This is a genomic window from Streptomyces sp. AB3(2024) (assembly GCF_041862025.1).
Lineage (GTDB): Bacteria > Actinomycetota > Actinomycetes > Streptomycetales > Streptomycetaceae > Streptomyces.
Window position 1 is genome coordinate 56,688 of record NZ_JBGWAB010000005.1, and the last position, 56,022, is coordinate 112,709.

General features: G+C 72.4%; 55 protein-coding genes, 3 tRNA genes and 1 riboswitch (2 of these 59 running past the window's edge). Of the genes, 41 read left to right on the forward strand and 17 right to left on the reverse strand.

The genetic code is table 11. From position 1 onward, the window contains the following. Together ACEPPI_RS03440 and ACEPPI_RS03445 are read left to right on the forward strand one after the other, a co-directional pair. Positions 1–155: the 3' portion of a MoaD/ThiS family protein gene (locus ACEPPI_RS03440; protein WP_356217617.1), read on the forward strand. It extends 124 nt beyond the left edge of the window; 155 of the gene's 279 nt are visible here — the last part of the coding sequence; its start codon lies beyond the left edge, outside the window; it ends in the stop codon at positions 153–155. Next, positions 155–1,105 (forward strand): cysteine synthase, encoded by a 951-nt coding sequence (locus ACEPPI_RS03445; RefSeq protein WP_266839271.1) that lies wholly within the window; start codon positions 155–157, stop codon positions 1,103–1,105. Before ACEPPI_RS03440 ends, ACEPPI_RS03445 begins: the two co-directional genes overlap by 1 nt. A gap of 165 nt (positions 1,106–1,270) precedes the next feature. Here ACEPPI_RS03445 and ACEPPI_RS03450 read toward each other — a convergent pair whose 3' ends face one another. Further along, positions 1,271–1,612: a DUF488 domain-containing protein gene (locus ACEPPI_RS03450; RefSeq protein WP_373913759.1), complete on the reverse strand. Its 342-nt coding sequence runs from the start codon at positions 1,610–1,612 to the stop codon at positions 1,271–1,273. Next, positions 1,609–2,028: a hypothetical protein gene (locus tag ACEPPI_RS03455; RefSeq protein ID WP_373913760.1), complete on the reverse strand. Its 420-nt coding sequence runs from the start codon at positions 2,026–2,028 to the stop codon at positions 1,609–1,611. Before ACEPPI_RS03455 ends, ACEPPI_RS03450 begins: the two co-directional genes overlap by 4 nt. 195 nt (positions 2,029–2,223) lie before the next feature. Between ACEPPI_RS03455 and ACEPPI_RS03460 the strand changes: the two genes are divergently transcribed. Next, positions 2,224–2,976, forward strand: a complete 753-nt coding sequence (locus ACEPPI_RS03460) for an MBL fold metallo-hydrolase (protein ID WP_373913761.1) — start codon at positions 2,224–2,226, stop codon at positions 2,974–2,976. Positions 2,977–3,056: 80 nt separating this feature from the next. Here ACEPPI_RS03460 and ACEPPI_RS03465 read toward each other — a convergent pair whose 3' ends face one another. Then, entirely contained in the window at positions 3,057–4,304 is a 1,248-nt protein-coding gene (locus ACEPPI_RS03465) for a PTS transporter subunit EIIC (RefSeq protein ID WP_373913762.1), read from the reverse strand. Positions 4,305–4,580: 276 nt separating this feature from the next. Next, positions 4,581–5,882 (reverse strand): PTS transporter subunit EIIC, encoded by a 1,302-nt coding sequence (locus ACEPPI_RS03470; protein WP_373913763.1) that lies wholly within the window; start codon positions 5,880–5,882, stop codon positions 4,581–4,583. Between the two features lie 215 nt (positions 5,883–6,097). On the opposite strand from ACEPPI_RS03470, the gene ACEPPI_RS03475 reads away from it, so the two are divergent. From ACEPPI_RS03475 to rdgB, 4 genes are all read left to right on the forward strand, one after another. Next, positions 6,098–6,331 (forward strand): glucose PTS transporter subunit EIIB, encoded by a 234-nt coding sequence (locus tag ACEPPI_RS03475; RefSeq protein WP_373913764.1) that lies wholly within the window; start codon positions 6,098–6,100, stop codon positions 6,329–6,331. Positions 6,332–6,425: 94 nt separating this feature from the next. Continuing rightward, positions 6,426–7,160 (forward strand): ribonuclease PH, encoded by a 735-nt coding sequence (gene rph, locus ACEPPI_RS03480; RefSeq protein ID WP_373913765.1) that lies wholly within the window; start codon positions 6,426–6,428, stop codon positions 7,158–7,160. Positions 7,161–7,254: 94 nt separating this feature from the next. Next, positions 7,255–7,641 (forward strand): hypothetical protein, encoded by a 387-nt coding sequence (locus ACEPPI_RS03485; RefSeq protein ID WP_373913766.1) that lies wholly within the window; start codon positions 7,255–7,257, stop codon positions 7,639–7,641. 138 nt (positions 7,642–7,779) lie between these two features. Continuing rightward, positions 7,780–8,412 (forward strand): RdgB/HAM1 family non-canonical purine NTP pyrophosphatase, encoded by a 633-nt coding sequence (gene rdgB / locus ACEPPI_RS03490; protein WP_373913767.1) that lies wholly within the window; start codon positions 7,780–7,782, stop codon positions 8,410–8,412. A 60-nt stretch (positions 8,413–8,472) separates the two neighbouring features. Here the strand turns inward: rdgB and ACEPPI_RS03495 are convergent. The 4 genes from ACEPPI_RS03495 to bcp form a co-directional block, all read right to left on the reverse strand. Further along, positions 8,473–8,547, reverse strand: a tRNA-Leu gene (locus ACEPPI_RS03495). Positions 8,548–8,559: 12 nt separating this feature from the next. Next, positions 8,560–9,414, reverse strand: coding sequence for an HNH endonuclease signature motif containing protein (locus tag ACEPPI_RS03500; RefSeq protein ID WP_373913768.1), 855 nt, complete (start codon positions 9,412–9,414; stop codon positions 8,560–8,562). Beyond that, positions 9,411–10,037 carry an HNH endonuclease gene (locus ACEPPI_RS03505; RefSeq protein ID WP_373913769.1) on the reverse strand — a complete coding sequence of 209 codons (627 nt, stop codon included), beginning with the start codon at positions 10,035–10,037 and terminating at the stop codon, positions 9,411–9,413. Before ACEPPI_RS03505 ends, ACEPPI_RS03500 begins: the two co-directional genes overlap by 4 nt. A gap of 130 nt (positions 10,038–10,167) precedes the next feature. Continuing rightward, positions 10,168–10,635 (reverse strand): thioredoxin-dependent thiol peroxidase, encoded by a 468-nt coding sequence (bcp, locus tag ACEPPI_RS03510; protein WP_030239052.1) that lies wholly within the window; start codon positions 10,633–10,635, stop codon positions 10,168–10,170. Positions 10,636–10,752: 117 nt separating this feature from the next. On the opposite strand from bcp, the gene ACEPPI_RS03515 reads away from it, so the two are divergent. The 3 genes from ACEPPI_RS03515 (at position 10,753) to ACEPPI_RS03525 (ending at position 11,942) form a co-directional block, all read left to right on the forward strand. Then, positions 10,753–11,070, forward strand: coding sequence for a DUF3618 domain-containing protein (locus ACEPPI_RS03515; RefSeq protein ID WP_373913770.1), 318 nt, complete (start codon positions 10,753–10,755; stop codon positions 11,068–11,070). Between the two features lie 46 nt (positions 11,071–11,116). Further along, the gene (locus ACEPPI_RS03520) at positions 11,117–11,458 is read left to right on the forward strand and encodes a co-chaperone GroES (protein WP_030239046.1); all 342 of its coding nucleotides are present in this window, start codon (positions 11,117–11,119) and stop codon (positions 11,456–11,458) included. Positions 11,459–11,514: 56 nt separating this feature from the next. Next, positions 11,515–11,589, forward strand: a riboswitch (guanidine-III (ykkC-III) riboswitch). A 32-nt stretch (positions 11,590–11,621) separates the two neighbouring features. Beyond that, a complete protein-coding gene (locus tag ACEPPI_RS03525; RefSeq protein WP_356217635.1) occupies positions 11,622–11,942 on the forward strand; it encodes a multidrug efflux SMR transporter in 321 nt (106 codons plus the stop codon). A gap of 6 nt (positions 11,943–11,948) precedes the next feature. Here ACEPPI_RS03525 and ACEPPI_RS03530 read toward each other — a convergent pair whose 3' ends face one another. Continuing rightward, a complete protein-coding gene (locus ACEPPI_RS03530) occupies positions 11,949–14,438 on the reverse strand; it encodes a transglycosylase domain-containing protein (protein WP_373913771.1) in 2,490 nt (829 codons plus the stop codon). 299 nt (positions 14,439–14,737) lie between these two features. On the opposite strand from ACEPPI_RS03530, the gene ACEPPI_RS03535 reads away from it, so the two are divergent. From ACEPPI_RS03535 to ACEPPI_RS03555, 5 genes are all read left to right on the forward strand, one after another. Then, the gene (locus ACEPPI_RS03535; RefSeq protein ID WP_373913839.1) at positions 14,738–15,523 is read left to right on the forward strand and encodes an ABC transporter permease; all 786 of its coding nucleotides are present in this window, start codon (positions 14,738–14,740) and stop codon (positions 15,521–15,523) included. A gap of 88 nt (positions 15,524–15,611) precedes the next feature. Then, entirely contained in the window at positions 15,612–16,472 is an 861-nt protein-coding gene (locus ACEPPI_RS03540; RefSeq protein WP_373913840.1) for an ABC transporter permease, read from the forward strand. Positions 16,473–16,474: 2 nt separating this feature from the next. Then, positions 16,475–17,434 carry an ATP-binding cassette domain-containing protein gene (locus ACEPPI_RS03545; protein ID WP_373913772.1) on the forward strand — a complete coding sequence of 320 codons (960 nt, stop codon included), beginning with the start codon at positions 16,475–16,477 and terminating at the stop codon, positions 17,432–17,434. 72 nt (positions 17,435–17,506) lie between these two features. Beyond that, entirely contained in the window at positions 17,507–18,277 is a 771-nt protein-coding gene (locus tag ACEPPI_RS03550; protein ID WP_373913773.1) for a DUF1707 domain-containing protein, read from the forward strand. A 111-nt stretch (positions 18,278–18,388) separates the two neighbouring features. Further along, the gene (locus ACEPPI_RS03555) at positions 18,389–19,759 is read left to right on the forward strand and encodes a DUF445 domain-containing protein (RefSeq protein ID WP_373913774.1); all 1,371 of its coding nucleotides are present in this window, start codon (positions 18,389–18,391) and stop codon (positions 19,757–19,759) included. A 273-nt stretch (positions 19,760–20,032) separates the two neighbouring features. Here the strand turns inward: ACEPPI_RS03555 and ACEPPI_RS03560 are convergent, their stop codons facing one another. Together ACEPPI_RS03560 and ACEPPI_RS03565 are read right to left on the reverse strand one after the other, a co-directional pair. Next, positions 20,033–20,332: a hypothetical protein gene (locus ACEPPI_RS03560; RefSeq protein ID WP_266839246.1), complete on the reverse strand. Its 300-nt coding sequence runs from the start codon at positions 20,330–20,332 to the stop codon at positions 20,033–20,035. Between the two features lie 68 nt (positions 20,333–20,400). Then, a complete protein-coding gene (locus ACEPPI_RS03565) occupies positions 20,401–20,577 on the reverse strand; it encodes a hypothetical protein (RefSeq protein WP_373913775.1) in 177 nt (58 codons plus the stop codon). Positions 20,578–20,759: 182 nt separating this feature from the next. Between ACEPPI_RS03565 and ACEPPI_RS03570 the strand changes: the two genes are divergently transcribed. Together ACEPPI_RS03570 and ACEPPI_RS03575 are read left to right on the forward strand one after the other, a co-directional pair. Next, positions 20,760–21,302, forward strand: a complete 543-nt coding sequence (locus tag ACEPPI_RS03570) for a GNAT family N-acetyltransferase (RefSeq protein WP_373913776.1) — start codon at positions 20,760–20,762, stop codon at positions 21,300–21,302. A gap of 29 nt (positions 21,303–21,331) precedes the next feature. Continuing rightward, entirely contained in the window at positions 21,332–22,342 is a 1,011-nt protein-coding gene (locus ACEPPI_RS03575) for a hypothetical protein (RefSeq protein WP_373913777.1), read from the forward strand. A gap of 127 nt (positions 22,343–22,469) precedes the next feature. On the opposite strand, the gene ACEPPI_RS03580 is transcribed toward ACEPPI_RS03575, so the two are convergent. The 3 genes from ACEPPI_RS03580 to ACEPPI_RS03590 all read right to left on the reverse strand — a co-directional run bounded on the left by ACEPPI_RS03580 (position 22,470) and on the right by ACEPPI_RS03590 (position 27,464). Continuing rightward, positions 22,470–23,102 carry a DUF6368 family protein gene (locus ACEPPI_RS03580; protein WP_373913778.1) on the reverse strand — a complete coding sequence of 211 codons (633 nt, stop codon included), beginning with the start codon at positions 23,100–23,102 and terminating at the stop codon, positions 22,470–22,472. Positions 23,103–23,192: 90 nt separating this feature from the next. Then, positions 23,193–26,336, reverse strand: coding sequence for a DUF3427 domain-containing protein (locus tag ACEPPI_RS03585; protein WP_373913779.1), 3,144 nt, complete (start codon positions 26,334–26,336; stop codon positions 23,193–23,195). A gap of 126 nt (positions 26,337–26,462) precedes the next feature. After that, positions 26,463–27,464 carry an SEC-C metal-binding domain-containing protein gene (locus ACEPPI_RS03590; RefSeq protein WP_373913780.1) on the reverse strand — a complete coding sequence of 334 codons (1,002 nt, stop codon included), beginning with the start codon at positions 27,462–27,464 and terminating at the stop codon, positions 26,463–26,465. Between the two features lie 56 nt (positions 27,465–27,520). Here ACEPPI_RS03590 and ACEPPI_RS03595 point away from each other — a divergent pair, with 56 nt between their 5' ends. The 4 genes from ACEPPI_RS03595 (at position 27,521) to ACEPPI_RS03610 (ending at position 30,745) form a co-directional block, all read left to right on the forward strand. Next, a complete protein-coding gene (locus tag ACEPPI_RS03595) occupies positions 27,521–28,375 on the forward strand; it encodes a class E sortase (RefSeq protein ID WP_373913781.1) in 855 nt (284 codons plus the stop codon). 100 nt (positions 28,376–28,475) lie between these two features. Continuing rightward, positions 28,476–28,811, forward strand: a complete 336-nt coding sequence (locus ACEPPI_RS03600; protein WP_373913782.1) for a DUF6412 domain-containing protein — start codon at positions 28,476–28,478, stop codon at positions 28,809–28,811. Positions 28,812–28,969: 158 nt separating this feature from the next. Next, positions 28,970–29,710: a YidC/Oxa1 family membrane protein insertase gene (locus ACEPPI_RS03605; RefSeq protein ID WP_373913841.1), complete on the forward strand. Its 741-nt coding sequence runs from the start codon at positions 28,970–28,972 to the stop codon at positions 29,708–29,710. A 177-nt stretch (positions 29,711–29,887) separates the two neighbouring features. Further along, positions 29,888–30,745 (forward strand): fumarylacetoacetate hydrolase family protein, encoded by an 858-nt coding sequence (locus ACEPPI_RS03610; RefSeq protein WP_373913783.1) that lies wholly within the window; start codon positions 29,888–29,890, stop codon positions 30,743–30,745. An 87-nt stretch (positions 30,746–30,832) separates the two neighbouring features. Here ACEPPI_RS03610 and ACEPPI_RS03615 read toward each other — a convergent pair whose 3' ends face one another. Then, positions 30,833–31,954: a Gfo/Idh/MocA family oxidoreductase gene (locus ACEPPI_RS03615; protein WP_373913784.1), complete on the reverse strand. Its 1,122-nt coding sequence runs from the start codon at positions 31,952–31,954 to the stop codon at positions 30,833–30,835. A gap of 55 nt (positions 31,955–32,009) precedes the next feature. On the opposite strand from ACEPPI_RS03615, the gene ACEPPI_RS03620 reads away from it, so the two are divergent. The 13 genes from ACEPPI_RS03620 (at position 32,010) to ACEPPI_RS03680 (ending at position 45,665) form a co-directional block, all read left to right on the forward strand. Continuing rightward, positions 32,010–33,137 (forward strand): ROK family protein, encoded by a 1,128-nt coding sequence (locus tag ACEPPI_RS03620; RefSeq protein ID WP_373913785.1) that lies wholly within the window; start codon positions 32,010–32,012, stop codon positions 33,135–33,137. A 547-nt stretch (positions 33,138–33,684) separates the two neighbouring features. Continuing rightward, the gene (locus ACEPPI_RS03625) at positions 33,685–34,560 is read left to right on the forward strand and encodes a hypothetical protein (protein ID WP_373913786.1); all 876 of its coding nucleotides are present in this window, start codon (positions 33,685–33,687) and stop codon (positions 34,558–34,560) included. Between the two features lie 58 nt (positions 34,561–34,618). Beyond that, positions 34,619–35,389, forward strand: a complete 771-nt coding sequence (locus tag ACEPPI_RS03630; RefSeq protein ID WP_373913787.1) for a GntR family transcriptional regulator — start codon at positions 34,619–34,621, stop codon at positions 35,387–35,389. Between the two features lie 147 nt (positions 35,390–35,536). Further along, complete coding sequence (locus ACEPPI_RS03635; protein WP_373913788.1) at positions 35,537–36,658, forward strand: TIGR03364 family FAD-dependent oxidoreductase; 1,122 nt, start codon at positions 35,537–35,539, stop codon at positions 36,656–36,658. 5 nt (positions 36,659–36,663) lie between these two features. Then, positions 36,664–37,374, forward strand: coding sequence for a phosphonatase-like hydrolase (locus tag ACEPPI_RS03640; RefSeq protein WP_373913789.1), 711 nt, complete (start codon positions 36,664–36,666; stop codon positions 37,372–37,374). Next, the gene (locus tag ACEPPI_RS03645) at positions 37,371–38,420 is read left to right on the forward strand and encodes an ABC transporter ATP-binding protein (RefSeq protein WP_373913790.1); all 1,050 of its coding nucleotides are present in this window, start codon (positions 37,371–37,373) and stop codon (positions 38,418–38,420) included. Before ACEPPI_RS03640 ends, ACEPPI_RS03645 begins: the two co-directional genes overlap by 4 nt. Before the next feature lie 253 nt (positions 38,421–38,673). Next, on the forward strand, positions 38,674–39,489 hold the full coding sequence (locus tag ACEPPI_RS03650) for a 2-aminoethylphosphonate ABC transporter permease subunit (RefSeq protein ID WP_373913842.1): 816 nt from the start codon (positions 38,674–38,676) through the stop codon (positions 39,487–39,489). Beyond that, positions 39,476–40,273, forward strand: a complete 798-nt coding sequence (locus ACEPPI_RS03655; RefSeq protein ID WP_373913791.1) for an ABC transporter permease — start codon at positions 39,476–39,478, stop codon at positions 40,271–40,273. Before ACEPPI_RS03650 ends, ACEPPI_RS03655 begins: the two co-directional genes overlap by 14 nt. 47 nt (positions 40,274–40,320) lie before the next feature. Continuing rightward, on the forward strand, positions 40,321–41,394 hold the full coding sequence (locus ACEPPI_RS03660; RefSeq protein WP_373913792.1) for a 2-aminoethylphosphonate ABC transporter substrate-binding protein: 1,074 nt from the start codon (positions 40,321–40,323) through the stop codon (positions 41,392–41,394). 363 nt (positions 41,395–41,757) lie between these two features. Then, the gene (locus ACEPPI_RS03665; RefSeq protein ID WP_373913793.1) at positions 41,758–43,341 is read left to right on the forward strand and encodes an alkaline phosphatase family protein; all 1,584 of its coding nucleotides are present in this window, start codon (positions 41,758–41,760) and stop codon (positions 43,339–43,341) included. Between the two features lie 133 nt (positions 43,342–43,474). Next, positions 43,475–44,254 carry an HAD-IIA family hydrolase gene (locus tag ACEPPI_RS03670; protein WP_280915198.1) on the forward strand — a complete coding sequence of 260 codons (780 nt, stop codon included), beginning with the start codon at positions 43,475–43,477 and terminating at the stop codon, positions 44,252–44,254. A gap of 113 nt (positions 44,255–44,367) precedes the next feature. After that, entirely contained in the window at positions 44,368–45,006 is a 639-nt protein-coding gene (locus ACEPPI_RS03675) for a hypothetical protein (protein WP_373913794.1), read from the forward strand. Next, positions 45,003–45,665 carry a class F sortase gene (locus ACEPPI_RS03680; RefSeq protein ID WP_373913795.1) on the forward strand — a complete coding sequence of 221 codons (663 nt, stop codon included), beginning with the start codon at positions 45,003–45,005 and terminating at the stop codon, positions 45,663–45,665. Before ACEPPI_RS03675 ends, ACEPPI_RS03680 begins: the two co-directional genes overlap by 4 nt. Before the next feature lie 69 nt (positions 45,666–45,734). Here ACEPPI_RS03680 and ACEPPI_RS03685 read toward each other — a convergent pair. Beyond that, positions 45,735–45,808, reverse strand: a tRNA-Lys gene (locus tag ACEPPI_RS03685). 228 nt (positions 45,809–46,036) lie between these two features. Between ACEPPI_RS03685 and ACEPPI_RS03690 the strand changes: the two genes are divergently transcribed. The 5 genes from ACEPPI_RS03690 to ACEPPI_RS03710 all read left to right on the forward strand — a co-directional run bounded on the left by ACEPPI_RS03690 (position 46,037) and on the right by ACEPPI_RS03710 (position 52,411). Next, positions 46,037–47,365, forward strand: coding sequence for a peptidoglycan-binding protein (locus tag ACEPPI_RS03690; RefSeq protein WP_373913843.1), 1,329 nt, complete (start codon positions 46,037–46,039; stop codon positions 47,363–47,365). 11 nt (positions 47,366–47,376) lie between these two features. Further along, positions 47,377–49,749 carry an SPFH domain-containing protein gene (locus tag ACEPPI_RS03695; RefSeq protein ID WP_373913796.1) on the forward strand — a complete coding sequence of 791 codons (2,373 nt, stop codon included), beginning with the start codon at positions 47,377–47,379 and terminating at the stop codon, positions 49,747–49,749. 168 nt (positions 49,750–49,917) lie between these two features. Further along, positions 49,918–50,535 (forward strand): lytic polysaccharide monooxygenase, encoded by a 618-nt coding sequence (locus ACEPPI_RS03700; RefSeq protein WP_373913797.1) that lies wholly within the window; start codon positions 49,918–49,920, stop codon positions 50,533–50,535. Positions 50,536–50,561: 26 nt separating this feature from the next. Continuing rightward, entirely contained in the window at positions 50,562–52,292 is a 1,731-nt protein-coding gene (locus ACEPPI_RS03705) for an AMP-binding protein (RefSeq protein ID WP_373913798.1), read from the forward strand. Positions 52,293–52,337: 45 nt separating this feature from the next. Next, positions 52,338–52,411, forward strand: a tRNA-Lys gene (locus ACEPPI_RS03710). Positions 52,412–52,500: 89 nt separating this feature from the next. Here ACEPPI_RS03710 and ACEPPI_RS03715 read toward each other — a convergent pair. After that, a complete protein-coding gene (locus ACEPPI_RS03715) occupies positions 52,501–53,259 on the reverse strand; it encodes an IclR family transcriptional regulator (RefSeq protein WP_373913799.1) in 759 nt (252 codons plus the stop codon). Positions 53,260–53,488: 229 nt separating this feature from the next. Here ACEPPI_RS03715 and ACEPPI_RS03720 point away from each other — a divergent pair, with 229 nt between their 5' ends. Both ACEPPI_RS03720 and ACEPPI_RS03725 read left to right on the forward strand, forming a co-directional pair. Beyond that, on the forward strand, positions 53,489–54,631 hold the full coding sequence (locus tag ACEPPI_RS03720; RefSeq protein WP_373913800.1) for an LLM class flavin-dependent oxidoreductase: 1,143 nt from the start codon (positions 53,489–53,491) through the stop codon (positions 54,629–54,631). A 254-nt stretch (positions 54,632–54,885) separates the two neighbouring features. Then, positions 54,886–56,022, forward strand: partial view of a glycosyl hydrolase family 18 protein gene (locus ACEPPI_RS03725; protein ID WP_373913801.1) — the 5' portion only. The gene runs 561 nt beyond the window's last position; only the first 1,137 of its 1,698 coding nucleotides appear in the window; its start codon is at positions 54,886–54,888; its stop codon lies beyond the right edge, outside the window.

Genomic DNA, 56,022 nt, shown 5'->3' on the forward strand with positions numbered 1-56,022 from the left:
TCGAGGAGCGCATCGTCGACGGCGGCCAGCTGCGCCGCTTCGTGAACGTCTACCTCAACGACGAGGACGTCCGCTTCCTCGACGGCATCTCCACCGCCCTCAAGGACGGCGACAGCGTCACCATCCTCCCGGCCGTGGCCGGCGGCTCGAAGTAATGCGCTACGACTCCCCGCTCGCGGCGGTCGGCAACACCCCGCTGGTCCGGCTGCCGCGTCTGTCGCCCTCGGCGGACGTACGCATCTGGGCCAAGCTGGAGGACCGCAACCCGACCGGCTCGATCAAGGACCGCCCCGCGCTCCACATGGTCGAGCAGGCGGAGAAGGACGGCCGCCTCTTCCCCGGCTGCACCATCCTGGAACCCACCTCCGGCAACACGGGCATCTCGCTCGCCATGGCCGCGAAGCTCAAGGGCTACCGGATCGTGTGCGTGATGCCGGAGAACACCTCGCAGGAGCGCCGGGACCTTCTCGCGATGTGGGGAGCCGAGATCATCTCTTCGCCGGCGGCGGGCGGCTCCAACACCGCCGTGCGGGTGGCCAAGGAACTGGCGGCCGAGCACCCCGACTGGGTGATGCTCTACCAATACGGCAACCCGGACAACGCGGGCGCCCACTACGCGACCACGGGCCCCGAGATCCTCGCCGACCTGCCCTCCATCACCCACTTCGTGGCGGGCCTCGGTACGACCGGCACCCTGATGGGCGTCGGCCGCTACCTGCGCGAGCACGTCCCGGGCGTGAAGATCGTCGCCGCCGAGCCGCGCTACGACGACCTCGTCTACGGCCTGCGCAACCTCGACGAGGGCTTCGTCCCGGAGCTCTACGACGCCTCGGTCCTGACGACCCGCTACTCGGTCGGCTCCGCGGACGCGGTCACCCGCACCCGCGACCTGCTCCGCGAGGAGGGCATCTTCGCGGGCGTCTCCACGGGCGCGGCGCTGCACGCGGCGATCGGCGTCGGCCGCAAGGCGGTCGCGGCGGGGGAGACGGCGGACATCGTGTTCGTCGTGGCCGACGGCGGCTGGAAGTACCTTTCGACGGGCGTCTACACGGCGGCCACGACGGAAGAGGCCATCGAGGTCCTCCAGGGCCAGCTCTGGGCGTAGCCGTCCCGGCCCGCGCTGCGCGGGGCGAGGTCCCCTACCCGCCCTCCGCCCGTTCCCCGGGGCAAGCCCCGGACCCCGCGGGGGTCTGGGGGCGGAGCCCCCGGGGAACGGGCGAAGGTCGGGGCGGGGCCTCGCACCGCGCAGCGGCACGCACCGCTACGGCCGTCACCCCGCGAGGTGCTCCGCCAGGATCGCCGCGTGGCCGGCCCCCGGGTCCTTGACCGCGGTCAGCAGCGTCAGGGGCCCCGCCAGGCTCCGCAGCCGCTCCAGCTCCGCCGCCGCCTCCGGCTCCGCCAGCTCCGCCTCGTAGCGCCGCCGGAACTCCGCGGCGCCGCCACCCCCGTGGAACCACTTGCGCAGCTCCGTCGACGGAGCCAGCGCCCGCGGCCACTCGTCCACCGCGGCCGCCGCCTTCGACAGCCCCCGCGGCCACAGCCGGTCCACCAGCACCCGCACCCCGTCCGCCCCCGGCTCGGGGGGATCGTAGACGCGCCGCAGCCGGATCACCCCGCTCCGCCGCCCAGCCCCTTGGCCTCGTCCCACACCACCGGGTCCACCGTCCCCGTCCGCGTCCCGAACTCCCACAGCGACACCTCCTCCGGCCGGTCCGCCTCCAGGAAGGAGACCCGCCCCTGGGAGCCCACGACCCCGGGCGGCAGCGGGATCACCCCGGGGCGCCGGTCGTCGTACTTCCCGGTGATCCACGCGACCCGCGCCCGTTCCCCGTGCCGGGGCACCGACAGCACCAGGCACGGCCGGCCGTCGGCCAGACACCACAGCTCACCGGCCCGTACGGAGGGCGGCGGCCCCGGCCCGTGGGGGCCGCCGGGGGCCCGGCGGACCGGCCGCGCCCGCCGTGGGATCAGCACCACCACCGCCACGGCGACCGCCGCCAGCACGGCGGGCCACCAGGACGTGTCCATATTCCGACCGTAGCCGCGCCCCGGGGCCCCGGCGCGGCAACACCCGTCCCCCCTGTCGCTCCCCTGGGTGACAGCGCAGGTGATTCCCCCCACAACGGCCTGCCGCGGAGGAGCGACCGGAGGTTTCGCGCCTTACGCTCGACCCACGCACGGCCCGCATTCCGTCCACGGACCGTCCACGGAGGTTCACGCTCCATGAAGCTCACCGTCGTCGGCTGTTCGGGGTCCTTCCCGTCCGCGGATTCGGCATGTTCGAGCTATCTCGTCGAGGCCGACGGTTTCCGGCTGCTCCTCGACATGGGCAACGGCTCCCTCGGCGCGCTCCAGCGCCACTGCGGTCTCTACGACCTCGACGCGATCTTCCTGAGCCACCTGCACGCCGATCACTGCATCGACATGTGCGCGTACTTCGTCGCCCGCTACTACCGGCACGAAGGCGGCCGCTGCGGAGCCCTCCCCGTCTACGGGCCCGAGGGCACCGAGCAGCGGCTGACCACGGCCTACGAGGACGTCCCCGACGAGCGCTCGATGAGCGAGGTCTTCGACTTCCGCACCCTGAAGTCCGGCGGCTTCGAGATCGGCCCGTTCACGGTGCGCACCGAGCGGGTCAGCCACCCGGTGGAGTCGTACGGCATCCGGGTGGAGCACGGCGGCCGCTCGCTGGTGTACTCCGGGGACACGGGTGCCTGCCCGGAGCTGGCGGCGCTGGCCGACGGCGCCGATCTGTTCCTGTGCGAGGCCTCCTTCACGGACGGCAAAGAGGACGTCCCCGACCTGCACCTCAACGGGCGCGAGGCCGGCGAGTACGCGCGCGGCGGCGGCGTGGGGCGGCTCGTGCTGACGCACATCCGGCCGTGGACGGACGCCGAGCGGAACCTGGCCGACGCGCGGGCGGTCTACGACGGCCCCGTGGAGCTCGCGCGGCCGGGCGCCGTCTACGAGGTCTGACGCGCGGCGCGCGGAACGCGGGAGCCCCCGCCCTCCCTTCCGGGAGAGCGGGGGCTCCTGTGCGCAGTGGGGCGTGCGGCCTACTTGGCCTCGGCCTTGAGCAGCTCGGCGAGCTCCTCGTCGGACTCGCGGCCCGGCGTCGGGAGGTTCCACTTGGTGATCGCGAAGCGGAAGACCACGTAGTAGACGGCTCCGAAGGCCAGGCCGATCGGGATGATCATCCACGGGTTGGTGGCGAGCTTCCAGTTCAGCAGGTAGTCGATCAGGCCGGCCGAGAAGCCGAAGCCGTCGTGGACGCCCAGGCCCCAGGTGACGGCCATGGAGATACCGGTCAGGACGGCGTGGACCGCGTACAGCAGCGGCGCGAGGAAGAGGAAGGTGAACTCGATCGGCTCGGTGACACCGGTGACGAAGGAGGTCAGGGCCAGCGAGATCATCATGCCCATCACGACCTTGCGGCGCTCGGGGCGGGCGCAGTGCGCGATGGCGATGGCGGCGGCCGGCAGGCCGAACATCATGATCGGGAAGAAGCCGGACATGAACTGGCCGGCGGTCGGGTCGCCCGCGAAGAAGCGCGGGATCTCGCCGGTGACGATGCTGCCGTCGGCCTTGGTGAAGGAGCCGACCTGCTGCTGGAAGAAGGTGTTGAGGAACTGGTGCATGCCGACCGGGATCAGACCGCGGTTGAACACGCCGTAGATGCCGGCGCCGACGGAGCCGAGACCGATCAGCCACTCGCTGAAGCTGCCGAGCGCGTCACCGATCGGGCCCCAGGCCAGGCCGAAGAAGACACCGAAGAGGGTGCCGACGAAGGCCATGATGATCGGGACCAGGCGGCGGCCGTTGAAGAAGCCGAGCCAGTCGACCAGACGGGTCTTGTGGTAGCGCTGCCAGATCATCGCGCTGACGAGACCGATGATGATGCCGCCGAGCACGCCCGGGTCCTGCGGCTTGCCCTTGGGCAGCAGCTCGGTGACGCTTCCGTCCATGGGGAACGCGGTCAGCACGTTCTTGTAGACGAGGAAGCCGACGAGGGCGGCGAGGGCGGTGGAGCCGTCGGCCTTCTTGGCGTAGCCGATCGCCACACCGACGCAGAACAGCAGCGCCAGGTTGGAGAAGACGGCGTCACCGGCGGAGGCGAACACCGTGGCGACCTTGCCCCAGTGGAGCCCGTCCTTGCCGAACACGTCGTCCTGGCCGAGACGCAGCAGGATCGCCGCGGCCGGCAGGACGGCAACGGGCAGCTGCAGGGCCTTGCCGACCTTCTGCATGCCCTGCAGCAGCGCGGCACCCGGCTTCTTGGCCGGTGCGGCGGTAGCCGTAGTCATCAACTTCCTCCATTGGGCAAGGCGTCGCCAGGGGACCGGAAGAAAGGGGGACGGCGACGTCTCAGAGAGAGTGACCACGGCTGCTCGGCAGGCGCATGGTCTACACCATTCGGTGGTGTAGACCAGTTGTAGCACGGTGGGGGTTAGATAAGGAACCTTCGATTTCCTGTGCTCTCGACCACGTGACGAAGGTCCCCCGGATCGAAGGATCCAAGGGACCTGGGGGGACGAGACATAAGGCCCGGAAGCCGCTTCCCCTGCGTATTGTGCCGGGTTCTACGCCTTGGTGTTCTCCGCCTGCATCGCGGCGATCTCCTCGTCCGACTCCCGGCCCGGGGTCGGGACGTCGAACTTCGTGATCACGAAGCGGAAGACGACGTAGTAGACGACGGCGAACGCGAGGCCGATCGGGATGATCAGCAGCGGCTTCGTCGCCAGCCCGAAGTTGATGACGTAGTCGATCAGACCCGCCGAGAAGCTGAACCCGTCGTGCACCCCCAGCCCCCACGTCACCGCCATCGAGACGCCCGTCAGCAGCGCGTGGATCACGTACAGCACCGGTGCGACGAAGAGGAAGGAGTACTCCAGGGGCTCGGTGATCCCCGTGACGAACGAGGTCAGCGCCACCGACAGCATCAGACCGCCGACCTCCTTGCGCCGCTGCGGCTTCGCGCAGTGCGTGATCGCCAGCGCCGCCGCCGGGAGCGCGAACATCATGATCGGGAAGAAGCCGCTCAGGAACTGCCCCGCGTCCGGGTCGCCCGCCAGGAACATGTTGATGTCGCCGTGCACCGTCGTCCCGTCCGGCTTGGTGTAGCTGCCGAACTGGAACCACACCGGCACGTTCAGGAACTGGTGGAGGCCGATCACCAGCAGCGCGCGGTTGGCGACGCCGAAGATGCCGGCGCCCCAGGAGCCCAGCCCCACCAGCCAGTCCGAGAAGTTCTCCAGCGCGCTGCCGACCGGCGGCCACACCCACAGGCACAGCGCCGCGAAACCGATCGCCACGAACGACATGATGATCGGGACCAGCCGGCGGCCGTTGAAGAAGCCCAGCCAGTCGACCAGCCTCACCCGGTGGTAGCGCTGCCAGAACCAGGCCGCCAGCAGGCCCATGATGATGCCCCCGAACACCCCCGGGTTCTGGTACGTGAACTCCACGAACGTGTTGTCCGGCCCCACGCAGCCGCCGCCCACGGCCTTGCTGCCGCTCGGGCAGTCGTTGGGGAACGCGTGCAGCACGCCCCGGTAGACGAGGAAGCCCGCCACCGCGGCGAGAGCCGTCGAGCCGTCCGCCTTCTTGGCCATGCCGATCGCGACGCCGATGCAGAACAGGAGCGGCAGGCCGAGGTCCGCGTTCAGCAGCGCGCCGCCCGCGGCCACCATCACCTTGGACACGATCGTCCAGTTCAGGCCCTCGGAGCCGAACACGCCGGGTTGCCCGAGCCCGTTGAGGAGCCCGGCCGCCGGCAGGACCGCGATCGGCAGCTGCAGGCTCCGCCCCATCTTCTGCAGCCCCGGGTACAAGCCGCTCCACCACTGCTTCCTCGGCGCTTCCGCGGCGCTGCTCGCGCTCATCGCGTCCTCCCTGGCCCGGCCCGTTTTGGCAGTCGCAACACTTGCGGCACACTGGTGTAGACCAGTCGCGGGCAGGCTGCTGCTGATCGTCATCATTCGGCAGAAGTCCGGCTCGTGCTCGCGTGGATAGGCCAACCGTGAGCTAACGTGACGAAGCGGACGATGTTGGTCACGGCCGCCGAGACTCGTTCTTCGTAACACCCAGGGAGAAACGCATGGCCACCAAGGCTGAGAAGATCGTCGCCGGGCTCGGCGGTATCGAGAACATCGAAGAGGTCGAGGGCTGCATCACCCGCCTGCGCACCGAGGTCGTCAACCCCGACCTCGTCGACGAAGTCGCGCTGAAGGCCGCCGGCGCCCACGGCGTCGTCAAGATGGGCACCGCCGTCCAGGTCGTCATCGGCACCGACGCCGACCCGATCGCCGGCGAGATCGAAGACATGATGTGAGCTGAGCCCCCGGCTCGACACGGCTCCGCGAGGACCCCGTACCGCACGGCGGACGGGGTCCTCGCGTACGCGCGCACCGACTAGGCTCACAGGCATGTCTCGCATCGACGGCCGCACGCCCGAACAGCTCCGCCCGGTCACCATCGAACGCGGATGGAGCAAGCACGCCGAGGGCTCCGTCCTCATCTCCTTCGGAGACACCAAGGTCTTCTGCACCGCCTCCTTCACCGAAGGCGTCCCGCGCTGGCGCAAGGGCAGCGGCGAGGGCTGGGTCACCTCCGAGTACTCGATGCTGCCCCGCTCCACCAACACCCGCGGCGACCGCGAATCCGTCCGCGGCAAGATCGGCGGCCGCACCCACGAGATCTCCCGCCTCATCGGACGCTCGCTGCGCGCCGTGATCGACTACAAGGCCCTCGGCGAGAACACCATCGTCCTGGACTGCGACGTCCTGCAGGCCGACGGCGGCACCCGCACCGCCGCCATCACCGGCGCCTACGTCGCCCTCGCCGACGCCATCGCCTGGGGCCAGAAGAAGAAGCTGATCAAGGCCGGCCGCAAGCCGCTCACCGGCACCGTCGCCGCCGTCAGCGTCGGCATCGTCGACGGCGTCCCGCTCCTCGACCTCTGCTACGAAGAGGACGTGCGCGCCGAGACCGACATGAACGTCGTCTGCACCGGCGACGGCCGCTTCGTCGAGGTCCAGGGCACCGCCGAGGGCGAGCCCTTCGACCGCAAGGAGCTCAACGCCCTCCTCGACCTCGCCGCCGGCGGCTGCTCCGACCTGGAGGCCCTCCAGCTCGGCGCCCTGGAGCTCCAGCTCCCGTAGAACCGCCGGACGCGGGCACGCGTCTACGCCGGTACGGGCGCACGGTGTCGAAGCCGTGCGCCCGTCCACGCATCCGAGCCCCGGGGGGACCCGAATGAAGCCGAAGCACCGCCTCGCCGCCGTCGCACTGACCGCCGTACTGGCCGTTCCGGCCCTGTCCTCCTGCGACGCCATCTCCACCGCCATGGACTGCGCCAACACGGCGGTGGCCATAGCCAACAGCGTGGACCAGCTCCAGCAGGCCGTCTCCCAGGCCGGGAACAGCGTCCAGGACACCCAGAACGCGCTCACCCAGATCGAGACGAACCTCAAGCAGATCAAGGACTCGACGGGCAACGCCGACCTCTCCAAGGCCGTCGACTCCATGACCACCGCCGTCAAGAACGTGCGCACCTCCGTGGAGAGCGGCAACACCGCCCCCGACGTCCGGCCCGTCGCGGACGCCGCCAAGGAGATCTCCAAGGTCTGCACCCCGGGCTGAGCCGGGCGGGCACGGGGCTGAGCCGGGCTGAGCCGGGCGGACCCCGGGCCGGGCCGGCCGGGCGGGAGCCGGGCGCGGCGATCGGCGCCGGGGGCGGTCGCCGGAAACGGCCGGGCGGCCGCCGGAAATAATGGGGGCATGACTTCCACGCCCACGTCTCCCCAGCCGCCCCGCCGCCTGGTCCTGGCCACCCGCAACCCCGGCAAGGTCACCGAGCTCCACGCGATCCTGTCCGAGGCCGGCCTCCCCTTCGAGCTGGTCGGGGCCGACGCGTACCCGGAGATCCCGGACGTGAAGGAAACCGGCGTCACCTTCGCCGAGAACGCCCTCCTCAAGGCCCACGCCCTGGCCCGCGCCACCGGCCTGCCGGCCGTCGCCGACGACTCCGGGCTCTGCGTGGACGTCCTGAACGGCGCCCCCGGCATCTTCTCCGCCCGCTGGGCCGGCACCCACGGCGACGACAAGGCCAACCTCGACCTCCTCCTCGCCCAGCTCGGCGACATCGCCGACGAGCACCGCGCGGCCCACTTCCTCTGCGCGGCCGCCCTGGCCCTGCCGGACGGCACCGAACGCGTCGTCGAGGGCCGCCTCCTGGGCACCCTGCGCCACACCCCGGCGGGCGACGGCGGCTTCGGCTACGACCCGGTCCTCCAGCCCCTGGGCGAGTCCCGCACCTGCGCGGAACTGACGGCGGCCGAGAAGAACGCCATCTCCCACCGCGGCCAGGCCTTCCGCGCCCTGATCCCGGTGGTCCGCGAACTCCTGGGCTGAGCGCCGCTGGAAACCTCGAAGGCCCCGTACGCGGATACCGCGTACGGGGCCTTCGAAATGTGGGCCCGGTGGGACTCGAACCCACGACACACCGGACCTAAACCGGCGCCCTCTTGCCAGCTGGGGTACGGGCCCATCGCGGCTACTTTACTGTGCCTGCCGACGGGTCGTACGGCGAGATCGTCTGCCGAACGTTCTCGTCTGGCTGTGGCACGAAGGGCAGAGGTAGCGGAGGTTCTCGCGCCGGTTGTCCAGCCGGTCCCCGTTGACGTGGTCGATCTCCAGAACGAGCCGCCGGCCGCGCCACCTGTTGCCGAGACCGCATGCGTCACACACGTTCGGCACGCCGAGGTCGTCGAGGGCCCGGCGGAGCACGGCGGTCTTCTCCCGTCCCGAACCGGCTTCGAGGCGGCGCAGGACGTCTCCGGCCTGCCTGCGCGTCGGGGAGGGGCGTCCGGAGGCATGGCGCTGCCCCGTGAAGTGGTCGGTCGACAGCCCGTATTCCTTGATGCTCCGCATGGCCCTCGTCCGTGCCGCGCCGCTGGAGGCGTCGTCCCCGAGCGCTCGGATCACTGCGGCCATGCTCCGGGACCCGGTGACGGCGCGGGTGATCTCTTCGCGCGAGAAGAACAGTTCTCCTCGGGATGACCGGGGGGTGAAGTGGGACGTGTCGATCCCGAAGCGATCGAGTTTCTTCCGGACGTGGCCGTACACACCGCTGTAGGGCACGACGCCGATGTGGGCGAGCATCTCGGCGACGGTGTGCGAACGGGCGGCCGCTTCTGCCAGCCGCTCCCGCGTGTAGGACTGCGGGATTCGGGCGGGAAGCGGATCGTCGGCGAAGTGCGACGTGTCGATGCCGTAGTGGGCCAGCCGGTTGCGCAGGTAGGTGCGGGGGCCGCTTTCGAGGGGGATGCCGAGGCGCCGCATGAGATCGACGAGGCTGGTGGCGTCCGGTGCGCTCGCGGCGAGCAGCTCACGTGTGTACCGAGGGCCGCTCATGAGGTTCGCCGCCGCTTCCGTCCCCGGTACGTGTCCGTCACGGCATGGCAATTCGGGCACAGGAGTCGCAGGTTGTCCGGCCGGTTGTCCCACCAGTCACCGTTGACGTGATCCACTTCGTGGCTGAGGGGTCTGCCGTTCCACTCCACCCCGACACCGCATTCGGCGCACTCCTGCGGCCTGCCGCTTTCGATGAGGGCCCGACGCAGTCGCTTTCCTGGGATCCGGCCGTCCGCGGGCGTCCTGACCGTGAGTACGGGGCCCGGGGCCCCCTGCGGGCGTCGCTGCCGCGCGGTCCGGAAGTGTGAGGTGTCGATGTCCAGGTCGGCTATGCGTCGGCCGATGTGTGCCTGGTTGCCTCCGACTTGGCTGATGCCGAGCCGGGCGACCACTTCCCTGACGGACGTCGAGGTCTCGACCAGTTCCCGCAGCCGTTCGTCCGTATGGCGCACCCATCGCGTGGGGAAGTGTGAGAAGTCGACGCCGACCTCGACCATCTTCGCGCGTATGTAGCGCCTTGAGCCCGGTGTCGGGGTGCCGCCGCACCACCGGACCGCGTCGTCGAAGTTCTTCGTCGAGCGGGCAGCCTCTTCGAGGAGTTTCGGCGTGTACCGCACTGCCACCGTCGGTCTCCGTTCCGGCTGCACGTTCGCAGCTCGTACGGGTCAACGAATCGGCGCAGGGGTGGTTACGTCCGATAAGCGGAACAGTCCGCACCGGTTGGGTGCGGACCGTTCTGCGGTGCGGGAGGGATCAGATGCCCAGGTCCTTGATGATCTTGGCTACGTGGCCCGTCGCCTTGACGTTGTAGAAGGCGTGCTCGACCTTGCCCTCCTCGTCGACGACCACCGTGGAGCGGATGACCCCGGTCACCGTCTTGCCGTACAGCTTCTTCTCGCCGAAGGCGCCGTACGCCGTCAGGGTCTCCTTCTCCGGGTCGCCGACCAGGGTGACCTTCAGGTGCTCCTGCTCGCGGAACTTCGCGAGCTTCTCCGGCTTGTCCGGGGAGACGCCGATCACGTCGTAGCCGGCGGCGGCCAGGAGGGAGAGGTTGTCGGTGAAGTCGCAGGCCTGCTTGGTGCAGCCCGGGGTCAGGGCCGCCGGGTAGAAGTACACGATCACTTTGCGCCCCTTGTGGGCGGCCAGCGAGACCTCGTTGCCGTCCGCGTCGGGCAGGGTGAAGGCGGGGGCGGTGTCGCCCGGCTGGAGTCGCTCGCTCATCGGTGGGTCTTCTCCTCGGGAGGGGAACGGTACGCCACGAGACTAAGCTGACAGACTGTCCACGGCGGAGTACGCCCCAGACGACCACGAGCACGACACGACGACGGAGGCAGCGCGGTGCCGGAAGCCAGGACCCCCGCACAGATCGAGGCGGACATCGTCCGCCGCCGCGAGCAGCTCGCCGAGATGCTCGACGAGATCGGCGTGCGCGTGCACCCGAAGACGATCATCGGGGACGCGAAGGCCAAGGCGGTCGGGGCCGTGGACCACACGGCCGGGCGCGCCTTCGCCGCCGTCAACCGGCTGGTCACGGACGTGAAGGACAGCCTGCGCGACGAGGACGGCTCACCGCGGGTGGACCGGATCGTGCCCGTGGCGCTCTTCGCAGCCGGTGTCGTCGGGCTGATCGTCGCCACGGCGCGGCGCAAGCGGTGAGCACCCTCCGGCGTGCGGGGCGTGCGGCGGCAGGTAGGTTCGGGGCGTGAGCGAGAACACCACCCACGACAAACTGCCCATCCGCATGCTCCACGACCGCGTGCTCGTGAAGTCCGACCTGCCCGAGGGCGAGCGGCGCTCGGGCGGCGGCATCCTGATCCCGGCGACGGCCGCGGTGGGCAAGCGGCTCGCCTGGGCCGAGGTGGTCGCGGTCGGGCAGAACGTACGCAGCGTGGAGCCGGGTGACCGGGTCCTGTACGACCCCGAGGACCGGGCCGAGGTCGAGGTGCGCGGGGCGACGTACGTGCTGATGCGCGAGCGGGACCTGCACGCCGTGGCGGCGGAGCGGCTGGAGGGGTCCAAGGACTCCACCGGGCTCTACCTCTGAGCCGCTGATCCACTCCTGAAGGGCCGGTGACCGGGGTCACCGGCCCTTTTCGGTCCCATTTGTTACGGTGGTGGGGAATTCCCCCGACGAGACGCGCCGTACCGGGTTGAAGGACGCAAAGACGACGCACCCCTTTCCGTTCTCGTCCCGGAGGTGCCTCGTCATGGCATGGGTTCTGCTGATCGTCGCCGGTCTCATCGAAGTCGGCTGGTCGATCGGGATGAAGTTCACCGAGGGCTTCACCCGGCTCTGGCCGTCCGTGTTCACCGGTGCCGGCATCGTCGCCAGCATGCTGCTGCTGTCCATCGCGGCCAAGACCCTGCCCATCGGCACGGCGTACGGCGTCTGGGTCGGCATCGGCGCCGCGGGTGCGGCCGTGCTCGGGATGGCGGTGCTGGGGGAGCCGGTCACCGCCGCCCGGATCTTCTTCATCTGCCTGCTGCTGGTCGCCGTGGTGGGGCTGAAGGCCACCTCCGGGCACTGACCCGGGTCACTCCAGGAGATCGGCCGAGGGGCGTCGGCGGAATGCCGCTCCGCCCGTGGCGTCGCCCCCGGTCGTCTCGCCTCCGGTGGTCTGGCCTCTCTGGGTCTGGCCGCCGGTGGTCTGGCCGCCGGTGGTCTGGCCCCCTTGGTCCTGGCCGCCGGTGGTCTGGCCTCCGGTGGTCTGGCCTCCCTGGGTCTGGCCCCCCTGGGTCTGGCCCCCCTGGTTCTGGCCGCCTTGCGTCTGCCCGCCCTGGTCCTGGCCTCCCTGGGTCTGCCCGCCCTGGTTCTGGCCGCCTTGCGCCTGCCCGCCCTGGTCCCGGCCGCCCTGCGTCTCGCCGTCCGTCGGCGGGCTCGGCTCGGTCGGCGGCCGGCTGCCCTGGGGCTGCTGCGGGGCGGTCGGTGCGACGGGCGGCGGGGGCTGGGCCGCGCCCGGCTGGAGGTCCAGGTCGAAGTCCACCGGGTCCGTGGCCTCCAGGGCCTTCTTCGTGTAGGCCGCCCAGATCCGGGCCGGGTAGCCGCCGCCCCCGATGCGGGCCTCGCCCAGGGCCCCGTAGAGGGACTGCAGGGTGCCCGTGTCCGGGTCCTGGCCCATCATCGAGACGACCGTGACCAGGTCCGGGGTGTACGCCGCGAACCACGCCGAGCGGTCCTGCTCGGCCGTGCCCGTCTTTCCGGCGGCCGGATGGCCGGCCGCGAGGGCGGCCGTGCCCGTGCCGTTGTCCACGACGCTGACCAGCATCGAGGTGGTCGTGTCGGCGGCCTCCCGGCTGATGGCCTGGGTCGGGGTGCGGTCGGGGAGGTGGATGTTCTCGCCGCCCTTGGTGATCTTCTCCAGGAAGGTGTACGGGGTGCGGCGCCCGTGGTCGGAGAGGGTCGCGTACGCCTGCGTCATGTCCAGCACGCTGGCCTGCATGGTGCCCAGCGCGATGGCCGGGCCGGCGTCGAAGTTCGGGGTGTTCTCCGGGATGCCCAGGGCGATGGCGGTCGACTTGACCTTGGCCCCGCCCACGTCGACGGCCATCTGCGCGTACACGGTGTTGACGGAGAGGTCGGTGGCGGTGTTGACGGTGATCGGGCCGTACGACACCTGCCCCTCGTTCTCGGGCGCGAAGCGGATCCGGCCGCCGACCACGGGGCGCTTGTTGTCGCCGTTGTAGAGGGTGTTCGGGGTGATGCGGCGGCCGTCCTGGGTGCGGGATTCGTTCTCGACGGCGGAGGCGAAGACGAACGGCTTGAAGGTGGAGGCCACCTGGTAGTCGTGCCGGGTCGCGTTGTTGACGTACTGCTTCGTGTAGTCGATGCCGCCGTAGAGGGCGACGACCTTGCCGGTGGCCGGGTCGATGGAGGCCCCGCCCGCGCGCACCAGGCGGTCCGCGGGCCGGGCCGCCGGGTCGAGCTTGTCGACCATCTGCTTCTGGACGGCGTCGACGAACTCGCCCTGGCGCCGCTTGTCGATGGTGGTGGTGATCCGGTAGCCGCCCTCGGCGAGGGTCTTGTCGTCGAGGATCCCGTGCTCGGTGATGTAGTCCCTGACGGCCTCCACGAGGTAGCCGCGCTGTCCGGACAGCCCGGCGGCCGGGCGGACCTTCCCGGGCTCGGGGAAGCGGACGGCGGCGCGCTCGGCGGGGGACATCCACTTCTTCTTGACCATGCCGTCGAGGACGTAGTTCCAGCGGGCGACGGCGCGGTCGCGGCTCTGGGGGTGCGAGACGACGTCGAAGGCGCTGGGGGAGTTGAGGAGGGTGGCGAGGTAGGCGCCCTCGGCGGCGGTCAGTTTGGTGACGTCCTTGCCGTAGTAGGCCTGGGCGGCGGCCTGGATGCCGTAGGCGTTGCGGCCGAAGTAGCTGGTGTTCAGGTATCCCTCAAGGATGTAGTCCTTGGACTTCTCACGACCGAGTTTGATCGCGATGAAGAACTCCTTGGCCTTGCGCTTCAACGTCTGTTCCTGGCCCAGGTAGTAGTTCTTCACGTACTGCTGGGTGATGGTCGATCCGGACTGGGTGCCCTTGCCGGTCGCGGTGTTCCAGGCGGCGCGCAGCATCGCCTTGGGGTCCACGGCCCGTTCGGAGTAGAAGTCGCGGTCCTCCGCGGCGAGTACGGCCTCCTGGACGCTCCGGGGGACCTGCGAGAGCGGGACGTTGACGCGGTTGACCTCGCCGTCCCGGGCGATCTGGGAGCCGTCGGCGTAGAGGTAGACGTTGGACTGCGCGGTGGCGGCCGCGTTGGCGGGCGGGATGTCGACCAGCAGGTAGCCGGCCACGAGGGCGCCGCCGACGAGCAGGGCGAGCAGCAGGAGGCCGCCCAGGAGCATGCGCCAGGTGGGCAGGGCGCGGCGCCATCCGGTGCGCCGGCGGCCGCCGTTCGCGGCGGGAGCCGGTTGCCGGCCCGTCGGTGGCGGGGTGCCGGTCGTGCCGTCCCGGGTGCCGTCGCCGGGGGGTTCCCGCGGGGTGTCCGGGTCGCGAGGGGACCAGCCCGGGGGTGGTGACTGGTCGCTCATCGCCGGGACTCCTCGTGACCGTGCGAAACATCCACTTCCGTACCTCATGGTGTGTCTACCCGATGGCCGTTGATTCCGCTCCGGACGGGCATAAAACGGTCGCGTGGCTCGCCCCTCCGCACTAAGCTCGCGCGCTTTGGCCGACGTAGGAACGACGTGGGAAACGGAGGGATACGGTGCGTCAGAGAGCGGGTCGCGGCGCGGCCCGGCGCGAGGGCGTCAGGGAGGGCCCCGGAGGGGGCTCGGACAGGGGCTGCGGCGGTGGTCGCGGAGGGCACAGGCCGCGGCTCTACGCGGCCGTGGCGGCGGGCGGGTTCCGGCGTTACGCCACCTACGGCACGGCCACGGCCGCCGGGGTCTTCACCAACACCGTCTTCGGCTTCATCGTCGCGTACACGTACATCGCGCTGTGGGACGAGCGTCCCGGCCTCGGCGGGTACGACCAGGCGCAGGCGCTCACCTTCGTCTGGGTCAGCCAGGCCATGCTGGCGGCGGCCTCGTTGCTCGGCGGCGGTTTCCAGGAAGAGGTGCAGGAACGGATCCGTACGGGTGACATCGCCGTCGACCTCTACCGTCCGGCGGACCTCCAGCTGTGGTGGCTGGCGGCCGACCTCGGGCGGGCCGCCTTCCAGTTGCTGGGGCGGGGGGTGTTGCCCCTGCTGGCGGGCGCGCTCGCCTTCCGGCTGGCGCTGCCGGCCGATCCGGCGCGCTGGCTGCTGTTCGCGGTGTCCGTCGCCCTCGCCCTCACCGTCAGCTTCGCGGTGCGCTACCTGCTGGGGCTGGCCGCCTTCTGGCTGATGGACGGCGCCGGGATCAACATGATGGCCTCCGTCGTGACGATCTTCTTCTCGGGGATGCTGCTGCCGCTGACGGTGTTCCCGGGCGGCTTCGGCGAGTTGGTGCGGCTGCTGCCGTGGTCCGCGATGCTCCAGGTCCCGCTGGACGTGCTGCTGGGTACGCACGCGGGGTCGGGCGGCGCGGCGCGGGCGCTGGGGTTCCAGGCCGGGTGGGCGCTCGTACTGCTGGGCGCGGGGCGGCTGGTGCAGTCGGCGGCGACGCGGAAGGTGGTGATCCAGGGTGGCTGACGTCGCGGGGGTGCCGGGGGAGGTGGCCGAGGTCGAGGTCGAGGTCGGTGTCGCGGGGGGCGTGCGGGACGTGCGCGATGCCCAGGACGTGCGGGACGTGCGCGATGCCCGGGGCGTGCGGGACGTGGTGTCGTGGCGCGGACGGGCCCGCGAGGGGCTGCGCGGCTACCGGCTCATCGTGGCGATGTGGATCCGGTCGACGATGACGTACCGGGCGTCCTTCCTCCTCGCCACCTTCGGGAACGCGGTGATCTCCCTGCTCGACTTCGTCGCGATCGCCGTGATGTTCTCCCACATCGAGGCCCTCGGCGGTTTCACGCTGCCCGAGATCGCCCTGCTCTACGGGACCTGCTCGGTCTCCCTCGGCCTCGCCGACCTCTTCCTCGGCAACACCGACCGGATCGGGCTCCGGATCCGGGACGGCTCCCTCGACACCATGCTGGTGCGTCCCGTCCCGGTCCTCGCGCAGGTCGCGGCCGACCGCTTCGCGCTGCGCCGGCTGGGGCGGATCACGCAGGGGCTGGCGGTGATGACCTGGGGGATCTCCGCGCTGGAGGTGGACTGGACGGCCGGGAAGGTGCTGCTGGTCCCGGTGATGGTGGTGGCCGGGGCGGGGATCTTCGCGGCGGTGCTGGTGGCCGGCGCGGCGTTCCAGTTCATCGCGGGGGACGCGGCGGAGGTGCAGAACTCCTTCACCTACGGGGGCTGCACCATGCTCCAGTACCCGCCGACGGTGTTCGGGCGGGACCTGCTGCGCGGGGTGACCTTCGTCGTGCCGCTCGCCTTCGTCAACTGGCTGCCCGCGCTGTACGTGCTGGGGCGGCCCGTTCCGCTGGGGCTGCCGCAGTGGACCGCGTTCCTGAGTCCGCTGGTGGCCTTCCTGTTGTTCCTGCCCGCGTCGCTGGCGTGGCGCGCGGGTGTCCGTTCGTACCGAAGCACGGGGAGCTAGTCGTGGCGGATCCGCTGATCTCGTTGGACGGGATCGAGAAGGTTTTCGACGTACGCCGTCGGGTGGGGCTGATGCGGCGGGAGAAACGGCAGGTCAGGGCCGTCGACGGGATCAGCTTCGAGGTCGCCCGGGGTGAGATGGTCGGCTACATCGGGCCCAACGGCGCGGGGAAGTCCACCACCATCAAGATGCTGACGGGCATCCTCACCCCGAGCGGCGGCCGGCTGCGCGTCGCGGGCATCGACCCGGCGCGGGAGCGGATGCGGCTCGCGCACCGGATCGGGGTGGTGTTCGGGCAGCGGACCACGCTGTGGTGGGACCTGCCGCTGAAGGACTCGTACGGGCTGATGCGGCGGATGTACCGGATCCCGGAGGCGCGGTTCGCACGGAACATGGAGCGGTGCGTCGAGCAGCTGGACCTGGCTGCGTTGCTGGACGTGCCGGTGCGTCAACTGTCGCTCGGGCAGCGGATGCGCGGGGACATCGCGGCGGCGCTGCTGCACGATCCGGAGGTGCTGTACCTGGACGAGCCGACGATCGGGCTGGACGTGGTCAGCAAGGCGAAGGTACGGGGCTTCCTGCGGCAGCTGAACGAGGAGCTCGGGACCACGGTGCTGCTGACCACGCACGACCTCCAGGACATCGAGCAGCTGTGCGAGCGGGTGATGGTGATCGACCACGGGCGTCTGATGTACGACGGGGCGCTGGGCGGGCTGCACGCGATGGGGGAGGGCGAGCGGACGCTGGTGGTCGACCTGGAGCGGGAGCTCGCGCCGGTCGAGGTGCCGGGGGCGCGGGTGGTGAAGGTGGAGGGGGCCCGGCAGTGGCTGGCGTTCCCCGCGGGGGTGTCGGCGGCGCCGCTGGTGGCGGAGGTGGCGGGGCGGTACCCGCTGCTGGACCTGTCGGTGCGGGAGCCGGACATCGAGGACGTGATCGCGCGGATCTACGCGGGGCGGGGGTGATCGGCCGGTGCGGGGGGAGCCGGGGCCGGTGCGGCATTCAACTGGGCCGCGTCTCTGCATAGGGTGGCCCACATGAGTGACGAGCGGCCGGAGAAGCCATCGCTGGACAAGCCCTCGGCGGAGAAGGTGGCGCTGGACAAGCCTTCGTCGGAGAGGCCTTCACTGGAGAAGGCGGCGCCCGAGGCGGCGGTGCCCGCGATGAGGGCGTCCGACGCCGACCGCGAACGGGTGGTGGAGCGGCTGCGGGACGCCGTCGCCGAGGGCCGGCTCGACATGGAGGAGTTCGAGGAGCGGCTGGAGGCGGCGTACAAGTCCCGGACGTACGTGGAGCTCGAACCGCTGACCCGCGACCTGCCGCCCGTACCCGGCTCGGCGCTTCCCGGCGCCGTCCCCGCCCCCGCGACGGCTCCGGCGCCGGGTGCGACCGCCTGGCCGGGCCGGATCGGCGGCTCCGGGACCTCGTCCACGGCGGTCGCCGTCATGTCGGGGTTCCAGCGCAAGGGCCGCTGGGTCGTCCCGGCGCGCTTCAACGCGGTGGCCGTCTGGGGCGGCGGTGAGCTCGACCTGCGCGAGGCGGACTTCGCGGAGCCCGAGGTGGTCATCACCTGCGTGGCGATCATGGGCGGCATCCAGATCACGGTCCCGCCGGGCGTGCAGGTCGACGTACGGGGCATCGGCGTCATGGGGGCCTTCGACCACAGCGGCACCCAGACCGTGCCGCAGCCGGGCGCCCCGCGGGTGATCGTGAACGGCCTGGCCTTCTGGGGCGGGGTGGAGGTCCGCACCAAGGCGCCGAAGGGCTCGAAGCCGCTGGACGGCGGCAAGCCGCGCAAGGAGCTCTAGCCTTCGTACGTGCCGCACCCGCCGTCGTACGGCGCGCCGGGAACTCCCCGGGCCTCCCGGGAGTCGGATGCTATGCAGACAAAACCGGCCACCGGGGGAAGGCAGGAGCGCGTGGACATCGTGAAGAGCGGCGACGGCGGCGGTGACGGCGGCGCGGGTGACACCGCGGGCGGCGTCCGTACGGGGGCGCGCGCGGCGCCCCCGCCGGCCCGCGGCGCGTTCGTCTTCAACGCGGCGGACGAGGAGCGGCGGCACGGCGTACGCCGGATGAAGGCCACTGCGACGGGGCTGCTGGTCCTGGTCGCACTGGTGTACGTGCTGGCCAAGTACGCCCAGCACGCGTGGGGTGCGGGCGGCTGGGCCGGGTACGTCGCGGCCGCCGCCGAGGCCGGCATGGTCGGCGCCCTCGCCGACTGGTTCGCGGTCACGGCGCTGTTCCGGCGGCCCCTCGGCCTGCCGATCCCGCACACCGCGATCATCCCGACCAAGAAGGACCAGCTCGGTGTCTCCCTCGGGGAGTTCGTCGGGGAGAACTTCCTCTCCGCGGACGTGGTGCGCGCCCGGCTGCACTCGCTCGGGATCGGCGGCCGGCTCGGCGCCTGGCTGGCCGAGCCGGAGCACGCCGACCGGGTCACGGCCGAGCTCGCCACGGCGCTGCGCGGGGCCCTGACGGTGCTGCGGGACTCCGATGTGCAGGCCGTCGTGGGGGAGGCGATCACGCGGCGGGCCGAGAGCGCAGAGATCGCGCCGGGCCTCGGCAAGACCCTGGAACGGGTCGTCGCCGACGGCGGCCACCACCGGGCCGTCGACCTCGTCTGCGCGAAGGCCCACGACTGGCTCGTCACCCACGGGGACTCGGTGATGGACGCCGTCCAGGGCGGCGCCCCCGGCTGGACCCCGCGCTTCGTGGACCGCAAGATCGGCGACCGCGTGTACAAGGAGCTGCTGCGCTTCGTCACGGAGATGCGGGACATGCCGAACCACCCGGCGCGGGGGGCGGTGGACCGCTTCCTGACGGACTTCGCGGCCGACCTCCAGTCCGACACCGCGACGCGGGCGCGGGTGGAGCGGCTCAAGTCCGAGATCCTGGCGCGGGGCGAGGTGCAGGACGTGATCGCCTCCGCGTGGACGGCGATCCGGTCGATGATGATCTCGGCGGCGGAGGACGAGCGGAGCGAGCTGCGGCTGCGGGTGCGGTCGTCGCTGATGTCCCTGGGGGCGCGGCTGGCGACCGACGGCCGGCTCCAGGACAAGCTGGAGGGCTGGATCGAGGGGGCGGTGGTGTACGTGGTCACGACCTACCGCGCCGAGATCACCTCGCTGATCACCGACACGGTGGCGGGCTGGGACGCGGAGCACACCTCCCGCAAGATCGAGGCCCACATCGGCCGCGACCTCCAGTTCATCCGCATCAACGGCACGGTGGTCGGAGCCCTGGCGGGCCTCCTGATCTACACGATCTCCCGAGCCTTCGGCGCCTGACCCCTCCCGGGCCCCTCCGACCGCCACCGGCCCCGGGCGGCGGCCCGGCCCCGCCGTCCCCCGTGTCCACCGGCGGGGTCGGACCCACGCCTGCGACCCACCCTCCGGGCCTGCCGGCGTGGCCCGACTGCGCGGCCCACCCTCCGGGCCTGCCGGCGTGGCCCGACTGCGCGGCCCACCCTCCGGGCCTGCGCGGCCTGCACACCTGGCCTGCCCGGCCTGCCGGTCGCCGCCCGCGCCATGAGGCCGGCCGCAGGCGACCCGTACGCGGGGTCAGCCGCGGTCGGCGACCGCCCAGGACGTCGCCGCGACGACCCCGGCCGCGCCGATGACCGCCGGCCAGGCGCCGACCTTCTTCGCCAGCGGGTGCGCCCCCGCGAAGCCGGCCAGGTAGAGCGCCCCCAGCCCGGCCGCCGCCGGGGTGCCGCCCCGACGGTGCCATTCCCGTCCGGCCACGAGCCCGGCCGCGCCGAGCACGACGCCGCCCAGGGGCCGCTTCTTGGTCCAGCGGGCGACGGCGTAGCCGCCGACCAGGCCGGCGGCCGCCACCACGGAACTCGGTACCCGCGCCATGTCGAACTCCCTCGTTCTTCTTGTCTGCTGATTCGATCATTCGATGATTCGATGGGTCGCCTACGAGGCTAACGCGGGCCCCTCGACGCCCGCCGGACACCCACCGCCCCGAGCAGGAGCACGGCCCCGCCGACCACGGCGTCCGGCACCGCCTCCCGCACCGTGCGCGGCAGCAGCGCCACGATCCCGAGGACGAGGAGGAACGCGAGCGCGCACCGGCCCGCCGCCCGCAGCAGTCTGTCCACGGGCTGCTCAACGCCCCACCCTCATCCGCGACACGGACGCCGCGCAGCCGATTTGTCGCACACTCGCCGTTTCTGCGCACCCACGGGAGCGGGAACTTCTTGGGCGTAGATTCGGTCTTCCAGGAGGAAACCCCCTCAACTCACCACCCCCACCCACCCCACTCCTCCCAGGAGCCAACAGCGTGATCTCTTACGGACGGGCCGTCCTCGACCTCGCGGACGAGCTGGTCGACGCCTACGCGGACGTCTTCTCCGCCCCACCCTGGAACGAAGGCGAAGAAACCATTCGCCAGTTCTCGACGCGCCTCCAGGCGGACGTCCGGCGCCCCGGTTTCCGTACGGCCTTCGCCCAGTCCGCTACCGGCATCGACGGCTTCGCCACCGCGTGGCTGACCGGCGTCTCCTTCCCCCGCACACGCGCCTACCCGCAGGTCGCCGCCCAGCTCGGCGCGGAACGGGTCCGGGAACTCCTCGTCGGCGCGCTGGAGATAGACGAACTCGCCGTACGCGCCTACGCGCGCGGCCACGGCACCGGCCGGGCCCTGCTCACCGAGATCACCGCGGACGCCCCGCAGCGCCGGGCCTGGCTGCTGACCTCACGGCTGGCCACGGACACGGTGGCCACCTACCGCCGCCTCGGCTGGCACGAGGTGTCCGCCCTGCCGGGCACCGAGAGCGGCGTGGTCGTCTTCCTGTCCCCCGATCACCCGGGCCGCGACAGGTAGAGCGCCGCCCGCACGGGCATACCGGGGCCATGATCACGCTCAGGGAACCCGTACCGGTGGCCCGTCGCCAGCTCGGCCTCGCCACCCGCCACCAGCTCACCACCACCGTCGGCATCCCCGGCACCACCCTCGCCTCCCGCACCCGCCCCGGCGGCCCCTGGCAACGCCTGCTGCCCCGGGTCTACCTCCTCCAGACCGGCCCGCCGGACCACAGCCAACGGGCCCTGGCCGCCGTCCTGTACGCCGCCGAGCCCGCCGCGGACCCGCTGTCCGGCGACACGGCCGCCCTCACTGGCGCCGCCGCCCTCGCCCTCCTCGGCATCCGCGACGCCCCGGACGTCCCCGCCGACATCGTGATCCGCGCCCCGCGCCGCCTCGCCGCGCTCCCGCAGGTCCGGCCCCGGCCCACCACCCGCTGGCCCCGCACCCTCACGGTGTCCGGCATCCCCAGCACCCGCCCGGTCAGGGCCGCCGCCGACTTCGCCGCCCGCGCAGCCCACCCCGACCGGATCCGCTCGGTACTGGCCCAGGTCGTCCAGGCCGGCTGGTGCCACCCGCACGACCTGCACGCCGAACTCCGCGCCGCCCGCCTCCTGGCCCGCCCCGAGATCCGCGCGACGGCGACGGAACTCCTCGCCGGGGTCCGCTCGGTCGCCGAGGCCCGCGCCCGCGACGTCCTCACCGGGACCGACCTCCCCACACCCCTGTGGAACGCCCGCCTCTACACCCCGGACGGCAACTTCCTGGCCACCCCGGACGCCTACTGGCCCGACGAGGGCGTGGCCCTGGAGATCGACTCGGCGGAGTACCAATACACCCGCGACGCCTGGCACGCCACGCTCCGGCGCCGGCTGCGCCTGGAGTCCCACGGAGTCCTGGTGGTCAGCGCGACCCCGTCGATGATCCGCGACACCCCCGCGGAAGTCATCGCGGCCCTCCGCACCCTCCTCACCCTCACCACCCCCCGCCGAACCCCACCCACAGCCCTGGCCCGCGGCCACCAACAGCTTTCGCTGTTCTCCCAACCCTCGGGTGGCTAGTGCGGCGACCGGATGCGATCAACGGGTTGGTGTGGAGCGGCCCCACGCTGGTTGGACGTGATGACCCACGTCCGATCGGTGTGGGGCGCCCATCCAGCCGCCGGCTCTTGGTGGGCGGATCGGGGGGCTACTTGAGCAGCCGGAAGGCGGGGTGCTCGACCCAGCCGCGCAGGAACTCCGCCGTTCCCAGAACCATCCCGTCGCCGTCCGTGATCCCCAGCACCCCCGGAAGGGACGCGACGACCGACGCTTGTCCGTCAAGCAGTTCGGCTTTGGCCACACCTCCGATGACATCCATGACCGCGGCGGTCAGCAGGGCCGTGGACATGTGGTCGATGGCGCGATTGCAGCCGGCGCTGACGTTGACGGCATGGGTCGGGCTGAAGCCGAGGACAGCCACCACCTCGGGCTCGTCGGCGTGCTCAGCTTCGAAGATGCCCTCGTCGCCGACGCCCGGGCCCATCAAGTAGACATAGAAGGGCCTACGCCAGTCCTCGCGCTGCGGATTGAATCCCACGAGAGCTGCGAGCCCCTCGTCCGCGGAGGCGCTACCGAGGAGCGGGAGCGGGAACGGCTTTCGCCAGTCCCCGTCTCGTCCATCCTCAACCCCCAGTCGTTCTGCGGGCACATTGACATCGAAGAAACCGGGCCGCTTCTCTTCGAAGTGGGAGGAGAGACCCACCAGCAGCGCCCGGAACTCCCCTACCGCAGCCGGAGGGAGCGGCTCCGCCAACTCGATCACCAACGTCGGACCAGACATGCTGGGAGCTTAGTTCGATCGGTTCCGCCACTGCTCAGACTTGTTTCGCACGCCGCACCGCACCGCATCCAGCCGGCCCGAGCGTCGACGCTAGCTCGCGATGGCGGAGTAGGACCACACGTCCGCGGGGATCTCGTGGCGCAGCTGCCATTCGATGCCCATCGGCTTGCTGCCCTTGTGGCGCACGTACTCCGCCGGGCCCAGCAGCATCCATGCCTGGGGGCCACCTATGTCCGTCGCCTTGTAGCGGCGTACGAACAGGAGGACGTGCGATCCCTTGTCCGCGTGGGTCTGGTAGCGCACGCCCGTCGGGGAGGTCTCCGAGATCCGGTTCTGAGACTCCCAGTGGAATCGGAACTCGCTCATCGCGTAGTCCTTGTAGCGCGTTTGCGGAGAGAAGTCCTTCTCATCCTTCTCCAGCGTGATGAAGAGCGCATCCGTCTGGATCTTCGGGCACCACCTCACCCCCTCCCGGAAGTTCCCAGGCACCGAGCCGCCCACGGCGGACTCGCCGAGGGCCGGCAGGATTTCTTCTCGGCTGTACGAGGCGTGGACTGTCAACGGGAGCTCGGAGTGGTCTCCCGTCAGGGGAACGGGGATGTGGTCGGTCCGTTCCAGGTTGTGGGCCAGGACCTGGCGAACTTCGTCACGGAAGGGACGTTGGTTCCGAAGGGAGTCGAGCCCCTCCTGGTAGCTGGAGAATCCTTCTCCCTTCGGCCAGAGGGAGAAGAAGAGCATCCGGGCGTACGCCTGCCCGTGGGCGTCGAGGGCTTCGTACGGTGTCGGGTCGTCTTCGAGTAGGGCCGTATAGGCGCCCACGCGCGCCGGGTCGTCGACGTGCAGGAAGGCGGAGACGCGCTTGAGGAGGGCTTCCTCCCCCACGGGAACGGCGCTCGTGAGCAGCTTGGACCGGCGCAGGAGCCCGGTCCAGGAGTTCCCGTTCCCGCGGTACAGCTCCTGGATGTCCCGCCCGCTTTCCCGTAGATAGTTCGAGAGCCTTCGTTCGGCGTACGCCGCGACCTCGCGTGCGAGCTGCATGACGTTGACGTTCATCTGGTTCCGGATGTTCTCGATGATCAGGTCCTTGGCCTTGGCCTCAAGGATGATCTGGCAGCCGGAGGGAAGCTGAGGAAAATCGTGGTCGATGTTGTTGAGGAGGCGGTTGCGGGTCAGGTTGGTGAGCGCACGGAACTGCTCTTCGAAGCGGAACTCCTTGCGGTGCTGTCCGATGAAATCGAGGACGGTGAGGACCGGCTTGTTCTCGCTCCGCCGTAGCCCCCGACCCAATTGCTGGAGGAAGACGGTGGCGCTGGACGTGGGACGCAGGAGCAGGAGTGTGTCGACGTCGGGGACGTCCAGTCCTTCGTTGAACAGGTCGACAGAGAAGATGACGTTGAGTTGCCCCGCCCGCAGGGCATCGAGTGCGGCTTTACGGTCGGTACGGGCTGTTTCGCCGGATAGTGCGACGGCGTGGAACCCCGCCCGTGTGAAGAAGTCCGCCATGAACTGGGCATGGGCCACCGATACGCAGAACCCCAAGGCGCGCATGTTTTCGGGGTTCCCGTGCTTCTCCTGAAGCGCCCGAACGACGAGGCGGGCCCGGGCCTCATTGCCCGTGAAGACCTCGCTCAGTGCGGTGGTGTCATAGGCTCCCCGCTTCCACGCGACGGCTGTCATGTCCGTGGTGTCGGTGATCCCGAAGTAGTGGAAGGGGCAGAGCAGCTCGTTCTCCAGGGCTTCCCACAGTCGCATCTCGGCAGCGATACGACCGTCGAAGAACTCGTCCTGAACATTGAGTCCGTCCATCCGCTCCGGCGTGGCCGTAAGGCCCAGCAGTTCGTGCGGGGTGAAGTGATCGATGATCTTGCGGTAGGTCGGGGAGGTGCCGTGGTGGAACTCGTCGATGACGACCACGTCGAAATGGTCTGGAGGGAGCTGGTCCAAGGCGCGCGAGTTCAGTGATTGAACGCTGGCGAAGACGCTCTCCCAGGACTGGGGAGTCTTCCCCTCGCAGAGCTGCTCGCCGAAGTTCGCGTCGACCAGCACGTCCTGGTAGGTCCGCAAGGACTGGTCCAAGATTTCCTTGCGGTGCGCGATGAACAGCAGGCGGAGCTTGCGTCCCATCTTCTGTTGGAGCTGCTTGAAGTCGAGGGCGGCCATGACGGTCTTGCCCGTACCGGTCGCTGCCACCAGCAGGTTCCGGTGTCGGTCGTGCACGGAACGTTCGACTTCGAGGCGCTCCAGCATGTCCCGCTGATGGGGGTACGGGCGAACCTCCAGGCCCGACAGGCTGATGACCCGCGCGGCGTCCACCCCCCCAGAGTTACCGGCGGTCCTGAGGGCCTCGTCCAGCCTCTGTGCGTCACGGTCCGGGTCGTACGACTCGAAGGCGCGTTCGCTCCAATAGGAGTCGAAGGTCGCCTCGAACTTCCTCAAGACGTCGGGCGTCGCGATGCCGGAGAGGCGGACGTTCCACTCCAGCCCGTCGAGGAGGGCGGCCTTGGAGAGGTTGGAGCTGCCGACGTAGGCCGTATCGAAGCCCGAATCGCGTCGGAAGAGCCATGCCTTCGCGTGCAGCCGGGTCGAGCGCAGCTCGTAGTTGACCTTTACCTCGGCGTTGAACTCGCGCACGAGTCGATCCAGGGCGCGGCGCTCGGTGGCGCCGATGTAGGTCGTGGTGATGACACGAATGGGTACGCCCCGTGCGGCAGCCGCCTTCAACGGCTGCTCCAGTACACGGAGCCCGTGCCACTTCACGAAGGCGCACAACAGGTCGATGCGATCGGCCGTCGCCAATTCGGCACGGAGCTCGGAACCGAGGCTCGGATCCTCCGGGGAATTGGTGATCAGCGCGGTCTCGGACAGCGGGGTAGAGGGGCGGGTGGTGTACGCACCCGAAGGGGCCGGCCCGTCCACGGCCAGGAGCTGGCGCGGTCCCTCGGCGATGGGTTCCACCTGTCCCTGAGCGCCTTCGAAGGCGCTGAGCGAGCGGAGGATCTCGTTCGTGGCGTCCACCCGATCGCCCGGCGGCAACCTCTTCAGGACCTCACTGACCGCGTGCGCCACGTGTCGGGTGAGGACGTGCTGTGAGGACTCGCTGCCCACCGGGGCCTCTATGACGAGGGACCCGGCGGTGATCAGCTCCTGCAGCTGCTTTTCGAGGGCGCTGGTGATCAGCGTCTCGTGAAGGCCGGCAACCGGCTTCGGGGTGTTCGGGTGGGGTCCAGACGCCACGGAATCTCCTCGTCAGATGGATCATCGCAGCCTCGTTTGTACCAAGGAGGACGGACAGCGTCTGCTCGGATGTGACGCAGCAGTGACCGAGAGGATCCGATTTCAGACGAGGAGTGGCCGGTTCGCCTAACTGCTGACGCCGTGGCATTCCGCGTAGGGCTTGCCCGAGGTGCACCAGCAGGGGGTGGTGGGGGTGGGGGGCCAGGGGGTGGCCTTGCCGCGGGCCGCCAGGGTGGTGGCGTATTCCGCCAGGAGGGAGGGGGAGGCCGGGGAGGTCTTCTCCGAGGCGGCGAAGGCCTCGTAGGAGGGGACGCTGCCCGTGACGATGCCGAGGTTGGTGGTGCCCGAGGCGGCCAGGGCGCGCAGCGAGGCCTCGGTGGCGGTGAGGTGGGCCGCGTGGGACGGGTATTCCGCCGCGAGCGTGGGGTAGGAGGCGACGAGTTCCGCGAGCTCGCGCTGGGGCCAGTGGAGGATCGCAACCGGGAAGGGGCGCGAGAGGGCGGCGCGGCGGTCGCCCAGTTCGGCGCGCAGGCGGGCGATCTCGGCGCGCAGTTCCGCCGGGTCGTCGGAGCCCAGGGCCCAGATGCGCTTCGGGTCGTGGAGTTCGTCGAGGGGGATCGGGCCCGAGTGGCGGGTGTCGGCGACCATGTCCCAGTCGTCGTGCGGGAGTCCGAGGAGGCGGCGTACGCGGTGGCGGCCGGTGAGGAGGGCCGCGGTGGAGCGGGTGAGGGGGGTGTCCTCGGAGGTGAGGAGGGTGGCCGCCTCGGTGAAGCACTCGTGCGAGGCCTCCAGTTCGTCGTGGGACTCCAGGGCTTCCGCGATCACCTCCCAGGGCGCCGGGTCCGCGGGGGCGGCGGCGCGGATGCCCGAGATCAGGGCGCGGGCCTCGGCCTCGTGGCCGTACTCCCAGAGGTTCGCGGCCTGCAAGGCCTTGATGAGGTGCGGGTTCGCGGGTGCGTCGGCCAGGAGTTGGTCGTAGAGGGTGCTCGCCCGCTCGCGTGCGTCGCCCAGTTCGAGGTGGGCCGCGGCCTGGAGGAGCAAGGGCTCCTGGTCCTCGGGATAGCGGGTCGCCGTGCGGATGAGGCGCTCGGCTTCGGCGATGTGCTCGGCAGGCGTGTCGGGGCGCATGGTTCACACCGTACTGCCGCTGGTCAGTTGAGGGGGGAGGTCTTAAGGTGCGGGCCGTGCGGGATCGCGTGCGCGTGGTGGTGCAGCGGGGCAGCCGGCGGGGGCGCCGGGGCGCTCTCGCGCGGCTGCTGTGGGTGGGTGCCGAGGCGATCACCACGGTGGGCGTGGTGGTGGCGTTGCTGGTGGTGCACCAGGTGTGGTGGACGAACCGGCAGGCCGTCGCGGCCGCCCGGGAGCAGGTGCGGGAGCTGGAGCACGCCTGGGGTACGGGGGGAGGGCGGCAGCCCGGCCCGGGGGGTGGGGCGGATGCCGGTGGGAGTGAGGGCGTAGGCGGCGGGAGCGTGCCGGACGTGCCCGTGGTCGAGGGGGCGTCGAGCGGGCCCGGTGCCGGGCGTGGGAGTGCTCCGGCGCCCGGACGTTCGGCGGGGGGCGGCGAGCGGCCCGCGCCGGCTTCGGTTCCGGCTCCGGCGCGTGAGGAGGCGTACGCGGTGCTGCGCGTTCCGCGCCTCGGCCTGACCGTGCCCGTCGCTCAGGGCGTCGACAAGCGCACCGTGCTGGACAAGGGCTACGCCGGCCACTACCAGGGGACCGCGCAGCCCGGGGCGGCGGGGAACTTCGCGCTGGCCGGGCACCGCAATACGCACGGGGAGCCCTTCCGCTACATCAACCGGCTCCGGGCGGGAGACGAGCTGCTCGTCGACGTACGGGGGCGGCGGTACACGTACGTGGTGGGCAAGGTGCTGAACGAGACCACCGAGCGGGACACCGGGGTGATCGCGCCCGTGCCGCACAGCACGGTCCGGCCCGACGCCGGTTATGCGGAGGCGGGTTCGTACATCACGCTGACGACGTGCACGCCCGAGTACACCTCCAAGTACCGGCTGGTGGTCTGGGGCACGCTCAAGTCCTAGCGGGGCCCGGCCATTGTCGGTGGGGCCCGTTAGTATCGGTCGTGAGTACCCGATCTCGTACGGAAGTTCGGGGCTCGTGGAAGGGGAGGGGGCGGTCCGGATGTCACGACGAGCCGACGCGCGGCCCCTGCTGTCCTTCCTGGTCTCCTCGCGGGCGGGTGCCCTGCTCACCGCCCTGCTGGTGTTCGGCGGGATCCTCGGCCTGATGTCGGGGGAGAACGCCCTGGCCGCCGCCGTGGTCGCGCTGGCCGCGGCCGTCGCCGTCGGATCCGCCGCGCTGGCGGCCTCCCTGGTGCGGTCCGTGCCGCCGCACCGAATACGCACCGCGATCCGTGATCGCGAGCAGCGCACGGCCTTTCTGCCGCAGCGCGATCCCGACGCCTCGGGCCGGTCGCGGCCCAGGGCTCCGGGCCGTCCCGTCCTGACGGCCGCGTAGGGGCGCGCAGTACTTTCCTCGCTCTCTGTTTGCTGATCACTGTCGTCGCCCCTCGCGGGTCGTCACGCCGAAATGCACCTTCTTCGACGTTCGACGAGACCCCTCGGAGGGCCCGCGTGTCCGTTTTCACCCATCTTGTTGCCGAGCTGGGCCGGCTCATGGAGCCGGTACTGGCCGAGTCCGCGACCGCTGCCGCGATCGTGCTGTTCACCGTGCTCGTACGGCTCGCCCTGCATCCCCTGAGCCGTGCTGCCTTCCGCGGGGCGACGCCCGTGGCCGGCTGCCTGCCGACGCTGTTGCAGCTGCCGGTGTTCTTCGTGATGTACCGGGCGTTCTCCTCCCCGGAGGTGGCCGGCGCGGCCAACGAGCTTCTGGGGCACCGGCTGTTCGCCGCTCCGCTCGGATCCCGGTGGGCCGACGCCCTCGGGGAGGGCGGGCCGTTCGGGCCGCAGGGACTGGTGTTCCTGGGGCTGTTCGCCGCCGTCGGGGTGGTGGCCGCGTGGAGCGCGGTGCGCGGGCGGCGGGCCGCCGCGGCCGCGCCCGCGGTGCCGGTCCCGCCGGTCCTGCCGGTGGCCGGTCCGCGCGGGGGCAAGGGCGTGTCCGGCGGGGCGAAGGGCGGTTCGCGTGGGGCGAAGGAGGGGGCCGGCGCGGGTCGCGCGGGGGTGCCGGCCGCGCTGAGTGCCGAGCAGCAGGCAGCGATGCGCAAGCTGGGCGGCGTACTGCCCCTGCTGTCGTTCGGGACGCTGATCACCGCTGCCGTGGTGCCGCTGGCGGCCGGGCTGTACCTGCTGACCACCACGGCGTGGTCCGTCGCGGAGCGGGCCTGGCTGCAGCGCCGCAAGGACCGGGCCGCCCGGCCGGCCGGACAGCGGGTGGCGGCGGGTCGGGCCGCGGGATAGCCGCCCGGCCGGTGGTCCGGGGCGGGCGGCTGGAGGGGCGCGTTCCAGTCCGTGAACAGGGTCTTGCGGATTGGTCGGCCATCTTGGAGGATCGACCAATCCTCCGATGGCCGCAACCCATCGTCCGGCCCGGGGCATGCCCATGGGCCGACCACCCTCGACCACGGGAGAATGTCCATGAAGCTGCTGCGTGTCGGACCTGCCGGATCGGAGCGCCCCGCGCTGCTCGACCAGGACGGGACCCTGCGCGACCTCTCCGGCCTGATCACGGATGTGGACGGGGCCCTGCTCGCCGACGACTCCGTACTGTCCCGCGTACGGGACGCCGCGGCGGCCGGCGAGCTCGCGGCCCTGGATGCGGAAGGGCTGCGCGTCGGCTCCCCCGTCGGCCGGATCGGCAAGATCGTGGGCATCGGGCTGAACTACCACGGGCACGCGGCCGAGGTCGGGGCGCAGGCTCCGCCGGAGCCCATCGTCTTCCTCAAGTCCCCGGACACCGTGGTCGGCCCGGACGACACCGTGCTGATCCCGCGCGGCAGCGTGAAGACCGACTGGGAGGCCGAGCTCGGCGTCGTCATCGGCGCCACGGCCCGCTACCTGGACTCCGCCGAGGAGGGCCTCGCGCACGTCGGCGGCTACGTGCTGGCGAACGACGTCACCGAGCGCGCCTTCCAGAACGAGCGGGGCGGCACCTGGGACAAGGGCAAGAACTGCGAGACCTTCACCCCGCTCGGCCCCTGGCTGGTCACCGCCGACGAGGTCGCCGACCCGCAGGCGCTGGACGTGCGGCTGTGGGTGAACGGGGAGCTCAAGCAGGACGGTCACACCTCGGACCAGATCTTCCCGGTCGGCGAGGTCGTGCGGTACCTGAGCCACTTCATGACCCTGTACCCGGGCGACGTGATCGTCACCGGCACGCCGGCCGGTGTGGCCGCGGGCCAGCCGGAGCCGAAGCCGTTCCTGCGGGCCGGTGACGTCGTGGAGGTGGAGATCGAGGGCCTCGGGCGCCAGCGCCAGGAGTTCAAGGGCGCGTAGCGCAGGCGGGGGGAGGCAGGGGCGGGGCCGCCGATGGCGGACCCGCCCCTTTCCGTGCGCGCCGGGTTGTTCGTCACCCCGTCGCGGTCAGGCCGCGATGTCCACCGCCACCCCGTCGCGGGAGGACCTGCGCGCCGCCTCCAGTACCTCCAGGCACCGGGCCGCCTCGTGCGCCGTGACCGGTGCCGGGCCGCCCGTGCGCAGGGCCCGCGCGACCGCCGCGTAGTACGCCGGGTAGTCGCCGTGCTCGGTCGGCACCGGGATCCCGCCGCCGGTCAGCGGCGACTCGCCGGAGCCGAGCCGCCCCCACAGGTGCGGCGGTTCCTCGCCCCACAGCGCGCCGTCGGTGGCCCGGTCGGGGCGCATCCCCTCGCGCAGGGCGGCCTCCTGCGGGTCCAGGCCGTACTTCACGTAGCCGGCCCGGGAGCCGAGGACGCGGAAGCGCGGGCCGAGCTGCGCGGTGGTCGCGCTGACGTAGAGGTGCGAGCGGACGCCGTTCGCGTGGGTGATCGCGATGAATGTGTCGTCGTCGGTCTCGGCGCCCGGGCGGCGCAGGTCGGCCTCCGCGTAGACGCGTACGGCCGGGCCGAACAGCACCAGTGCCTGGTCCACGACGTGGCTGCCGAGGTCGTACAGCAGCCCGCCGATCTCCTCGGGGGCGCCGGATTCGCGCCAGCCGCCCTTGAGCTGCGGGCGCCAGCGCTCGAAGCGGGACTCGAAGCGCTGGACCTCGCCGAGTTCGCCGTCGGCGAGGAGGCGGCGCACGGTCAGGAAGTCGTTGTCCCAGCGGCGGTTCTGGAAGACGGACAGGAAGGTGCCGGTCCGGTCGGCCAGCGCGGCGAGCTTCCGGGCCTCGGCGGCGGTGGCCGCGAGCGGCTTGTCCACGACCACCGGGATGCCGGCGGTGAGCGCGGCCGTGGCCAGCGGGACGTGGGTCTTGTTGGGGGAGGCGATGACGACCAGGCCGGGGGAGTCCTCGCCGGCGCGGTTCCACAGTTCGGTGGCGGAGGCCGCGACACGGACGTCGGGGTAGGCCTCGCGGACCTGGGCCTGACGGCCGGCATCGGAGGTGACGACGGTGTCGAGGGCGAGGCCCTCGGTCGCGGACACCAGCGGGGCGTGGAAGACGGAGCCGGCGAGTCCGTAGCCGATGAGTGCGACCCGCAGCGGGGCGGTGGGGGTGGTGGGGCTGGTGGGGGCGGTGTTCATGGCTCCACTTTGGCAACAGCGTTGCGTAAGTGCAAGGAGGGTGGACAATGGGCGGGTGAACAGGGGCAAGGGCAACGTCAGCGGCGGCGGCGGGGGCGGCGGCGATCGTGCGGGCGGGCGCGGCGGGCGCGGCGGGGCGAACCTGCCGGCCGTGCGCGGGCACAACGACGCGCTGCTGCTGGACCTGCTGCGTTCGGCGGGTGCGCCGGGCCTGGGCCGCGCCGAACTCGCCGCCCGTACGGGCCTCACCCCGCAGGCCGTCAGCAAGATCACCGCTCGCCTCGCGGCGGAGGGCCTGGTGGCCGAGGCCGGCCGCGGCGCCTCCACCGGCGGCAAACCCCGCACGCTGTTGCGGCTCGTTCCGCAGGCCCGGTACGCCGTGGGGGTCCACCTGGACCGCGACCGGATCCGGGCGGTACGGGTCGACCTCGCGGGCGGCGTCGTCGACGAGTGGAGCGGACCCCTGGACTTCGGGGCGGGCCCGGACCTCGTCGTGGAGGCGGTCCTGGCCGCGGTCGTACGGGTCCGCGCGCGGGGGCCGGCCGCGCCGCCGGTCGGGGTCGGGGTGGCCGCGCCGGGCCCGCTGGACTGGCGCAGCGGGGTCCTGGGCCCGGTGACGGGGTTCCCGGACTGGGCGGGGTACCCGCTGCGGGAGGTGCTGGAGGCGCGGCTGGGGCTGCCGGTGGCGCTGGACAAGGACACCAACGCGGCGGTCGCGGCGGCCGGGGGGCCCGGCGGGACCGGCTCCTGCGTGTACCTGCACGTCGGGACCGGGCTCGGAGCGGGACTCCGGCTCGACGGCGCGGTGTACCGGGGTGCGCGCTCGGCGGCGGGGGAGTTCGGCCATCAGGTGCTGCGGCTGGACGGGCCGCCGTGCCGGTGCGGGGGGCGGGGCTGCCTGGAGGTGCTCTGCCTGGACGCGGTGGCCCGCGGCGACCTCGCGGGGGCCGCGCGGCTGCTGGGGGAGGGGGCCGCGAACCTGGTGGCGCTGCTGGACGTGGACCGGGTGCTGCTGGGCGGCCGGGTCGTGGCCGCCGAGCCGGACGTGTTCGTGGAGGGGGTCCGGGCCGTCCTGGCGGCCCGGGCGCTGACGGGTGACCCGCCGCCGGTCGAACGTGCGGTGGCGGGGGTGGCGGAGGGGGCGGCGGCGCTGGCGCTGGGTCCGCTCTTCGGGCACGGCTGACGCGGGGCCGCGTGGCGCGGGGCCGCGTGGCGCGGGGCCGCGTGGCGCGGGGCCCGGGCGGGGTCGGGGGTGGCCGGGGTCGGTGCCGGGGTGGGGTGTCGTCCGGGACTGCATGATTTATGGCGCCCTGTCCGGGGCTGCGTTGGTGCTGGGTACCTCGCGCCAACAAATCACGTTCTACGTCCCGGCCAACACCCCACCCCGTCCCCGCCCCCGGCCTGGTGGGGGTGTGCGGGGCGGCCGTCGCCCGCCCCCCCCGGTGGTGGGGGGCGGGTTGACCGTTGCCTGCCCCCTGGTTTGGTGGCGTGCGCGGGGTGGGGTGTCGCCCGCGCCCTGGCCTGGTGGGGTGTGCGGGGCGGTCGTCGTCCGCTTGCGGGCTGGTGGGGGTGGTCGGGTTGACCTTCGCCGCCGTTCGGGCGTAAACCGGGAGGGCTCGGGCGCGGCGGTGTGAAAGGGATTTCGCGCGCGTGGGAGGGTGCGGGCAGGGCCGGGGTGATTGTCGCCTCGTCCGATCATCATCCCGTCCGGCTAGCAGCGAAGGTCTTCCATGGGACAGCGACTGCGTACGGCCCCACCCCCGGGTGCCAAGACCGCCGCGGCGGCCGTCACCGCCATGGCCGCCCTGCTCCTCGCCGTCGGCGCGCCCACCGCCGCTGCCGACGGCGGCGGCAGCGCCGCCCGCCCCGCGCCCGCGCCGCCCTCCCGCATCCAGGCCAGCTGCGGGGACGGCAAGAGCAGCGCCTTCCCCATCGGCGCCCGCATCCGCGGCGGCCCGGCCGTCTACCGGGCCGGCGCCGAGCCGCAGACCTGGCTGCTGGACCTGACCAACAGCACGGGCGGCGTGTGCACCTCCATCCATCCCGTCATCGTGTTCACGGACACCGCCCGGGCCCTGCGCCCCGCCCACCTGCGGATGGAGTTCGACGCGCCCGGCGGCACCCACCCCGTCAGCCTGGAGCGCAGCGACCGCGACGAGACCATCGCCGTCTTCGACGGCGGCGGTGACGCGTTCGCCGGCTTCTCCGTCCCGGCGGGCGGCACCACGACCGTCAAGGTGCGGCTCTCCTTCGCCCCCGACGCCCCCCACGGCGACGTCCTCGCCGACGCCGCCCTGGTCCAGCGCAAGGGTGAGCACGGCGACGACGGCGACTGGGTCGGGGAGGCCGGCGGGTACCGCTTCTCGGTGCAGGGGCCGCAGGACGAGGACCCCGTCGAGGCCGGCTCCCTCGCCCACACCGGCCCCCGGGAGTGGATCTACGGTGCCGGGGCCGTCGCCGCGTTCCTCGCCGGAGCCGGGCTCCTGCTCGGCGCGCGCCGCCTGCGCGCCCCCCGTGAACCCCGCCGTCTGCGCGCGCCCCACGGGACGCCCGCCACCCAGGTGCCGACCGCCGCTCCCGAATCCAGGGAACGCCGGGACCGCTGAGCACCCCGCACCCCCCGCGCGCCGATCCCCGTACACCTGCCCCACGTACAGTCCGACCGTGGAAGAACAGACCCCGTACCCGGCCCACCGCCCCGGCTCGCCCGTCCGCTCCGGCATCCCCGAGCACGGCCGCGTCCCCAAGTACTACGCCGTCAAGGCCCAGGTCGCCGACCTCCTCGACGAGCTCGGCGAAGGCGGGGGCCTCCCCACCGAGCGCGATCTCGCCGAGCGCTACGAGGTGTCCCGGGAGACCGTCCGCCAAGCCCTGCGCGAGCTGCTGCTGGAGGGCCGGCTCCGCCGTTCCGGGCGTGGCACCGTGGTGGCCGGCCCCAAGCTGGAGCAGCCCCTCTCGCTTGCCAGCTACACCGAGGGCGTGCGCCGCCAGGGCCGCCGCCCCGGCCGCCACCTGATCGGCCTGGAGCGTTTCCCCTGCCCGCCCGAACTCACCCGCGGGATCGGCGCGGAGGCCGGTGAGCCCGTCTGGCACCTGGAGCGCGTGCTGCTCGCCGACGACGAGCGCGTCGGGCTGGAGAGCACGTACGTACGGGTCTCGCGCGCGCCCCGCCTCGACGTCGATTTCCAGCCGGACTCCTCCTTCTACGGATACCTCCACGACCGCCTCGGCATCGCCTTCGGGGATGCCGACGAGAAGCTGGAGACGGTGCTCGCCACCCCCCGCGAGGCCCTGCTCATCGGGACCCCGCCCGCGCTGCCGATGCTGCTCATCCACCGCTTCTCGCGGGACCGGGACGGGCGTCCGCTGGAGCGGGTGCGTTCGCTCTACCGTGGTGACCGGTTCAGCTTCACGACCCGCCTGCGGCCCGAATAGCCCCCGAGGATCCCTCCTAAACTCCCCAAACAGGACCTATCCAGATCACGGAATGATAACGGGTCTAGTCCAAGCGTCGAGGGCTGTTCACCGGCCCGTCGCCGGACCGACCTCCCCGGGACACGGGCCCCCACCACCTTGGTCGACGTGAGAGTCATAGTCGTCGGAGGCGGCGTGGTCGGCACCATGCACGCCTGGCAAGCAGTCCAACGCGGCCACGAGGTCGTCCAGATCGAGCGCGAGGCCGAGGCTCGCGGCGCGTCACTACGCAATTTCGGCCAGATCTGGGTCAGCGGCCGGGCCGGGGGCGAGGAGCTCGACACCGCCCTGCGGGCCCGCGAGCTCTGGGAGCGGATCGGCGCGAAGGTGCCCGGCCTGGGCTTCCGCGCCATCGGCTCCCTCACCCCCGTCCGGGGCGCCCGCGAACGCGCCGTCGCCGAGGCGGCCGTGGCCCGCCCCGACGCCGCCGCCCGCGGCTACAAACTGGTCACCGCCGCCGAGGCCCGGGAGATCAACCCGGCCCTGCGCGGCGACTTCGAGGCCGCCCTGTGGTGCGAGCGCGACGCGGCCGTCGAACCGCGCACCGCCCAGCTCCACCTGCGCGAGGCCCTGCGCGCCTCCGGCCGCTACACCTTCCTTCCCGGACGGGAGGTCCGTGAGGTCACCGCCCCCGGCGCCGTCCGCGACGACCACGGCGACGTCCACCGCGGCGACGCCGTCGTCCTCGCCACCGGCGCCTGGCTGTCCGGCCTGGTCCGCGAACTCGCCCCCGACCTGCCCGTACGCCGCGTCCGCCTCCAGATGATGCAGACCGCGCCGCTCGGCGAGCGGCTCACCACCTCCGTCGCGGACGCCGACAGCTTCCGCTACTACCCGGCCTACGCGTCCCCAGCCCTCGACGCCCTCAACGCCGAACAGGAACAGGCGCCGGTCGCCGCCGCGCACAAGATGCAACTGCTCATGGTCCAGCGCCTGGACGGCGGACTGACCATCGGCGACACCCACGAATACGAGCACCCGTTCGCGTTCGACACCCTCGAAGACCCCTACGAGCACCTCACCGGGGTGGTCGAGGCCTTCCTGGGCCGCCCGCTGCCGAAGATCAGGCACCGCTGGGCGGGCGTGTACGCGCAGTGCACCGACACGAGCCGCGTCGTCCACCGCCAGCAGGTGGGCGACGGCGTCTGGCTGGTGACCGGACCCGGCGGACGCGGCATGACCTGCTCGCCCGCCATAGCCGAGACCACCGCGAACGAACTGGGCTGGTGAACACCATGACCGACCGCACCCCCGCCAGGAACCTGATCGTCCTCGACATGGCCGGCACCACCGTCGCCGACGGCGGCCTCGTCGAGCGCGCCTTCGAGCACGCCGCGGGCCGGCTCGGCGTCGAGCCGGGCAGCGCGGACCACGCCGCGAAGCTCCGGTACGTACGCGACACCATGGGCGAGTCGAAGATCTCCGTCTTCCGCCACCTCTTCGGTACGGAGGAACTCGCCCGGCGCGCCAACTCCGCCTTCGAGCAGGCCTACGGAGAACTCGTCGACGGCGGCCTCGTCGCCCCGCTCCCCGGCGCCCGCGAGACCATCGAGGAGCTCCGCGCCGACGGCCGCACCGTCGTCCTGACCACCGGCTTCGCCCGCGTCACCCAGGACGCCATCCTCGACGCCCTCGGCTGGCGGGACCTCGCCGACCTCACCCTCTGCCCCGCCGACGCCGGCGGCCGCGGCCGCCCCTACCCGGACATGGTGCTGACCGCCTTCCTGCGCACCGGCGCGGTGGCCGACGTACGCCACACCGTCGTCGCCGGGGACACCGCCTACGACGTGCTCAGCGGCAACCGCGCCGGAGCGGGCGTCGTGGCGGGCGTCCTCACCGGCGCCCACGACCGCGCCGCGCTGACCGGGGCCGGCGCCACCCACGTCCTCGGCTCCATCGCCGAACTGCCCGCCCTGCTCGCGCCGCTCGACGCGGAGCCGGTGTGAGCGGCATCCGCTTCGACTCCGTCTCGGTCTCCTACGACGGCACCACCGTCCTGGACTCCCTCGACCTGACCGTCGAACCCGGCGAGGTCATGGCCCTGCTGGGCCCCTCCGGCTCCGGCAAGACCACGGCGCTGCGCGCGGTCGCCGGCTTCGTACGGCCGCTCTCCGGGCGGGTCCTGATCGGCGGCCGGGACGTCACCGCCCTGCCGCCGCACAAGCGCGGCATCGGCATGGTCGTCCAGCAGTACGCGCTCTTCCCGCACATGCGGGTCGAGGACAACGTGGCCTTCGGCCTGCGCGCCCAGAAGGCCCCCAGGGCGGAGATCCCCGCCCGGGTCGCCGAGGCCCTGGAGATGACCGGGATGGGCGCCTACGCCAAGCGCTACCCCCGGGAGCTCTCCGGCGGGCAGCAGCAGCGCGTGGCCATCGCCCGCGCCCTCGCCATCCGCCCGGGGGTCCTCCTCCTGGACGAGCCGCTCTCGGCCCTGGACGCCCAGCTGCGCTCCGGGATGCTGGCGGAACTGGCCCGGCTGCACCGCGAACTGCCCGAGGTGTCCATCCTCTACGTCACCCACGACCAGGTCGAGGCGCTCACCCTGGCCGACCGGATCGCCGTCATGGACCGGGCCCGGCTCCAGGACTGCGGCACCCCGCAGCAGCTGTACCGGGCGCCGCGCACGGAGTTCACGGCGTCCTTCGTCGGCAACGCGAACCTGCTCCCGGTCACGGTGGCCGACGACGGCGCGGTCTTCGCGGGCCGCCCGCTGACCCTCGACCCGGGCCGCGCCGCGCCGGGCTCCACGGCCACCCTGTGCGTACGCCCGCACCTGCTCGGGCTCGGCGAGGGGCCGAACGCCCTGCGCGGCAGGATCGCCGAGGTGCAGTGGCGGGGCTCGACGCACCGGCTCTACGTCGACGTGGACGGCCACCGCGTCAAGGCGGACCTCCCCGAACTGCGGGAGACCCCGGCCCTGGGCGACGAGGTGACCCTCCACTTCGAACCCCGCGACGGGGTCCTCCTGGCGGCGGGGGTCTGCGATGCCTGACGCCTCGCGGCGAGCCGCCGCCCCCAACCCCGCCCCTGCCGGGCCGCTTGCGGGGAGCCCCGCCCCCGCCGGGCGGGCCGACCGGCTCCCGCCCGCCCCGCCCCGGCAGTCCGCCCCCGCCCCCCGGCCGGACCCGTACGCCGGTGGGCCCTCCGACCGCCGGACCGGCGGCGCCCCCGCCGCCCCGCCCGCGACCGCGGAACCGGCGCCGCAGGGGCCCCGGGAGGCGACTCGGGGAGCGACCCCGCAGAGGATCGGGCGCGCCGCCTGGGCGCTGCCTCCCGTGGCCGTGCTCGCGCTGGTGTTCCTCTACCCCCTCGCGCTGGTCGTGCGGCAGTCCTTCACCCCCGAGAACGGCGGCGGCGCCTTCGACGCGTACGCCTCCGTCTTCGCCTCCGCGCCGTTCCGCGAAGCGCTCGGCACCACCGTCTGGCTGGCCGTCGGCGCCACCGCCGGCTGCCTCCTGCTCGGCTTCACGCTCGCGCTGATCATCGCCTTCGTGCCCTTCCCCGGAGCCAGGGCCGTCGCCAAGTTCATCGATGTCTTCCTCTCCTTCCCCTCCTTCCTCATCACCCTCGCCCTCCTCTTCATCTACGGAACGGTCGGCATGGCCAACGGGGTCTGGACGGACCTCTTCGGCGTCGCCGACGGCCCCTTCCACTTCCTCGGCACCCCCTGGGGCGTCCTGCTCGCGGAGATCACGTACTTCACGCCCTTCGTGATGCGCCCGCTGCTCGCCGCCTTCTCCCAGCTGGACACCGCACAGCTGGAGGTGGCCGCCGGCCTCGGCGCCCGCCCCGCCCGGATCGTCCGGCAGGTGATCCTCCCCGAGTCCCTCCCCGCCCTCGCGGCGGGCGGCAGCCTCGTCCTCGTCATGTGCCTCAACGAGTTCGGGATCGTCCTGTTCACCGGAGCCAAGGACGTCACGACCCTGCCGATGCTCATCTACGGCAAGGCGATCCTCGAATCCGACTACGCGGCCGCCTGCGTGGTCGCCGTCGTCAACATCGCGATTTCCGTCGGCCTGTTCGGCCTCTACCGGGTGGTGGGCAAGCGTGCTGGTGCATAGCAAGGGCGGCCGCTGGGCCGCGTGGGGCCTGTTCGGCCTCCTCTTCCTGCCCCTCTTCGCCCTGCCCCTCCTCGTGGTGGTGGCCGCCTCCTTCGCCACCCACTGGTCCGGCGCCTTCCCCTCCGGCCCGACCACCGCGAACTACGCGTCCGCCGTCCGGGGCGAATCCCTCCAGGCCCTCACCACCTCCCTGGTCACCGCGGTGACCGCCAGCCTGCTCGCGCTCACCGTCGGCACCTGGGCCGCGCTGGCCGCCGCCGGCCTGAACAAGCGCGGGAAGCGCTGCCTGGACGCCCTGTTCATGCTGCCGGTCGCCGTGCCCTCCGTGGTGGTCGGCCTCGCCGTGCTCGTCGCCTTCAGCAGGCCGCCGGTGCTCCTCAACGGCACCGGCTCGATCGTCGTCCTGGCGCACACGATCCTTGTCACGGCGTTCGCCTACCAGTCGGTTTCGGCCGCCATCGTTCGTCTCGACCCCGTCTACGAACAGGCGGCGGCCTCCCTCGGGGCCCGCCCCGCCCACGTGCTGTGGCGGGTCAGGCTCCCGCTCCTGCTGCCGTCCCTCACCGCGGCCGCCGGGCTCTGCTTCGCCCTCTCCATGGGCGAGCTGAGCGCCACGATGATGCTCTACCCCCCGGACTGGATGCCCCTCCCGGTCCGCGTGTTCACCGCCACCGACCGCGGCTCGCTCTTCGGCGGTTCCGCCGTGGCCGTGGTGCTGATGGCGACCACCCTCCTGGTGCTGCTGGCCGTCTCCCGCGTCCGCACCAGGGCCTCCTACCGCTGATCCCCGCCCCATCCCCCGCCGACTCCCTTTCCCCGTAAGGAAGTTCCATGCCCAGCAAGCTCCTGCTCCGCGTCACCGCCTCCCTCGCCGGCAGCCTCGCCCTCGCCGTCTCCCTCACCGCCTGCGGCGGCGCCGCGACCTCCGGTTCCCAGGGCGGCGAGAAGGTCGTCACCGTCTACAGCGCCGACGGACTCAAGAGCGACAAGGGCGACGGCTGGTACGACAAGGTCTTCGCCGAGTTCACCAAGAAGACCGGCATCGAGGTCAAGTACGTCGAGGGCGGATCCGGCGAGATGGTGCAGCGCGCCGTCCGCGAGAAGACCAACACCCAGGCCGACGTTCTCGTCACCCTGCCCCCCTTCATCCAGCAGGCCGACGGCAAGGGCCTCCTCCAGGCGTACGAGCCGCAGGGCTCCGACAAGGTCAACGGCGGGGACAAGTCCGCCGACGGCAAGTGGACCTCCGTCGTCAACAACTACTTCGGGTTCGTCTACAACAAGAAGGCACTGACCGCGGCCCCCAAGACCTGGGAGGAGCTGCTGGACGGCAAGTACAAGGGCAAGCTCCAGTACTCCACCCCGGGTGTCGCGGGCGACGGCACGGCCGTGCTGATCAAGGCCATGCACGACTTCGGCGGCAAGGAGCCGGCGATGGAGTACCTCAAGAAGATCCAGGCCAACAACGTCGGCCCGTCCTCCTCCACCAGCAAGCTCGCGCCCAAGACCGACAAGGGCGAACTGCTCGTCGCCAACGGCGACGTCCAGATGAACTTCGCGCAGTCCAAGGCCATGCCGAACCTCGGCATCTGGTTCCCCGCCAAGGACGGCGGCAAGCCCACCACCTTCGCCCTCCCGTACGCGGCAGGGCTGGTCGACAAGGCCCCGCACACCGAGAACGGCAAGAAGCTCCTGGACTACCTGCTCTCCGAGGACGCCCAGAAGCTGGTCAGCGAGGTCGGAGGCGGCTTCCCGGCCCGTACGGACATCAAGCCGACCGACGCCAACGCCGTCGAACTCACCAAGATCATGGGCGGGGTCGAGGTCTTCGAGCCGGACTGGGCCGACATCGACAAGAACCTCACCGGCTACGTCGACGCGTGGAAGTCGGCGACCGGCAGCTGATCCGACACCTCCCGGTCACCCACGACCGCGAGAGTGTCGAGTGCATAACGGGTCTGGACCGAAGGCGCACACGAGGCCCCTCGGCCCGGACCCTCCGCGCGCCCGCCCTTCCGCGCCACCGGGCGGCGGCGCCGTCGCGCCCCACGCACCACCGCACCGCACCGCGCCACCGCACCCGCACCACCACACCGCACCGCCGGCACCACACCTGCGCACCCGCACCGTGCATCGCCGCGACCTGCGCACCGCACCACCCCGCACCGCCCCGCGCGGCACACCGCACCACCCGTCACCGCCGCGCCGCGCCACCGCACAGCGCCACGCTCCGCGCCCCCGTCTGCCCACTTGCTCCTGGAGGAGTACGTGTCCCCTGTCCTGTCCGGACGGACCCTCGCCGTGGCCGCCACCGCCACGGCCCTGCTCGCCACCGCCCTCGGCGCCACCACCGCCCTGGCCGCCCCCCAGCCCCCCGCCACCCCCAAGGCCGCGGCCGAGGCCGCCGCTGCCAAAGCCGCCGCCCCCAAGGCCGCCGCCACCACCGACAAGGTGCTCGTGATCGGCATCGACGGCACGGTCCTCGACCGCGTCAAGGCCGCCAACGCCCCCAACCTGCAAGGGCTGATGGCCCAGGGCCTCACCGCCCGCAGCACCCTTTACGCGAGCCCGATGGCCGCCACCTCCTCCGGCCCCGGCTGGTCCACCATCGCCACCGGCGTCTGGCCCGACAAGCACGGCGTCAAGGACAACTCCTTCACCGGCAAGAACTACGGCGCATACCCGGACTTCCTGACCCGCATCGAGAACGCCAAGCCGGCGCTCAACACCTACGCCGCCGCCGACTGGGAACCCATCACCTCCACCGACCAGAACGGCCCGATCTTCTCCGCCAAGGTCGACAAGCGCCTCAGCCTCAAGGGCGATCGCGACGGCTACGGCAGCGAGGATCCGAAGATCGCCGCCGCTGCCGCCGCCGAGCTCCAGAACCAGAACCCGGACGCCGCCTTCGTCTACCTCGGCGAGATCGACCACGCGGGCCACGCCTCCGGCGCCGCCAGCCAGGAGTACCTGAATGCCATCGGCCGCGTGGACACCCTGGTCGGCAAGCTCCTCACCGCCGTCCAGAACCGCCCGGCCTACGCGCAGGAGAACTGGAAGGTCCTGGTCACCACCGACCACGGTCACACCGACGCGGGCGGCCACGGCGGCTCCACGATCCAGGAGCGCGGCACCTTCGTCATCGCCAAGGGCGCGGGCATCCCCGCCGGTTCGGTCCGCACCGACGTCAAGCTCGTCGACGTCGCCGCCACCGCGCTCGCCCAGGTCGGGGTCGGCACCGCCGGGACGGACGGCGTCCCGCTGACCACCACCGGCAGCGACCCCTTCGACACCCTGCGCCCGAACCTCCAGGCCCGCGTGGACGAGACCGGCATCCCGGCCGCCACCAAGGGCTTCACGCACACCCCGCCCGCCGGCTGGTCGATCGACAACTCCAAGATGGGCACCGGCGGTGTCACCGAGTGGGCCGGATGGGCCTTCGCCACCGACGAGTTCTGGAGCCAGTCGCAGCGCGACCAGTGGCGCGAGCTGAACGTCCGCTCCCGTGACGTGTTCGCCGTCGCCGACTCCGACGAGTGGGACGACAAGAGCCACACCGGCACCTTCGACTCCACCCTCGTCACCCCCAAGTGGGCGGTCACCGGCGGCACCACGCGCACCCTCGCCTTCCAGACGCACTACCGTCACGAGGCCGGCCAGACCGCGCAGGTCCTCGTCTCCTACAACGGCGCCGCCGCGACCGTCGTGAAGAACTACACCGCCGACGCCGTGGCCAAGGGCGAGTCCATCGCCCTTCAGGTCCCGGCCGGCGCCACCGACGTCCAGGTCCGCTTCCGCTACAGCGGCACCAACAACTGGTTCTGGACCGTCGACGACGTCACCCTGGGCTGACCTGCCCGGGCCCGCACCGCGGGCCGGCCGTCCGGGCCGTGGACGCCCTCCGCGTCCACGGCCCCCGGCCGCTAGGGTGGTACAGACCAGAGGCCCCCGAGGTCAGAGGCCCCGCAGAGCGGAGAACAGTCCCGTGGCAGAGCGCAAGCCGATCGAATCCTGGCTCACCGACATGGACGGGGTCCTCATCCACGAGGGCACCCCGATCCCCGGCGCGGATGCCTTCATCAAGCGGCTGCGCGAATCGGGCAAGCCCTTCCTGGTGCTGACCAACAACTCCATCTACACCCCGCGCGACCTCCAGGCCCGGCTGAGCCGCATGGGTCTGGACGTGCCCGTCGAGAACATCTGGACCTCGGCGCTGGCCACCGCCAAGTTCCTCGACGACCAGCGGCCGGGCGGTACGGCGTACGTCATCGGCGAGGCGGGCCTGACCACCGCGCTCCACGACATCGGCTACATCCTCACCGACCACCAGCCCGACTACGTGGTCCTCGGCGAGACCCGCACGTACAGCTTCGAGGCCATGACCAAGGCCGTCCGGCTGATCAACGCCGGCGCCCGCTTCATCTGCACCAACCCCGACGAGACCGGCCCCTCCACCGAGGGCCCGCTCCCGGCCACGGGCGCGGTCGCCGCGCTGATCACCAAGGCGACCGGCAAGAAGCCGTACTTCGCGGGCAAGCCCAACCCGCTGATGATGCGCACGGGCCTGAACGCCATCGGCGCGCACTCCGAGAGCAGCGCGATGATCGGCGACCGGATGGACACCGACGTCCTGGCCGGGCTGGAGGCGGGCATGCAGACCTTCCTCGTGCTGACCGGCCTGACCTCCGTCGAGGACACCGAGAAGTTCCCGTACCGCCCGACGAAGACGGTGAACTCCATCGCCGACCTGGTGGACCTGGTCTAGGGCCGCCGGGCGGTCCGTTGGTGCGAACGGCTGACACATACGGGCCAAGAGAGCGCCGCTCCGGATGCGGAGCGGCGCGTCGCGCGTGAATCTCCTTGTCGAGGAGGTTCACCATGCGCAGTTCTCTGATCGCACTCCGTGTCGCCGGGGTGGCCGTCGTCCTGACGGCGGGCACCGCCGTGGCCGTCCCAGCCGCGCTCGCGAACGAGTGGGACCGCGGCGGCGTCTCGGCGGACCCGAATCCGGCCGAACCGGGGACGCAGGTCAAGATCCGCGTCCGTGGCTGTGACGGCGACCGGGCGATCGCCCTCTCCCCGGTCTTCGTCTCCGAGGCCCACCTGACGGGGGGCCGCGACGACCGCCGCACGCTGTACGGCGAGACGATGATCAGCTCGCACGCGCGGCCCGGCTGGCACGAGATCAAGGTGAAGTGCGCGGGCCGCGACGGCCGTGACGGCGACGGCCGTGACGGCGGTCGCGACGACGGTCTGCGCGGCTCCATCGAGATCCGCGAGCGCGACCACCGCCCCGACCCCCACCACTCGCCGGTCTGGCCCGTCCATGCGGGCGGCGGCGGAATGGCCGCCCAGGTCGCCGAGACCACCCGGCTCGCCGCGGCCACCAAGAAGAGCCGCGACGGGGACGGGCCCGGACTGTCGCAGACCGTGATCGGCGCCGTGCTGGCCGCGGCCGCCAGCCTGGCGGTCGCCGGGCGGGCCCTGACCCTGCGCCGCCGCCGCAACGGCGAATGAGCGGGGCCAAGGCCTCCCCGGGGGGCCGGCTGCTGACCTTCGCCGCCTGGTCGGTCCTGGTCCTCGTGCTGTGGGTGTGGGGCAAGGAGATCACCGGGGTCCCGCCCGCCGCCGCGCCCGGCGGGGCCGGCGGGCCGGTGGGTCCGGGGCTTCCGGCCCCGCGCCCCCCGCTCTCGGCGGCGATGCCCGCACGGATCGACGTACCGTTCATCGGCGTCCAGGCCCCGGTGATCGCGCGGGGCCTGGACGCCGACGGGGCGGTCGAGCCGCCGCCGTACGAGCTCCCCGGCACGGTCGGCTGGTGGGGCGCGGGCCCCGCACCCGGGGCGGCCGGGACCGCGCTGATGGTGGGGCACGTGGACACCAGGTCCAAGCCCGCGGTGTTCTTCGGCCTGAGCACGCTGCGGCCGGGGGAGAAGATCCGCGTGACCCGGGCGGACGGCACGATCGCGGAGTTCACCGTGGAGGACGTACGGGTCTACGAGCGCGCGGGCTTCGACCCGCACAAGGCGTACGGGCCGCGGGTCAGGGGCCGCGCCGAACTGCGCCTGGTCACCTGCGGCGGGACCTACGACAAGACGGCCCGGCAGTACTCGGCGAACGTGGTGGTCGCCGCCTACCTGACGGGCGCCGGAACCAAGCCGGCCGCACCGGCCTAGCGCCCGGCGCGCCGACGCAAACGAAGAAGTCCCCCGCAGCTTTCGCTGCGGGGGACTTCTCCTTGTCTGTGCGCCGCCAGGGACTCGAACCCCGGACCCGCTGATTAAGAGTCAGCTGCTCTAACCAACTGAGCTAGCGGCGCTTGGTGACAGGCAAAACTCTACCCCACCTGCGGAGGCGCTCGCGACCAGCCGCGCCCGCGTTGTCCGATTAACCCATGTTTGGGGGGTTTGTCGTGCACGATATGTCTGGGCCGAGCCGAATCTGACGTCCCGCCAGATACGCGTGCGGTCGACCACTGGACGACTAGGGGAGCGGACGGAACCGCATGACGATGCAGCCTCCGGTGCATGTGCCGATGCCGACGGCGATGCCGGCGCCGGCGTTCGAGGAGTACGAGCCCGCGGGCGACTGCGTGTGCCCGGGGTGCGCGCAGCGGCGCCGCGCCCTCGCGCGCGGGCGGGCCATAGGGCGGCGCGACGGCGGCCACCCCGCCGTACGCGGAGCCCGCCGGGCTCTGGTGCTGGCCACCGCCGCCGGTGTGGTCCTCGGCGGTGGCGGGTCGGCCGCGTCGGCCGTGGGCAAGCCGCTGCCCGGCCCCGGACCGGTGGCCCTGGACGGCTCGGACAGCCCGCAGGGCGGCCGGGCCCCGCTGCACGGGCGTCCCGCGGCCGGACACCCCGCCGGCCGGCCCGGCGCTCCCGCTCTCGTACGGCGCATCGACCGCACGACGATCATCAACCGGGCGAAGCTGTGGCTGGACGCGAAGGTCCCCTACAGCATGTCCGAGTACTGGACGGACGGCTACCGGCAGGACTGTTCGGGCTACGTCTCCATGGCCTGGAACCTGGGCACGAACGAGTGGACCGGCAGCCTCGACACCTTCGCCACCAGGATCACGAAGGAGGAGCTGCTGCCGGGCGACATGCTGCTCTTCCACAACCCGGCGGACCCGAACAACGGCTCGCACGTGGTCCTCTTCGGCGGCTGGGTCGACGAGACGCGCACGCACTACGTCGCCTACGAGCAGACCCGGCCGACGACGCGGAAGCAGCCCACGCCGTACGGGTACTGGAAGAACTCCGAGAAGTACCTGCCGTACCGGTTCAACGGCGTGACGGGCGGCATCGGCCCGGAGGAGCCCGCGCCGGCCCCCAGCCAGCCGGGCGCCACCGCCTTCCCGGGTGCCGCGAAGTTCGGGCCCGGGGCCGACAACCCGTACGTGGCCGAACTCGGCAAGATGCTGATCGGGCGCGGCGCCCTCCGCTTCTACCCCAAGGGCGCCAGTACCAAGTGGAGCGATGCCGACCGGCTGGCCACCCAGGCCTTCCAGCAGGCGCAGGGCTGGACGGGCGCCGACGCCGACGGCATCCCGGGCGAGCACACCTGGCGGCTGTTGGTGCAGCGGCAGGGCAAGGACATCCCGCCCACGCGGGCCGGCCGTCCGGGTCCCGGCGGGGTGCCCGCGTACCCGGGGGCTGCGTTCTTCCGGCCGGGGCAGTCCCATGCGGCGATCGCCGCCCTGGGCCGCCGGCTGAGGGAGAAGGGCTTCGGCAAGTACTACACGTCCGGCCCCGGGCCCCGCTGGAGCGAGGCCGACCGCCGCAACGTCGAGGCCTTCCAGCGCGCCCAGGGCTGGCGCGGCGCCTCGGCCGACGGCTACCCGGGCCCGGAAACCTGGCGCCGGCTGTTCGCATGACGGAGGCAACGATGTACCCCACGCGCACCACTTTCACGACGGGCACCTTCCACCCCTCGTCGCGCCGCCCCACGCCCGCCGCCGCCACCCACCGGACCTGGGGCACGACCCCGGCGGTGGAGCCGCAGCCCGCCGCCGGCCCCGAGCCGACGGCGGGCCCGCGACCCGCGGGCCCGCCGCACCCGACCGACCCCGAGCCGTGCTTCCGGCCGACCTCGGCGGTTCACCCGGCCCCGGCCCCGGCGGCGTACCCGGCGGTCCACCCCGTCCCGGCCGCCGCCCCCGAGCCGCCGGCATCGCACCCGGCCGCTGCCGCCGCCGTGGCGGCCCGCTCCGCCCGGGAGGCCACCCCGGCCGGCGCCCCGTACCCGGCCACCGGTCCCGAACCGGTGGCGGCGGGGCACCCCGGTCGGTGGGTCACCCCCGAGGCCGTGGTGGTGGGCCGCCCGGCCGGCCCGGAGGAGCCGCACTCCGCCCGGTCGGTATTCCCCTCCGCCCCCGAGCCGGTGCTCCGGGCCGGGCACCCGGCCCGGCCGGAGCCCGTCGGGCCGCTCCGCGCCGCCCCGGCGGCCCATCCCGGGCCGGTGACGCCGGCCCGTCCGGCCGGGGCCGAGGAGCCGTACCCCGCACGGTCCGCGCGACCGGCCGACGCGGCCCCGGCACACAGGACCGCGCCCCCGTCGGGGCCGGTGGCCGTACCGGCGGGCCGTCACGTCCACCCGGCCGATCCGCCCTCCGCCCGGGTCGCCGGTCCCGAGCCGGTGGTGGGACGCCCGGCCGGCCCGGAGGAGCCGCACCCCGTACGGGCCGCGCACCCGGCCGACGCCCAGCCCGCGCTCCGGGCCGCGCACCCGGCGGAACCGGAAGCCGTGGCGGCGGTCCGCCCCGTCCGGGCGGCCGACCCGGTGGCGGAGCCGTACACGACCCACCCGGCCGACCCGGGGACGTACCCCGTCCCGGCGGCGGGCCCTGCCGAGGGGTCCGCCCCCCGGCAGGGCCGGTGGGTCGACGCCGGGTGGCCGCCCGCGCGGGGCGACGTACCGGCGGCCCGCGCCGAGGCGGAGACCTGGACCGGGACCGGGACCGGGACCGAAACCGGGACCGAAACCGGGCCCGCGACAACGACCGCGACCGCGACGGCGACCTCAAGGAAGCCCGAGCCCGAGCCCGTGCCGGAGCCCGAGCCCGGCATCCCGCACCCCGCCCCGCAGGGAACCGGCGTTCCCGGACCCGGCGTGGCCGAGATCGTCGCCCGGGCCGTCGCCCGCGGCATGGACGAGACCCGGGGCGACCGGGGCACGAGAGAGGAGGGGGACACGCTGGACATCCCCCTCCTGCGCCCCCCGCACGGCACCGCCGTCACCGACGTCCCCGTCCACCTCCCCTTCCGCGCGCACCACCGGCCCCCCGAGCCCCCGCGGGACCCCCGCCCGGCGACCCCCCGCCGCCCGGCCGCGCGGCCCACCGCCGGGCGCCGCGTCCCCCGCGGCGACGACCGGCTCCGCGAGCACCGCGGCCCCGTGCTGCCCGGCTGGATCGCCGTGATCATCGGCGGACTCGCCCTCTCGGGCTGCGCGGCCGTGCTCTGGCGGGCCGGGGTCGTCCCCGCCCCCCTGGTGGCGGCGTTCGGCGCGGCCCCCCGCGCCTACCGCGGACTGCACGCCGCGCACTGGCCCCCGCTCGCCCTCCTCGGGATCGTCGCCCTCCTCGCACTCGGCGGCCTCGGCCGCGCCCGGGCCGGCCACGCCTGGGTGCTCACCCTCTTCGGGCGCTACCGCGGCACGGTCCGCCGTACCGGCCTGACCTGGATCAGTCCGCTCCTGCTGCGCCAGCGGGTCGACGTGCGCCTGCGGCACTGGCGCAGCGAGCCCATGCCGGCCGTCGATTCCGGCGGCCTCGCGCTCCAGGTGGTCGTCCAGGTCGTCTGGCAGGTCAAGGACACCGCCCGGGCGACCCTCGCCGTCGAGGACCACACCGACTACCTCGCCGAGCAGGTCGAGTCGGCCATGGCCCGGGTGCTGTCCCAGCTCCCCGCCGACGCCTTCCACGAGGACGCCCCGACCCTGCGCGACGCCGAGGCCGTCGGCGACGCGCTGACCCGGACGCTGGCGGCCGAGACCGAGGCCGTCGGGATCGAGGTGTTCTCGGCGCAGCCCACCCGGATCGAGTACGCCCCGGAGGTCGCGGAGGCGATGCGGCGGCGCCGGGTCGCCGCGATCGACGCCAAGCACCGGGACACCGTCCTGACCGCGGTCGTCGACGCCGTGGACGACACCGTCCACCGCCTCACCTCGCGCGGGATCGTCGAGCTCGACGACTACGAGCGCAAGGCTCTGGTGAAGGACCTCACCGTCGCCTTCTACACCGGGCGTGGTGACCAGTAACACGCGTGACGGGGAAACGGGTGGCCGGTTGTGACCGGACCACCCGTTTTCTCATTGGTATAGACATGGCCAACTCCGGTCAATACTGTGGGACTTGGTCTAGACCTGGAGTCATCCCCACGCGCGCACGGCTCCCCTTCCCGTCCCCCCCCACGTCCAAGGAGCACCATGCGTTCCTTCCGCATGCCCGCCCGGCCCCGCCGGGCCGGCGCCGCCGCCCTCGGCGCCGGCCTGCTCGCCGCCGTCACCCTGCTGAGCGCCCCCTCCGCGAGCGGCCACGGCTACACCGACACCCCCATCAGCCGCCAGAAGCTCTGCGCCAACAGGACCGTCGCGGACTGCGGCCCCATCCAGTGGGAGCCCCAGAGCGTCGAGGGCTACAAGGGCTTCCCGGCGGCAGGCCCGGCCGACGGCCAGATATGTTCCGGCGGCCACAGCGAGTTCGCGCAGCTCGACGACCCGCGCGGGGGCAAGTGGCCCGCCACCGGCGTCACCTCCGGCCAGAGCTTCGACTTCCGCTGGCAGTTCACCGCGAACCACTCCACGACCGACTTCAAGTACTACGTCACCAAGAACGGCTGGGACCCCACCAAGCCGCTGACCCGGGCCTCGCTCGACCCCCAGCCCTTCCTCGTCGTGCCCTACAACGGCGGCCGCCCGGACATGACGACCATCCACCGCGGGACCATGCCCGCCGGCAAGAGCGGACGGCACATGATCCTCGCCGTCTGGACGGTCAACGACACCCCGATGGCCTTCTACTCCTGCTCCGACGTTCAATTCTGACGTAACGTCAGCTAATCTCCGGCGGCATGCGGACGACGACTGCACCCGATGCCGAGGCACCCGAGACCGTCGCGGAGCTCATCGCGCGCCACTGGGGCGACCCCCGGACCGGGCTGATGTACGGGGCCGACGCGGCCCGCGGCGTCCGGCCCGCCGTCCTCAGCCGCCACCGGACCGCCCGGGAGGCCGCCGCCCGCGCCGCGCTCCTCGTCGACCTGCTGCCGCCGGGGGCGGAGCCGCACGTGGGGGTGCTGCTCGACAACACCCCCGAGTTCCCCTTCTGGCTCGGCGCGGCGGCCCTCGCCGGGGCCGCCGTCGCCGGGATCAACCCCACCCGGCGCGGCCCGGAGCTGGCCCGCGACATCCTGCACACCGACTGCCGGATCCTGGTCACCGAGCCCGCCCACCTGCCGCTGCTGCGCGGCCTCGACCTGCCCGGCGTACGGATCCTGGTCACCGGCACCGAGTCCTACGCGGCCCTGCTCGCCCCGTACGCGGACGCCGTGCCCGGCGAGGCGACCGTCCGCCCGCCCGACCCCGGCAGCCGGCTGCTCCTCTACTTCACCTCCGGGTCCACCGGCGCCCCCAAGGCCGCGATATGCAGCCAGGGCCGGCTCGCCGCCGCCGGCCACTCCCTGGCCCGCTCCTTCCGGGTGGGCCCGGACGACGTCCACTACGTCTGCATGCCGCTCTTCCACGGCAACGCCGTCATCGCCGACTGGCTCCCCGCCCTCTGCGGCGGGGCCGCCGTCGCCCTGTGCCCCCGCTTCTCGGCCTCCGCCTTCCTGGACGACGTCCGCGCCTACGGGGCCACCTACTTCACCTACGTCGGCCGGGCCGTCCAGTACCTCCTGGCCACCGCCCCCCGCCCCGACGACCGCGCGCACCCCCTGCGCCTCGGCTTCGGCACCGAGGCCGGAGCGGTGGACGCGGCGCGCTTCGCCGAACGCTTCGGGGTCCGCCTGGTGGAGGGCTACGGGGCCACCGAGGGCGGCGCCTCCGTCCAGAGGACCCCCGACACCCCGCAGGGCGCGCTCGGCCGGGCCGGCGCCGGGGACGACCTCGCCGTGATCGACCCGGAGACCGGCCTCGAATGCCCCGCGGCCGTCCTCGACGCCGACGGCCGCCTGACCAACGGCGCCGAGGCCATCGGAGAGCTGGTCAACCGCGGCCGCAGCCTCTTCGAGGGCTACTGGCGCAATCCGGCCGCCGAGGCCGCCCGCACCCGCGACGGCTGGTACTGGACCGGCGACCTCTTCTTCCGGGACCCCGACGGCTTCCTCTACTTCGCCGGCCGCACCGACGACCGGCTGCGCGTCGACAGCGAGAACCTGGCCGCCGCGGTGATCGAGAACATCCTGGCCCGCTGGGACGCGGCGGCGGCCGTCGCCGTGTACGCCGTCCCGGACGAGGTCGCCGGGGACCAGGTCATGGCCGCCCTGGCGCTGCGCGAGGGGACCTCCTTCGACCCGGACGCCTTCGCGGCCTTCCTCGCCGCCCAGCCGGACCTCGGCACGAAGATGGCCCCGCGCTACCTGCGGGTCCTCGACGCCCTGCCCGTCACCGCCACGAACAAGATCCACCGGGTCGCCCTGCGCCGGGCCGGCTTCCTGCCCCCGCCCGCGGGCCCCTCCCGCCCCGCCCCCGTCTGGCACCGCACCGGCGCCGGCTACCGCCCGCTCGACGCGGAGTCCCTGGCCACGCTGCTGGCGGCGTACGAGGACCGGGGGCGCCGGGAGCTGCTGGACCGGGGGTGATGGTTTGGAGCACCCTCCGGGAGCAGGTAGTATTTTCTCTGTCAGGCGCCGCTAGCTCAGTTGGTTAGAGCAGCTGACTCTTAATCAGCGGGTCCGGGGTTCGAGTCCCTGGCGGCGCACCTGAACTTCGGGCGGTTTCCGGTCTCACCGGGAACCGCCCGAAGTGTTTTCCCGGGCTTTTTGCGCCCGTCGGCCTTTCCGCCCGTCCTCACAGCGCGAGCGACAGCAGCAGCGGCGCGGCCTTCCGGTTCAGGGTGTCGGCGGCGGCCCGCAGCCGGTGGGCGTGCTCGACCGGCATCGACAGGGCCAGGCAGCCCACGGCGGACCCGGCGGTGATCGGAACGGCCGCGCAGACCGTACCCACCGCGTACTCCTGCAGGTCCAGGACGGGCACGGTGGCGGGCTGGCTGTCCAGCCTGGAGAAGAGGATCCGCTCGTTCACGATCGTCTTCGAGGTGAGCCGGGCGATCTTGTGACGGGAGAGGTGGTCGCGCCGCCCGTCCTGGTCGAGCTGGGTGAGCAGGCACTTGCCGACCGCGCTGGCGTGCGCCGCCGAGCGGAAGTCGACCCACTCATGCACCTTCGGGGTGCGGGGGCTGTCCGCGAACTGTGTGATGCGGACCTCACCGTCGACGTAACGGCTGATGTAGACGGCCGCGCCGACCGAATCGCGCAGCCGGTCCAGGGTGTCCTGGAGCCTCTCCTGGAGCGCCTGCTGCCGGTCGACACCGGAGCCGAGCAGCACCAGGGAGTCGCCTATGGCGTAGGCGCCGTCGGAGACCTGGAGGACGTAGCCCTCGCGCCGCAGCATCAGCAGCATCGGGGCGAGATGGGCCGCGGGCAGGCCGGTCTCGCGCGCGAGCTGCGTGTCGGTCACACCGCCGGTGTGCCGCGAGATCGTTTCGAGCACGCGCAGGGCGTACTGCACCGAATGGAACGGCGCGGTCGGCTCGGGCTTCAGAGCCACGGTCTCCCCCTACCAGGTCGTTACCACTTGCCTCTTCACGATAGCCACCAAAAGGCGCTTCCGGAGCGCCTGTTGGGCAGATTGACGGCTCGATCGGGTCCCTCTGCCTGGCCCTACTCGCCTGGCATATGCCAGCAGCATGCCATGGACCCGCCGCGCCGGGAATGCCCGCGGAGCGCCGACGGTTCGAGTTCTTCGTACGGATGAATCGAACGGGACGGGAGCGACGATGAGCGACACCGGGGATGCGGACCACGCGACGGGCGGCGGGACGGGCGGCGGGGCCGCAGGCGGCACGGATCCGGTCCGCGGGACCGTCCGCGGCGGGGCGCCGGTGCCCCTGTCGGTGCTCGACCTGGTCACCGTCGGCAGCGGCAGCACCGCCGCCGCGTCCCTGCGCACCAGCGTGGAGATCTCCCGGCTCGCGGAATCCCGCGGCTACCACCGCCACTGGGTCGCCGAGCACCACTCCATGCCCGGAGTGGCCAGTTCCTCCCCGGCCGTGATCCTGGCCCACCTCGCCGCCCACACCTCCCGGATCCGGCTCGGCTCCGGCGGGGTCATGCTGCCCAACCACGCCCCGCTCGCGGTGGCCGAGCAGTTCGGCACCCTGGAGGCCCTCGCCCCGGGCCGGGTCGACCTCGGGCTCGGCCGGGCGCCCGGCACCGACCCCCGTACGGCGGCGGCGCTGCGCGGGCCCGGACGGGCGGACGAGGCCGCGGACGACTTCCCCCGCCGGCTCGCGGAGCTGACCCGCTTCCTCGACGACGACTTCCCCGACGGCCACCCGTACGCCCGGGTGCACGCCGTGCCCGGCCCGGTGCAGGGCCCCGCCGGCCGGCCGCCGATCTGGCTGCTCGGCTCCTCCGGCTTCAGCGCCCGCCTCGCCGGGGAGCTGGGCCTGCCCTTCGCCTACGCCCACCACTTCTCGGCCGCCGGGACGCTGCCCGCCCTCGACCTCTACCGCCAGAGCTTCCGGCCCTCCGAGGTGCTGGATGCCCCGTACGCCCTCATCGGGGTCTCGGCGCTCGCCGCCGACACCGCGCAGGAGGCCCGCGCCCAGGTGCTCACCGGCGCGCTGTCGATGCTCCGGCTGCGCAGCGGCCGCCCCGGGCTCGTGCCGACGCCGCAGGAGGCGGCCGCGTACCCCTTCACCCCGCTGGAGCGGGAGTTCGTGGACGGCTGGGTGTCCAACATCGTGCACGGCACCCCCGACGAGGTCCGCTCGGGGCTCGACGCCCTGGTGAAGCGGACGGGCGCGGACGAGCTGATGCTGACCGCCAACGCCCACGGCGGGGACGCCCGGCTGCGCTCGTACGGGCTCGTCGCAGATGCGTACGGGATGCCGACGCAGGGGTCGACTCCGGCTTGAGCGCGGGAGAACGGGGTTTGGCTGGTTTGTTGCCGAAACCTTGCCGGAGCATGACCTAAGGCAGCCTTAAACCGCTCGTCACTCGGGGTGGCGAGCGGTTTTTGGTGTGCCCTCACCTCTCTGACGAGCGGATTTGTCCGCACAGTGGTCTAGTCCTTCTTTGGTCCAAACCATTGACTGGGGCGCGGGGTGATCGCTATCACTTCTCTCACCTGAAGCTGATGCTCCCCCCTCCCACCCCCCGGAGGCAGTTCATGCACATCCGTAAACCCCTCATCGCGGCCGCCGCCACGGCCGCGCTGGCAGCCGGAGCGCTGGCCGCCTTCGCGGGACTCGGCACCGCCCAGGCGGCCGACACCTCCACCACCGCGAGCGGCGGCGGCGTGAAGATCGCCTACTACGACCAGTGGAGCGTGTACGGCAACGCCTTCTATCCCAAGCACCTCGACACCCGCGGCATAGCGGGCAAGCTGGACGTGATCAACTACTCGTTCGGCAATATCCACCCCACCAACCTCACCTGTTTCGAGGCGAACAAGGCGGCGGGCGACGACAACAACCCCAACGCCGGTGACGGCGCGGGCGACTCGTACGCCGATTACCAGAAGTCCTTCAGCGCGGCCGACAGCGTCAGCGGCGTCGCCGACAAGTGGGACCAGCCGATCGTGGGCGTCTTCAACCAGTTCAAGCAGCTGAAGGCGAAGTACCCCCACCTGAAGATCAACATCTCGATCGGCGGCTGGACGTACTCCAAGTACTTCAGCGACGCGGCCAAGACCGACGCCTCCCGCAAGAAGCTGGTCTCCTCCTGCATCGACCAGTACATCAAGGGCAACCTGCCGGTCGACGGCGGCTTCGGCGGCGCCGGCGCGGCGGCCGGCATCTTCGACGGCATCGACATCGACTGGGAGTACCCGGGCTCCTCCGGCGGCCACCTCGGCAACCACTACGCCCCCGAGGACAAGCAGAACTTCACGCTGCTCCTCAAGGAGTTCCGCGACCAGCTCGACGCCTACGGGCAGGCCAACGGCGGCAAGAAGTACCTGCTGACGGCGGCGCTCCCGGCCGGCCAGGACAAGATCAAGTACATCGAGACGGACAAGATCGGCGCGTACCTCGACTACGCGAACATCATGACGTACGACATGCACGGCGCCTGGGACGGCGACGGCCCGACGTACCACCAGTCCCCGCTGTACTCCCCGGCGGGAGACCCGACCGACCCGATCGCGCCGGGCACCCAGAAGTACAGCATCGACAACGCCATCGACTCCTGGATCGACGGCAACCCGGCCTACGGCATCACCGGCGGCTTCCCCGCCAACAAGCTGACCCTGGGCTACGAGTTCTACTACCGCGGCTGGAAGGGCGTCCCCGCCGGGGCGAACAAC

Coding starts and splice junctions, on each gene's coding strand:
- ACEPPI_RS03445 (WP_266839271.1), top strand. CDS start 155: ATGCGCTACGACTCCCCGCTCGCGGCGGTCGGCAACACCCCGCTGGTC.
- ACEPPI_RS03455 (WP_373913760.1), bottom strand. CDS start 2,028: ATGGACACGTCCTGGTGGCCCGCCGTGCTGGCGGCGGTCGCCGTGGCG.
- ACEPPI_RS03460 (WP_373913761.1), top strand. CDS start 2,224: ATGAAGCTCACCGTCGTCGGCTGTTCGGGGTCCTTCCCGTCCGCGGAT.
- ACEPPI_RS03465 (WP_373913762.1), bottom strand. CDS start 4,304: ATGACTACGGCTACCGCCGCACCGGCCAAGAAGCCGGGTGCCGCGCTG.
- ACEPPI_RS03470 (WP_373913763.1), bottom strand. CDS start 5,882: ATGAGCGCGAGCAGCGCCGCGGAAGCGCCGAGGAAGCAGTGGTGGAGC.
- ACEPPI_RS03475 (WP_373913764.1), top strand. CDS start 6,098: ATGGCCACCAAGGCTGAGAAGATCGTCGCCGGGCTCGGCGGTATCGAG.
- rph (WP_373913765.1), top strand. CDS start 6,426: ATGTCTCGCATCGACGGCCGCACGCCCGAACAGCTCCGCCCGGTCACC.
- ACEPPI_RS03485 (WP_373913766.1), top strand. CDS start 7,255: ATGAAGCCGAAGCACCGCCTCGCCGCCGTCGCACTGACCGCCGTACTG.
- rdgB (WP_373913767.1), top strand. CDS start 7,780: ATGACTTCCACGCCCACGTCTCCCCAGCCGCCCCGCCGCCTGGTCCTG.
- ACEPPI_RS03500 (WP_373913768.1), bottom strand. CDS start 9,414: ATGAGCGGCCCTCGGTACACACGTGAGCTGCTCGCCGCGAGCGCACCG.
- bcp (WP_030239052.1), bottom strand. CDS start 10,635: ATGAGCGAGCGACTCCAGCCGGGCGACACCGCCCCCGCCTTCACCCTG.
- ACEPPI_RS03525 (WP_356217635.1), top strand. CDS start 11,622: ATGGCATGGGTTCTGCTGATCGTCGCCGGTCTCATCGAAGTCGGCTGG.
- ACEPPI_RS03530 (WP_373913771.1), bottom strand. CDS start 14,438: ATGAGCGACCAGTCACCACCCCCGGGCTGGTCCCCTCGCGACCCGGAC.
- ACEPPI_RS03550 (WP_373913773.1), top strand. CDS start 17,507: ATGAGTGACGAGCGGCCGGAGAAGCCATCGCTGGACAAGCCCTCGGCG.
- ACEPPI_RS03560 (WP_266839246.1), bottom strand. CDS start 20,332: ATGGCGCGGGTACCGAGTTCCGTGGTGGCGGCCGCCGGCCTGGTCGGC.
- ACEPPI_RS03575 (WP_373913777.1), top strand. CDS start 21,332: ATGATCACGCTCAGGGAACCCGTACCGGTGGCCCGTCGCCAGCTCGGC.
- ACEPPI_RS03580 (WP_373913778.1), bottom strand. CDS start 23,102: ATGTCTGGTCCGACGTTGGTGATCGAGTTGGCGGAGCCGCTCCCTCCG.
- ACEPPI_RS03590 (WP_373913780.1), bottom strand. CDS start 27,464: ATGCGCCCCGACACGCCTGCCGAGCACATCGCCGAAGCCGAGCGCCTC.
- ACEPPI_RS03600 (WP_373913782.1), top strand. CDS start 28,476: ATGTCACGACGAGCCGACGCGCGGCCCCTGCTGTCCTTCCTGGTCTCC.
- ACEPPI_RS03605 (WP_373913841.1), top strand. CDS start 28,970: ATGGAGCCGGTACTGGCCGAGTCCGCGACCGCTGCCGCGATCGTGCTG.
- ACEPPI_RS03610 (WP_373913783.1), top strand. CDS start 29,888: ATGAAGCTGCTGCGTGTCGGACCTGCCGGATCGGAGCGCCCCGCGCTG.
- ACEPPI_RS03615 (WP_373913784.1), bottom strand. CDS start 31,954: ATGAACACCGCCCCCACCAGCCCCACCACCCCCACCGCCCCGCTGCGG.
- ACEPPI_RS03625 (WP_373913786.1), top strand. CDS start 33,685: ATGGGACAGCGACTGCGTACGGCCCCACCCCCGGGTGCCAAGACCGCC.
- ACEPPI_RS03640 (WP_373913789.1), top strand. CDS start 36,664: ATGACCGACCGCACCCCCGCCAGGAACCTGATCGTCCTCGACATGGCC.
- ACEPPI_RS03660 (WP_373913792.1), top strand. CDS start 40,321: ATGCCCAGCAAGCTCCTGCTCCGCGTCACCGCCTCCCTCGCCGGCAGC.
- ACEPPI_RS03675 (WP_373913794.1), top strand. CDS start 44,368: ATGCGCAGTTCTCTGATCGCACTCCGTGTCGCCGGGGTGGCCGTCGTC.
- ACEPPI_RS03680 (WP_373913795.1), top strand. CDS start 45,003: ATGAGCGGGGCCAAGGCCTCCCCGGGGGGCCGGCTGCTGACCTTCGCC.
- ACEPPI_RS03690 (WP_373913843.1), top strand. CDS start 46,037: ATGCCGGCGCCGGCGTTCGAGGAGTACGAGCCCGCGGGCGACTGCGTG.
- ACEPPI_RS03695 (WP_373913796.1), top strand. CDS start 47,377: ATGTACCCCACGCGCACCACTTTCACGACGGGCACCTTCCACCCCTCG.
- ACEPPI_RS03700 (WP_373913797.1), top strand. CDS start 49,918: ATGCGTTCCTTCCGCATGCCCGCCCGGCCCCGCCGGGCCGGCGCCGCC.
- ACEPPI_RS03705 (WP_373913798.1), top strand. CDS start 50,562: ATGCGGACGACGACTGCACCCGATGCCGAGGCACCCGAGACCGTCGCG.
- ACEPPI_RS03720 (WP_373913800.1), top strand. CDS start 53,489: ATGAGCGACACCGGGGATGCGGACCACGCGACGGGCGGCGGGACGGGC.